General features: G+C 66.6%; 36 protein-coding genes and 2 pseudogenes (1 of these 38 running past the window's edge). 13 read left to right on the forward strand and 25 right to left on the reverse strand.

Annotated features, from left to right (window positions below; all coding sequences use genetic code 11):
- The 5 genes from ACP69S_RS06240 to didA form a co-directional block, all read right to left on the reverse strand.
- On the reverse strand, positions 1–97 hold the beginning of the coding sequence (locus ACP69S_RS06240; protein WP_425995706.1) for a pectinesterase family protein. It extends 896 nt beyond the left edge of the window; the window shows 97 of its 993 coding nt (coding positions 1–97); its start codon is at positions 95–97; the stop codon falls past the left edge of the window.
- 74 nt (positions 98–171) lie between these two features.
- A complete protein-coding gene (locus tag ACP69S_RS06245; RefSeq protein ID WP_425995707.1) occupies positions 172–606 on the reverse strand; it encodes a hypothetical protein in 435 nt (144 codons plus the stop codon).
- Between the two features lie 44 nt (positions 607–650).
- Entirely contained in the window at positions 651–1,937 is a 1,287-nt protein-coding gene (locus ACP69S_RS06250) for a dicarboxylate/amino acid:cation symporter (protein WP_425995708.1), read from the reverse strand.
- A gap of 369 nt (positions 1,938–2,306) precedes the next feature.
- Positions 2,307–3,332, reverse strand: coding sequence for a dipeptide epimerase (locus tag ACP69S_RS06255; RefSeq protein WP_425995709.1), 1,026 nt, complete (start codon positions 3,330–3,332; stop codon positions 2,307–2,309).
- Between the two features lie 43 nt (positions 3,333–3,375).
- On the reverse strand, positions 3,376–3,582 hold the full coding sequence (gene didA / locus ACP69S_RS06260; protein ID WP_425995710.1) for a DNA damage-induced SOS-independent cell division inhibitor A: 207 nt from the start codon (positions 3,580–3,582) through the stop codon (positions 3,376–3,378).
- 112 nt (positions 3,583–3,694) lie between these two features.
- On the opposite strand from didA, the gene ACP69S_RS06265 reads away from it, so the two are divergent.
- Positions 3,695–4,009 (forward strand): polyhydroxyalkanoic acid system family protein, encoded by a 315-nt coding sequence (locus ACP69S_RS06265; protein ID WP_425995711.1) that lies wholly within the window; start codon positions 3,695–3,697, stop codon positions 4,007–4,009.
- A 3-nt stretch (positions 4,010–4,012) separates the two neighbouring features.
- On the opposite strand, the gene ACP69S_RS06270 is transcribed toward ACP69S_RS06265, so the two are convergent.
- On the reverse strand, positions 4,013–4,420 hold the full coding sequence (locus ACP69S_RS06270; protein WP_425995712.1) for a DUF983 domain-containing protein: 408 nt from the start codon (positions 4,418–4,420) through the stop codon (positions 4,013–4,015).
- A 49-nt stretch (positions 4,421–4,469) separates the two neighbouring features.
- Between ACP69S_RS06270 and ACP69S_RS06275 the strand changes: the two genes are divergently transcribed.
- On the forward strand, positions 4,470–5,861 hold the full coding sequence (locus ACP69S_RS06275) for a PLP-dependent aminotransferase family protein (protein ID WP_425995747.1): 1,392 nt from the start codon (positions 4,470–4,472) through the stop codon (positions 5,859–5,861).
- Between the two features lie 113 nt (positions 5,862–5,974).
- Here ACP69S_RS06275 and ACP69S_RS06280 read toward each other — a convergent pair whose 3' ends face one another.
- Together ACP69S_RS06280 and ACP69S_RS06285 are read right to left on the reverse strand one after the other, a co-directional pair.
- Positions 5,975–6,178: a hypothetical protein gene (locus ACP69S_RS06280; protein WP_425995713.1), complete on the reverse strand. Its 204-nt coding sequence runs from the start codon at positions 6,176–6,178 to the stop codon at positions 5,975–5,977.
- Positions 6,179–6,239: 61 nt separating this feature from the next.
- A complete protein-coding gene (locus tag ACP69S_RS06285; RefSeq protein WP_425995714.1) occupies positions 6,240–6,872 on the reverse strand; it encodes a TetR/AcrR family transcriptional regulator in 633 nt (210 codons plus the stop codon).
- A 90-nt stretch (positions 6,873–6,962) separates the two neighbouring features.
- Here ACP69S_RS06285 and ACP69S_RS06290 point away from each other — a divergent pair, with 90 nt between their 5' ends.
- From ACP69S_RS06290 to ACP69S_RS06310, 5 genes are all read left to right on the forward strand, one after another.
- Positions 6,963–8,066 carry an efflux RND transporter periplasmic adaptor subunit gene (locus ACP69S_RS06290; protein ID WP_425995715.1) on the forward strand — a complete coding sequence of 368 codons (1,104 nt, stop codon included), beginning with the start codon at positions 6,963–6,965 and terminating at the stop codon, positions 8,064–8,066.
- A complete protein-coding gene (locus ACP69S_RS06295; RefSeq protein WP_425995716.1) occupies positions 8,063–11,128 on the forward strand; it encodes an efflux RND transporter permease subunit in 3,066 nt (1,021 codons plus the stop codon). Before ACP69S_RS06290 ends, ACP69S_RS06295 begins: the two co-directional genes overlap by 4 nt.
- 185 nt (positions 11,129–11,313) lie before the next feature.
- Positions 11,314–12,957, forward strand: coding sequence for a phytoene desaturase family protein (locus tag ACP69S_RS06300; RefSeq protein WP_425995717.1), 1,644 nt, complete (start codon positions 11,314–11,316; stop codon positions 12,955–12,957).
- 160 nt (positions 12,958–13,117) lie between these two features.
- Positions 13,118–14,284 carry an aromatic ring-hydroxylating oxygenase subunit alpha gene (locus tag ACP69S_RS06305; RefSeq protein ID WP_425995718.1) on the forward strand — a complete coding sequence of 389 codons (1,167 nt, stop codon included), beginning with the start codon at positions 13,118–13,120 and terminating at the stop codon, positions 14,282–14,284.
- Between the two features lie 215 nt (positions 14,285–14,499).
- Positions 14,500–15,105, forward strand: a complete 606-nt coding sequence (locus tag ACP69S_RS06310) for a TetR family transcriptional regulator C-terminal domain-containing protein (RefSeq protein ID WP_425995719.1) — start codon at positions 14,500–14,502, stop codon at positions 15,103–15,105.
- On the opposite strand, the gene ACP69S_RS06315 is transcribed toward ACP69S_RS06310, so the two are convergent.
- The 17 genes and pseudogenes from ACP69S_RS06315 to ACP69S_RS06395 form a co-directional block, all read right to left on the reverse strand.
- On the reverse strand, positions 15,102–15,344 hold the full coding sequence (locus tag ACP69S_RS06315) for a hypothetical protein (protein ID WP_425995720.1): 243 nt from the start codon (positions 15,342–15,344) through the stop codon (positions 15,102–15,104). The two genes, ACP69S_RS06310 and ACP69S_RS06315, sit on opposite strands and share 4 nt — an antisense overlap.
- A 175-nt stretch (positions 15,345–15,519) precedes the next feature.
- Complete coding sequence (locus ACP69S_RS06320) at positions 15,520–16,809, reverse strand: amidohydrolase family protein (protein ID WP_425995721.1); 1,290 nt, start codon at positions 16,807–16,809, stop codon at positions 15,520–15,522.
- Between the two features lie 5 nt (positions 16,810–16,814).
- Entirely contained in the window at positions 16,815–18,131 is a 1,317-nt protein-coding gene (locus ACP69S_RS06325; protein WP_425995722.1) for an amino acid permease, read from the reverse strand.
- Between the two features lie 70 nt (positions 18,132–18,201).
- Positions 18,202–20,586 carry a TonB-dependent receptor gene (locus ACP69S_RS06330; protein ID WP_425995723.1) on the reverse strand — a complete coding sequence of 795 codons (2,385 nt, stop codon included), beginning with the start codon at positions 20,584–20,586 and terminating at the stop codon, positions 18,202–18,204.
- A 128-nt stretch (positions 20,587–20,714) separates the two neighbouring features.
- Complete coding sequence (locus ACP69S_RS06335; RefSeq protein ID WP_425995724.1) at positions 20,715–22,736, reverse strand: tetratricopeptide repeat-containing sulfotransferase family protein; 2,022 nt, start codon at positions 22,734–22,736, stop codon at positions 20,715–20,717.
- 46 nt (positions 22,737–22,782) lie between these two features.
- Positions 22,783–24,045 carry an NAD(P)/FAD-dependent oxidoreductase gene (locus tag ACP69S_RS06340; protein WP_425995748.1) on the reverse strand — a complete coding sequence of 421 codons (1,263 nt, stop codon included), beginning with the start codon at positions 24,043–24,045 and terminating at the stop codon, positions 22,783–22,785.
- A 174-nt stretch (positions 24,046–24,219) separates the two neighbouring features.
- A complete protein-coding gene (locus tag ACP69S_RS06345; protein WP_425995725.1) occupies positions 24,220–25,620 on the reverse strand; it encodes a glutamine synthetase family protein in 1,401 nt (466 codons plus the stop codon).
- Positions 25,617–27,020, reverse strand: coding sequence for an aspartate aminotransferase family protein (locus ACP69S_RS06350; protein ID WP_425995726.1), 1,404 nt, complete (start codon positions 27,018–27,020; stop codon positions 25,617–25,619). Before ACP69S_RS06350 ends, ACP69S_RS06345 begins: the two co-directional genes overlap by 4 nt.
- Entirely contained in the window at positions 27,017–27,817 is an 801-nt protein-coding gene (locus tag ACP69S_RS06355) for a gamma-glutamyl-gamma-aminobutyrate hydrolase family protein (protein WP_425995727.1), read from the reverse strand. Before ACP69S_RS06355 ends, ACP69S_RS06350 begins: the two co-directional genes overlap by 4 nt.
- 158 nt (positions 27,818–27,975) lie before the next feature.
- Entirely contained in the window at positions 27,976–29,133 is a 1,158-nt protein-coding gene (locus ACP69S_RS06360) for an ABC transporter ATP-binding protein (RefSeq protein WP_425995728.1), read from the reverse strand.
- 130 nt (positions 29,134–29,263) lie between these two features.
- On the reverse strand, positions 29,264–30,118 hold the full coding sequence (locus tag ACP69S_RS06365; protein ID WP_425995729.1) for an ABC transporter permease: 855 nt from the start codon (positions 30,116–30,118) through the stop codon (positions 29,264–29,266).
- Complete coding sequence (locus ACP69S_RS06370; RefSeq protein WP_425995730.1) at positions 30,118–31,023, reverse strand: ABC transporter permease; 906 nt, start codon at positions 31,021–31,023, stop codon at positions 30,118–30,120. Before ACP69S_RS06370 ends, ACP69S_RS06365 begins: the two co-directional genes overlap by 1 nt.
- A 159-nt stretch (positions 31,024–31,182) precedes the next feature.
- The gene (locus ACP69S_RS06375) at positions 31,183–32,274 is read right to left on the reverse strand and encodes an ABC transporter substrate-binding protein (protein WP_425995731.1); all 1,092 of its coding nucleotides are present in this window, start codon (positions 32,272–32,274) and stop codon (positions 31,183–31,185) included.
- Between the two features lie 80 nt (positions 32,275–32,354).
- Entirely contained in the window at positions 32,355–33,728 is a 1,374-nt protein-coding gene (locus tag ACP69S_RS06380) for a glutamine synthetase family protein (protein WP_425995749.1), read from the reverse strand.
- Between the two features lie 8 nt (positions 33,729–33,736).
- Positions 33,737–35,104 (reverse strand): aspartate aminotransferase family protein, encoded by a 1,368-nt coding sequence (locus ACP69S_RS06385; RefSeq protein WP_425995732.1) that lies wholly within the window; start codon positions 35,102–35,104, stop codon positions 33,737–33,739.
- Positions 35,101–35,253: pseudogene (locus ACP69S_RS06390) on the reverse strand (aldehyde dehydrogenase family protein); the annotation flags it as partial. The pseudogene ACP69S_RS06390 and the gene ACP69S_RS06385, both read right to left, overlap by 4 nt.
- Before the next feature lie 133 nt (positions 35,254–35,386).
- Positions 35,387–36,067: a GntR family transcriptional regulator gene (locus tag ACP69S_RS06395; RefSeq protein ID WP_425995733.1), complete on the reverse strand. Its 681-nt coding sequence runs from the start codon at positions 36,065–36,067 to the stop codon at positions 35,387–35,389.
- An 89-nt stretch (positions 36,068–36,156) separates the two neighbouring features.
- On the opposite strand from ACP69S_RS06395, the gene ACP69S_RS06400 reads away from it, so the two are divergent.
- The 6 genes and pseudogenes from ACP69S_RS06400 to ACP69S_RS06425 all read left to right on the forward strand — a co-directional run.
- Entirely contained in the window at positions 36,157–37,476 is a 1,320-nt protein-coding gene (locus ACP69S_RS06400; RefSeq protein WP_425995734.1) for an aspartate aminotransferase family protein, read from the forward strand.
- 1,067 nt (positions 37,477–38,543) lie between these two features.
- A complete protein-coding gene (locus ACP69S_RS06405; RefSeq protein ID WP_425995735.1) occupies positions 38,544–39,926 on the forward strand; it encodes a pectate lyase in 1,383 nt (460 codons plus the stop codon).
- A 166-nt stretch (positions 39,927–40,092) separates the two neighbouring features.
- Positions 40,093–41,214: a chorismate synthase gene (gene aroC, locus ACP69S_RS06410; RefSeq protein ID WP_425995736.1), complete on the forward strand. Its 1,122-nt coding sequence runs from the start codon at positions 40,093–40,095 to the stop codon at positions 41,212–41,214.
- A 172-nt stretch (positions 41,215–41,386) separates the two neighbouring features.
- A complete protein-coding gene (locus ACP69S_RS06415; RefSeq protein WP_425995737.1) occupies positions 41,387–41,893 on the forward strand; it encodes a response regulator in 507 nt (168 codons plus the stop codon).
- Positions 41,894–41,969: 76 nt separating this feature from the next.
- Positions 41,970–42,218 carry a hypothetical protein gene (locus ACP69S_RS06420; protein ID WP_425995738.1) on the forward strand — a complete coding sequence of 83 codons (249 nt, stop codon included), beginning with the start codon at positions 41,970–41,972 and terminating at the stop codon, positions 42,216–42,218.
- Positions 42,219–42,289: 71 nt separating this feature from the next.
- Positions 42,290–42,413, forward strand: a pseudogene (locus tag ACP69S_RS06425) (IS481 family transposase); the annotation flags it as partial.

The raw sequence follows: 42,413 nt of genomic DNA on the forward strand, positions 1-42,413 counted from the left end.
GCGCGCCAGAAGGCGCGACCTTGAGGTGGGTTTCGGCAAAGGCCGGCGACTCCAGAAACGCCGTTGCGAACGCCATGCCGATCCAAAGTCGTTTCATCGCGCGCTCCGCCGCCGTTTCTTGAGCGGCAGCGATAGCACACCGATGACACCGGTAGACAAAAGCTGTCGCGCTCAGGCCTTTCGACTGAGAAGAGCCCAGGATTTCCAGGTCCCGACCGCATAGGCCAAGCCGTAAACCAGGACGATCAGCGAACTCCAGACCGTGAAGGCGTCGATCAATTGTGGCTTCAGCGCCAGTGTTGGAAAGAGGATCAGGCCGCGCGCCAGATAGATCGCGCTGATGGTCACCAGGCCCGTGCGGATCAGCGGCAGGCGCGGGATCAGTCCGGCGCCGGAGAAGGCGTAGGCCGACCAGATCGCCAGGACGGTCGCAATGCCCAGGGTGACTAAAGCCGGAACCCAAGAGCCTCGCTCGGCCGCTCGCGCCAGGGCTTCGCCCGCGCCGAAGAACCGGTACCAATCAGGCCCGCCGACGATCACCGCCAGATGTAAAAGTGCGGCCGCCGCGCTCAGCAGGCCTCCGGCGATCAGCCATCTGTTGCGCATCGGTTCCCCCATTGAAGTTGCAGTCATGGCCAAGCTTTGCGACTTCAATGCGGCGCGTTCTGCTTGCCCTTGTAGACCTCGACGTCGATCTCCTTCTCCCAGCGCCCGACGGCCGTCGCCACGGCCAGATCAGCGGTGACGTTGGGTACGGTGCGGATCATGTCCAGCACCCGGTCGAACGGCAGGATGAAGCCGACGATCAGGGCGGTCTGCTCGGGTCCGATGCCGATGGAGCCCAGCACGGCGGCCAGGATGAACAGCGAGCCCGACGGCACGGGCGCCACGCCCATGGCGACGATGGTCGTGGTCAGGGCGATCAGGGCGTACTGGGCCAGGTCCAGCTGCACGCCGAAGGCCTGGACAGCGAACAGGGTCAGCATGGCCACATACATCGCCGTGCCATCCATGCCGATGGTCGCGCCCAGCGGCAGGACGGTGGAAGTCACCGGCGGCTTGATGCCCAGATTATCCTCGGCCACCCGGATCGCCACCGGCAGGCTGGCCGAGCTCGACGCGGTCGAGAACCCGACCAGCATGGCGTCGATAATGCCTTTAAAAAACGGGACCACCGGCAGCCAGGCCAGGAACCGCACGATAGCGCCGTGCACGACCAGTGTCTGGATCGCCGAGCCCACGACCACGCACAGGGCGAGCTGGGCGACATTGATAAAGGTCTCGGGGCCGTTAGTGCCCATCACCACGGCGATAAGCGCGAAAACGCCAAAGGGCGCGGTCTCCATCACGAAGCCGACCAGTTTCAGCATCACCTCGGTGCCAGACTTCAGAAGCACCGCGACCGGCTTGCCCGCCTCGCCCGCCACGATCACCCCGGCTCCGACCATCACGGCGAAGAAGATGATCGCCAGGGTCTCGCCCTCGGCCAGGGCCTTGATGGGATTGAGCGGTACGATGCCGATGAAGATCTCGGCCGGTGATTTGGGCGTTCCCACGGCCTGAGGCGCGACATTGGCGAAATCCGCGCCCAGGCCCGGCTGGAAGAGGCTGGCGCAGATCAGGCCGACCACCACCGCCAGAAACACGGTAAGGAAGTACATGCCGATGGTCTTGACCCCGATGCCGCCCAGCCGCTTGGGATCGCCCAGCTCGGCCACGCCCGTGGCGATGATCACAAACACCAGCGGCGCCACCAGCATCCGGATCAACCGCACGAAGATGTCGCCGACGATCTTCAGACTGGTCGCCCCCCCGCCCCAGAAATAACCGACGACAGCGCCGAGGATCAGGGCGGCGAGAATGCGCTGGTAGAGGGGCGTGGAGAACCACCAGGCCGTGGGGGACTTTCGCGGCGCGGCAGAGGGCGTGTCGGTCATCGGTGAGGTCCGGTCGGAGTGGGCGCGACCAGACCATGGCGCGTCGCGGCGACGGTCAAGTCCGCTCGATCAGTTGACCGGCGAGAGAACGCTAGAGCCCTTTCCGACCTGATGGCTTCATCAGGGTCGGGCGAAAAGGGCTCTAAATCATAAGTTTAGAGCATTTTTCGATCCGATAACCGTTTCACACTTATCGGAAAATGCTCTAACCGCTAGCAAAGAGCGCTTCTATCCGCTCTCCCCGGCGAAGGCCGGGGCCAAGATCGAACCCGGGCACGATACGGCTGGGCTCGGTCGGTACGCGCATCATCCCCAAACGCACTGGCTGAATCTGGGTCCCGGCCTTCGCTGGGAAGAGCGGGGTTTGGGTCACAGCCACAGCGCTTCCGCCGCAACGCCGTCCCCCCAGAAGCCAGTAGCCGGCGGCCTGATCACACCGCCCTCGACCCGCAGGCCGCCGGGGTGATCGACCGCCAGCCACCAGGGCCCGTCCAGATCGGCGAAATGACAGCTCCCCGCCAGATGCAGGGCCGGGGCGATTCCCAGTGAGGACGCGACCATGCAGCCGGTCATCAGCTGGAAGCCGAGAGCCCGCGCCTGTTCCAGCATCCGCACCGCCTCGGAAAGCCCGCCGGTCTTGTCCAGCTTGAGGTTCACCGCCTGGTAGCGACTGCGCAGGGCAGCAAGGTCCCCACCGACATGGACCGACTCGTCGGCGCAGATCACATAGGGCGGATCGTAACCGTCCAGCGCCTCGTCAGCGTCGGCCGGCAGGGGTTGCTCGACCAGAGCTATGGGCAGGTCGGCCAGCAGGGAGCGCAGGCCGTGGAGGATCTCGAACGTCCAGCCCTCGTTGGGATCGACGATGAAGCGCGCGTTCGGCGCGGCGGCGGCCACGGCGCGCAGGCAGGCGGCGGGGTCTTCGGCGGAGAGCTTGATCTTGATCAGCGGCGCATCGGCCACGGCCCAGGCGGCGGCGGCCATGGCTTCCGGCGCGTCCAGGCTGATGGTGACCGCGGTGATCAGCGCGGGGGGAACGGGCAGGCCCGTGGCCTCGGCGACGCTGACGCCGGTGCGCCTGGCGCGCAGGTCCCAGAGGGCGCAGTCCAAGGCGTTGCGGGCCGCGCCGGGGGGCAGCAGGGCCAGGGCCGCCCCATGGTCGATATTGTCGTCGCCCTCGCGCTCAAGAACCGCCAGGGCCGGCTTCAGCTGGGCCAGGACCCCGTCGACGGTCTCGTCGTATCGGCCATAGGGCACGCTCTCGCCGCGTCCGACCTCACCATCGGCGCGAGCCTCGACCACCACGACCTCGGCCGCCGTCTTGACCCCGCGCGAGATGCGGAACGGGGCCTTCAGCGGGTAGCGAACGGCGCGGGCGGTGACGGACAGCGACATGGGCCAAGGCTTGTCATTGTTCGCCGCCGCTGGCGAGACCCTCCTACCAGCGCCAATCGCGACGGATCGGCGAGTCGGCCCGGCGCTCGCGCAACACCTTGATCGCCAGTGGCCGGTCCACGACAAACAGGGCCAGCCAGACCAGCAGCACGCCGGCATAGCTTATAGAGCCCATCATGCCGGTAGGGCGCCCCGGACGGGCGGGGCGGCGGGTGGGCTGAAAAGCGTGGGGCATGGCGAGATCGGTCATGGCGTCCTCCGTGAGTGACTTGAACCTGACTCGCCCATACGTCAGAAACGGTCGCCCGAACGATGCGTCCGCCGGAACGTTGATCCAGTCCCTTCAGTCGAGATCTCACCCGATGTCCAAGCCGATCACCATCACCATTCCCCACCAGCTTGGCGCAGTCGAAGCGCGGCGGCGAATCGAGACCGGTTTCGCCCAGCTGGCCGGCCAGATCCCCGGCGGCAGCCCTAGCCAGGTGCATCAATCGTGGGCGGGCGACACCATGACCTTCTCGGCCGTCGCCATGGGTCAGACGATCAGTGGCACGATGGATGTGCTGGGTGACATGGTGAAGCTGGATATCGTGCTGCCCGGAATGCTGGGCATGATTGCCAACAAGATCAAAGACCAGCTGCAGAAGCGCGGTCAGCTGTTGCTGGAGAAGAAGTAGCGTCTAGAGGCGACGGGGATCGCGGTCGTGCCGGCCGACGCTTTCGAACCGGCCCTGCTCCGCCTTGTGGATGAACTGCGACGCGACCAGCCAAGCCTTTACCGGCCGAAGCGTTCCCAGGCACCCCGCCAGAAGGGCCGGAAACACGGTGACGAAGTGCACCCACACTGGCGGACGGTAGGTCATCTCGACCCAGGCGAACACGGCGATGACAACGATGCCGACCCCGCTCATCACGAAGAAGGCCGGGCCGTCAGCCGGGTCGGCGAAGGCGTAGCTCAGGTCGCAGCGATCGCAGGCCGGAGCCAGTTTCAGGAATCCCTGGAACAGCTTGCCCTCGCCGCAGCGCGGACAGCGGCAGCGTAGCCCGGAAACGATAGGCGCCGGGGAGTCGTAGATCGGATCGGCCATCAAAAGCCCTTCCTACAATCGTGCGATTTGTGCATACATTATGTATTCAATGTATGTATTTGTGGGTCGCGAGACAACCGGCGTGCTGTCACATCCCCCCGCCGCTTGGCTGAAACGCGCCGAGGGGCTGACAGGTGCGGCCTATAAACGTTTGGCACAGGCGCTGGAGACGGCGATCGCCGAAGGCGAGCTGCAGGCCGGCGACCAGATCCCTGCCCAGCGAGAGGTGGCCCGCCTGATCGGCGTCGACTTCACCACGGTCACCCGCGCCTATGCCCTGGCCCGCGAGCGCGGCCTGATCGAGGGAACGGCCGGACGTGGCACCTTCGTGCGGAGTCAGGCTGGCGAGGACGAGGCGGGGTTGATCGACCTCTCGATGAATCTGCCGCCCCAGCCGCAGGGCCTGAACTTGGGCGCCCTGCTGCGGGAGACGACGGGCACGGTGCTGGCCCGCACCGATCCCGAGGTGCTGATGGCCTATCACAGCGGCGCCGGATCCTTGGCCCAGCGCATGGCGGCGGCGAGCTGGCTGGCGCCGACCCTGGGCGAGGTCTCGCCCGAGCGGGTGCTGGTCTGCGGCGGGGCCCAGACAGCGCTCAGCGCCCTGTTGGCGATATTGGCCCAACCCGGCGAGACGATCGTCGTCGAGGCCCTGACCTATCCCGGTCTGCTGACGGCTGCCGCCCAGCGCGGCCTGCGCGTTGTCCCCTGCCCCATGGATGCCGAGGGACTGGAGCCGCAAGCCCTGGCGCGGCTCTGCGCCGAGCATCGCCCGCGCGCCGTCTGTTGCACACCCACCTTCCAGAACCCGACCACCGCGACCATGGGACGGGCGCGGCGCGAGGCCGTCGTGGCCGTGGCCAAGGCGGCGGGCGTTCCGATTGTCGAGGACGACGCCTACGGCCTGCTGCCGACCATGCCGTTTCCCGCCCTTGCCAGTCTTTGGCCCGACGGCGTGTTCCACATCGCCACCACCGCCAAGACCCTGTCGCCGGGCCTGAGGATCGCCTTCGTGGTCGCGCCGGAGGATCGCGTCGCCGAAGCGGCCCAGGCCCTGCACGCCATCGCCCAGATGCCCGCACCCCTGATGGCCGCCGTGGTCACGGCCTGGATCCGCGACGGCGACGCCCTGCGTGTGCTCGACAGCGTGCGGCGCGAAGCGGTCGAGCGGCGGCGGCTGGCCGCCGAGATCCTGCCCACGGCGGTGAGCGGGCCGGAGAGCCTGCATGTCTGGCTGGATTTGCCGACCGGCTGGAGCCGGGGCCGGCTGATGGAGGCGGCGCGGGCGCGGGGCCTGTCGCTGGTCGACGCGGAGACGTTCCGCGCTCCAGGCGTCACGCGAGAGGGCCTGCGGCTTTCTCTGGGCGCGCCCGGCAAGGCGACGACGCTGGCGCGGGCGTTACGGGAGGTGGCGGCCATCCTGAAAGCGGGGCCCAACTAACAGCTGTCATCCAGGGCGAAGCAAAGCGTTGACCCGGGACCACGGCAGACGCCGAGCTTCCGGCGGCCCCGGCTCGGCGCGCTGCGCGCTTGGCCGGGATGACACGATAGGCCCTAGAACTCGCCCTCGTCCTCGTCTTCACCGGCCTCTTCGCCCTCACGGCCGATCGCCAGTTCCAGCGAGTCGATGATGTCGTCCATCTGTTCGCTGGTGATCGAGACATACAGGGTGTCGCCGCCGATGGCCGAGACCAGCAGGCGATAGCCGTCTTCGGTCTCTTGCAGGCTGAACGACTGGAGGGGCTGCAGCTTGGCCATGGAAGGCTCCGGTAAAATCAAGGCGGGGATATAGTCTCCCCCGCCCGACTTTGCCACGCCTCTACTTCAACGCCCCTCGCCGCAGCATGGCGATATGGGCCGCGATCAGGGTTTCGCGCTCCACCCAGGGGAATTCCGGGCGCGCGATCAGCAGCGACACCAGCCCATGCAGACCCGCCCACAGCGTCTGGGTCGTGATGGTGATATCGTCCAGAACCGTCATGCCTGCGGCCCGATATCCGGCGACGATCTGGCAGAACATCGCGAAGGCCTCCTTGCCGGCGATCATCGGCCGGTTGTTGGTCTTGTCCAGGAACTCGCCGTTCTGACCCTTCTCGATCATGAAGGCCACGCGATAGGCGTTGGGGTGTTCCATGCCGAAATCGACATAGACCCGCAGAGCCCGCTCGAAATTGGCCGGGGTCGGGGCGTGGTCGGCGCGCGCGGCGCACATGCGCTCGACCAAAATGGCGAATGCTCGCACGCACAGTTCGGCGGCCATGTCGTCCTTGGTGGCGAAATAGGCATAGAGCGCCGGCTGCGATATGCCGGCCAGCTCCGCGATCTGGCGCGTCGAGACGGCGTGAACGCCCTTTTCGCCGAACAGGGCCAAGGCCGCGTCGAGGATCTCTTCCCGTCGCTCGCCGCCCTGCCCCTTGGCCTTGCGCGGCGATCTTGTGGTTGGCGTCTTCATTTTCCGACCTTCATCATTCCGCGCCGAGCTTGACAAGTTACAACAATCTATCACTGATAACTTATCATCGATTGATTTGGAACTCGGACGATGCGGCGCTCTGCCCAGCCCCTTCTCCAACGCGCTTGGCGGCCGCTGGTTTTCGCCGCGGCCCTGCCCTTGCTGGCCTCGTGCGGCGGCAAGGCCAAGGAGGCCGAAGCGCCCGCCTTGCCTACGCCCGTGGAGGCGGCCCGTGTCGCCGCGCCCAACGTCGCCGGAACGGTGTCGGGAACCGGCACGCTGGAGCGCCGCCGCGAGATGGCGCTGTCGTTCCGCATCGCCGGGGTCCTCACCCGCATGAGCGTCGAGGCCGGCGACAGCGTCCGGGCTGGCCAGGTCATCGCCACCATCGATCCGGCCAATCTGGATGCTCGCCAGCAGCAGACCTCCGCCGAGCTCGACCGCGCCCGCCGCGATGTGGAGCGCGACAAGGCTTTGTTCGAGAAGGGCTATGTCAGCCGTCAGCGGCTGGACGACCGCCAGAGCGCATTGAAGTCAGCTCAAGCCGCCTATAGCTCGGCGTCCTTTGACCGCCGCTGGGCCCAACTGGTGTCTCCTGCCTCGGGGGTAGTGCTGACGCGCGCCGCCCAAACGGGCGAGGTTGTCCAGCCCGGCCAGGTTGTCGCCCGCGTCGCCGACCTGACCAGCCCGCTCGTCCTGCGCCTGCCGCTTGCCGCCCGCGACGCCGCCCGCGTCAGGGTCGGCGACAGCGCGCGGGTCAGGGTCGAGGACTTGGGCGGGCAATTGCTGAACGGGACCGTCACCCGCGTCGGCGAAGCCGCCGACACGCGCACGGGCGCCGTCGCGGTCGAGATCGAGCTGGCCGGCCGACCCGACCTGCGCAGCGGCCAGATCGCCAGCGCCGAGCTCTCGGTCCGCGCCGCGCCAACAGCCACCGGCGCCTTCGCCCGCATCCCCGCCGAGGCGGTGCTGGAGGCCACCGGCGCCCGCGCCTTCGTGCTACGGTTAGACGGCGGGGTGGCCCGACGGGCCGCCGTCACCTTCGGCGGATTTGACGGTGACGACGCCCTGGTCTCGGGCCTGGCCGACGGAACCCAGGTGATCACCGCCGGGGCCGGCTTCGTCAGCGATGGCGAGCAGGTGCGGGTCGTCGATCCAGCCCGCCTGCCGACCGGCGGGAGAGCCCGGCCGTGAGCTTCGATCTGGCCGGAGTCGCGGTTCGCCGCTGGCAGTTCACACTGGTGGCGTTCGGTCTGCTGGTCATGCTCGGCGTCAACGCCCTGACCAGCATCCCGCGTTCGGAAGATCCGCACTTCCCGACCCCTATCGTCTTCATCCGCGCGGTGCTGCCCGGGGCCGAGCCGTCGGAAATCGAGCAGCTGGTCGTCGATCCCATCGAGGACGCGGTCGATGGCCTGGACGATATCGACAAGGTCGAATCCACCAGCCTGGACGGCGCCGCCATGATCCGGGTCCACTTCAACTGGGATGTCGATACGGAGCGCAAATACGATCAGGTCGTGCGCGAGGTGAACGCCATTCGCGGCAACCTGCCGGCCGGCCTGGCGCGACTGGACATCGACCGGGTCCGCACCTCCGAGGTCGCCATCGTCCAGGTCGCCCTGACCAGCGACATCATGCCTATGCGGCGACTGGAAAAGACCGCAGACCGGCTGCGCGAGCAGCTCGACCGCGTGCCCGGCGTTCGCGAAGCCAAATACTGGGGCGCGCCGCCGTCCGAGGTTCAGGTTACTCTGGACTTGGCTCGCCTGTCGGCCCTGAGACTGCCTGCCACCGCTGTCGCCGACGCCCTGCGCCAGGCCGGAGCCGAGGCCCCGATCGGCGCCGTTCAAGCCGGAGAGCGGCGTTTCAACGTCAAGTCCGGCGGGGCTTTCCGGTCGCTGGAGGTCGTGGCCGACACGCCGGTCCGCGCCCTCGGCGGCCAGGTCACCCGCGTGCGCGACGTGGCCAAGGTGGCCTGGGCGCAGCAGGAGCCCTCCCACCTGACGCGCTTTAACGGCAAGCGGGCCGTGTTCGTCACCGTGAACCAGAAGGACGGCCAGGACGTCGCCAGGATCACCAAGTCCGTGCAGCAGGTGCTGGACGACTATGAAAAGACCCTGCCGGCGGGCGTGAAACTGGAACGCGGCTTTGTCCAGGCCGAAAACGTCAAGCGCCGGTTGAGCAGCCTGTTCCGCGACTTCGGCATCGCCCTGGCCCTGGTGCTGATCACCCTGTTGCCGCTGGGCGCGCGCGCCGGGCTGGTGGTGATGGTGTCGATCCCGCTGAGCCTGTTGATCGGGCTGTCGATGCTGCAGGCCTTCGGCTTCACCCTGAACCAGCTGTCCATCGCCGGCTTCGTCCTGGCCCTGGGCCTGCTGGTCGACGACAGCATCGTCATCACCGAAAACATCGCCCGCCGCATCCGCGAGGGCGAGGAACGCACGCAGGCCGCCATCAACGGCACGCGCCAGATCGGCCTGGCGGTGATCGGCTGCACGGCCACCCTGATGCTGGCCTTCCTGCCGCTGATGGCCCTGCCGGCCGGTTCCGGGGCCTATATCAAGTCGCTGCCGGTCACGGTGCTTTGCACCATCGCCGCCTCGCTTCTGGTCTCGATGACCATCATTCCATTCCTGGCCAGCCGGGTGCTGGACAAGCATTCCGACCCGGAAGGCAACGCCCTTCTGCGGGCGGTCAATGGCGGCATCCACCGCTTCTACCGGCCGCTGCTGCATCGCGCCCTGGCCCGGCCGTGGGCGGCGCTGGCGATCATGCTGGCCCTGTGCCTGACCACCTTCCCGCTGGTGAAGCTGATTGGCTCCAGCCTGTTTCCGCCGGCCGAGACCCCGCAGTTCCTGGTGCGGATCGAGACCCCGGACGGCTCGTCCCTGGCCCGCACTGACCGCGCCCTGAAGTTCGTCGAGCAGCGGCTGAAGGCCGAGCCCGAGATCGTCTGGCGCGCTGCCAATCTGGGCCGCGGCAATCCGCAGATCTTCTACAATCGCAGCCAGCGCGAAAGCTCCACGACCTTCGCCGAGGTGTTCGTCGGCCTGAAACGCTGGGAGCCGGGCGAGAGCGACGCGATCCTGGACGGTCTGCGGCGCGACTTCGCCCATTTCCCCGGCGCGCGCATCAGCGTCGTCACCTTCGACAACGGTCCGCCCATCGACGCGCCGGTCGCCATCCGCCTGACCGGCCAGAACCTCGACGTGCTCAAGGCTCTCGCCGCCCGGACCGAAGCGATCCTCAAGGCTACGCCGGGCGCGCGCGACGTGACCAACCCTGTCCGCCTGGACCGCACCGACCTGGATCTCGGCGTCGACGAAGCCAAGGCCGCGGCCCTGGGCGTGCCGGCGGGCGCAACGCGCCGCGTGGCGCGGCTGGCCCTGTCGGGCGAGGAGACCGCCCGCTTCCGCGATCCCGACGGCGACGACTATGCGGTAAGGGTGCGATTGCCGGCGGCCCAGGCCGACGGCGCGGCGCGCAATCCTCTATCGGCGCTCAAGGATGTCTATGTCCCGACGGCGGACGGCCTGGCTGCCCGGCTGGACGCTATCGCCACGCCCAGCCTGAAGTCGAGCCCGTCCCGCATCGACCGCTTCGATCGCGAGCGCACGGTGACGGTCAGCGCCTATGTCTCGACCGGCTATCTGGCCTCTGGTGTGACCGAGGACGCGGTGGCGCGGCTTGAAAAGGACCTGCCCCTGCCGCCTGGCTATCGCCTGTCGCTGGGCGGCGAGGCCGAGGCTGCGTCGGAAAGCTTCGCCGGCCTGGGCGCCGCGATCCTGATCGCAGTGTTCGGGATCATGGCGGTCCTGGTCCTGGAGTTCCAGAAGTTCAAGACCGCCCTGGTCGTCGCCGGCATCATCCCGTTCGGCATTTTCGGCGCGGTGGCGGCCTTGGCCATCACCGGCAATTCGATGAGCTTCACGGCGACCATCGGGCTGATCGCGCTGATCGGCATCGAGATCAAGAACTCGATCCTGCTGGTCGACTTCACCGAGCAGCTACGTCGCGAGGGCATGGGCCTGCACGACGCCATAGAGAAGGCCGGCGAGGTGCGGTTCCTGCCGGTGCTGCTGACCAGCGTCACGGCGATTGGCGGGCTGCTGCCGTTGGCGCTGGAGCAGTCGGGGCTCTACTCGCCGCTGGCCATCGCGATCATCGGCGGACTGATCACCTCGACCTTGCTGTCGCGGGTGGCGACGCCGGTCATGTACTGGCTGACGGCGCGAGGTGAGGAGCGGGCTTAGGGCGGCGAAACTTGCCCCCTCCGGATGCTGCACATCCTCCTCCCCCGCAGGGGCAGGGGGAAGAGGAACTCATCCGCCCGCCTTTGGGGGCGGACGACCGCGAAGCGGTCAGGTGGGGGGAGTACGCCCTTGCCTATTATACACTCGTATAGCAACCTCTCCCCTCACACTCGGGGACACACCACATGGCCGCCACCCAAACCCGCGACGCCGTCATCATCGGCGGCGGCCACAACGGCCTCGTCTGCGCCTTCTACCTGTCCAAGGCCGGGCTGAAGGTCACGATCTGCGAGGCCCGGAGCGTGGTCGGCGGAGCGGCGGTAACTGAGGAGTTCCACCCCGGTTTCCGCAACTCGGTGGCCAGCTACACGGTCAGCCTGCTCAGCCCCAAGGTCATCGCCGACATGGGGCTGCACGGCCATGGCCTGAAGATCGTCGAGCGGCCGATCTCCAACTTCCTGCCGATCAGCGACAGCAAATACCTCAAGCTGGGCGGCGGGCTTGAGCGCACCCAGGAGGCGTTCCGCCAGTACAGCCGCCGCGACGCCGAGGTGCTGCCGGCCTATTACGCCATGTTGGACGAGATCGGCGACGTGCTGCGCGATCTGGCGGCCGAGACCCCGCCCAATCTGGGCGACGGCATCCACGGCCTGCTGCGCGGCGCGCGCCAGGGCACGCGGCTGGCCCTGTTGAGCAAGGAGCGCAAGCGCGACCTGCTGGATTTGTTCACCAAGAGCGCCCGCGATTTCCTGGACGGCTGGTTCGAGAGCGACGCGGTCAAGGCCAGCTTCGGCTTCGACGCCGTGGTCGGCAATTTCGCCAGCCCGGATTCGCCGGGGTCGGCCTATGTCCTGCTCCATCACACCTTCGGCGAGGTGAACGGCAAGAAGGGCGCCTGGGGCCACGCCATTGGCGGCATGGGCTCGATCACCCAGGCCATGGCCAAGGCCTGCGAGGCCCTCGGTGTCGAAATCCTGCTCGATGCGCCGGTCGAGGCTGTGCATGTCGAACACGGCAAGGACGGCGCGAGAGCCGTCGGCGTGCAACTGGTCGACGGGCGCCAGATCATGGCCCCCATCGTCTCGTCCAACCTTAATCCGTCGCTGCTGTACGGCAAGCTGATCGCGCCCTCGGCCCTGCCGGCGGCGTTCGCCAAGGCGATCAAGGGCTACAAGAACGGCTCGGGCACCTTCCGGATGAACGTGGCCCTGTCGGAACTGCCGGACTTCACCTGCCTGCCCGGCAAGGTCGCAGCCGAGCATCACCAGTGCGGCATCGTGATCTCGCCGACCCTCGACTACATGGACGAGGCCTACCGCGACGCCAAGGCCTTCGGCATCAGCAAAAAGCCCATCGTCGAGATGCTGATCCCCTCGACCCTGGACGACAGCCTGGCGCCTCCGGGGCAGCATGTCGCCAGCCTGTTCTGCCAGCAGTTTGCCCCGACCCTGCCGGACGGGCGCTCGTGGGACGACGAGCGCGAGGCCGCCGCCGACCTGATCATCGATACGGTCAATGACTGGGCCCCCAACTTCAAGGCGTCGGTCCTGGGACGGATGATCCTGTCGCCGCTGGACCTGGAGCGGAAGCTCGGTCTCACCGGCGGCGACATCATGCATGGCCACATGTCGCTGGATCAGCTGTGGGCGGCGCGGCCGGTGCTGGGCCACGCCAGCCATCGCGGGCCGATGAAGGGCCTCTATATGTGCGGCGCCGGCTGCCATCCGGGCGGCGGCGTCTCGGGCAATCCGGGTCGCAATGCGGCGCGTGAGATCCTGCGCGACAAGGATTTCGTCACGGCGCTGAAGCTTTCGGTGGTGGGGCGGTGATGCAGGAAAATCCGCTCTTCCCGGCGAAAGCCGAGACCCAGATCCATCCTGAGCTTCTGGGGATGACGCGCCTTCTGCCTCGACCAAATCCGCCAGCGTCAGCGCGTTCGATCTGGGCCCCGGCGTTCGCCGGGGAGAGCGGAAGAGGGGGTTGGGTGCGATGACTGGAATCTCCGACCTCGACCCGCAAGCCACCGATCCCTTGTCAGATTGGGGCCTGCCCGGCTGGACCTACGGCAATGAGCGGTTCTTCAAGGAGGAGCAGGACAAGATCCTGCGGCCCTCCTGGCAGATCGTCTGTCATCTGAACGACGTCCCCAAGTCCGGCGATTTCCACACCCTCGACTTCCTGGGCGAGAGCGTGGTCGTGCTGCGGGCCAGGGACGGCGGCGTACGGGCCTTCACCAATGTCTGTCGCCATCGCGGCGCTCGGCTGGTGGATGGCCCCAGCGGCAACTGTGGCAAGGGCGGCAGCCGGATCGTCTGCCCCTATCACGCCTGGACCTATGACCTGGAAGGCCGGCTGATCGGCGTGCCGATGCGCGACGACTACCCAGCCCTGGAGATGGACAAGCAGGGCCTGGTCAAGGTCGATGTCGAGATCTATCGCGGCTTTGTCTTCGTGCGGCTGGAAGGTGATGGCCCCAGCGTCGCCGAGATGATGGCCCCATACGACCACGAACTGGCGCCCTACCGCTTCGAGGAACTTCAGCCCTTCGGCCGCGTGACCCTCCGGCCTCGGACGGTTAACTGGAAGAATATCAGCGACAACTATTCGGACGGCCTGCACATCCCCATCGCCCATCCCGGCCTGACCCGGCTGTTCGGCAAGGGCTATGGCGTGGAGGCCCAGCCCTGGGTCGACAAGATGTGGGGCCAGCTGATCGACGAGCCATCGAACAATCCGTCCGAACGGCTGTACCAGGACATCCTGCCCGATGTTCCGCACCTGCCGCCCGAGCGCAAACGGCTGTGGACCTATTTCAAGCTGTGGCCGAACTTCGCCTTCGACATCTATCCCGACCAGGTGGACTTCATGCAGTTCATCCCGGTCTCGGCCACTCAGACCCTGATCCGCGAGATCGCCTACGCCCTGCCCGACGACCGCCGCGAGATGAAGGCGGCGCGGTACCTCAACTGGCGTATCAACCGACAGGTCAACACCGAGGACACCGTGCTTGTGGCCAGGGTTCAGGAGGGTATGGCGTCGCGGACGTTCACGGCCGGGCCGCTAGCGAGTTCAGAGGTGAGCTTGCGGAGCTTCGGCCGGAAGATGCGGGCGCTGATCCCGGAGGCGCGGCTGGACCGGCCGCCGACGGGGTGGTGAGTGCTCTTCTTCCACCATCGAGAGCGGGGCTATCGTGTATGGTTTTTTACCACCGTCATCCCGGGACTTGTTCCGGGACCCATGGTTCAGCTTCATCGTGAGATCATCCCTCGGCCCGGCCTGTGCGGCGGAGAGATGGGTCCCGGGAACAAGTCCCGGGATGACGATGAAGAGGTTATGGGACGGTCTAGCGCTCGATGGGGCGTGAGCTGAAAATGCGCGCCCCCTTCACCCGCGAGACCGCCGACGTTCGCCGCCAGGCCCTGGTTGCGGCCGCTGAAACCGTGTTGGCCCGCGACGGCGTGGCCGGCGCTTCGGTGCGGGCGATCTGCGCCGAGGCCGGTGTCTCGCCCGGCCTGCTGCGACACTATTTCGACGGCGTCGACGCCCTGATCGCGGCGGCCTATGAGGCGGTGGGCCAGCGGATCGACGCGGCGTTGGAGGCGGCCGTGGCCGAGGCGGGAGACTCGCCCCGCGCACGGCTGTCGGCCTATCTGACCGCCAGCTTTAAGCCGCCCGTGCTGGACGCGCAGCTTCTCGCCGCCTGGCTGGCGTTCTGGAGCCTGGTGAAGGTCAATGACGCCATCGCCGACATCCATCGGCGGACCTATGCCGGCTATCGCACGCGGCTGGAGGAACTGCTGACCGCCTGCGACCCGAGCCTTGATGCACGGCTGGCGGCGATCGGCCTTACGGCCGTGGTCGACGGACTGTGGCTGGAGCTGTGCCTCGACCCGGCGGTCTTCACCCCGGCTGAAGCCGGGGCCATAGCGGAGCGGCTGTTGGCCGGCTATTCGCCGACCCCGCCACGTCTGGATTAGGCTGCGACCACATGCTGGTTGACGATGCTGCGGCCCCACGTAGCGCGGCGCTGCTCGGGTTCAAATACCTCGACCTTGGCGGTCTTGCCCTGAACGCGCATGTGGCGGGCCAGCATCTCGGCGATGGCCTGGGCCTCCGCCTGGCAGGAATAGGACCCGATCAGGTCAGGCGCGTCGTTCCACGTCACATGCCAGACGCCGGAGACGGGGCGCACGAAATAATTGTGTTCGTTGGCCATGGGTAGCTCCTTGGACTGGCTTAAGCGTCGGACATACAGCGTCCGCGTGACAGTGTTTCAATGCTGCACAGCAGCATTGCGTTGCATTGCACATTGCATAAGCCACGCCAAGGCGCGGACCGATGGATTCAAGAGCAACTTTAAGGCGAACCCGCGTCTTGCTAAGGTTCTGCCGTCAGTCCTTCACCACCACCCCGCCTTTCATCACCTTGGCGATGGAAGACAGGATGGTGATATCGGCCAGCGGATCGCCTGCAACGGCGATCATGTCGGCGTAGCGGCCCTTACTGACCGCGCCCACATCGGCGGATTTGCCCATCAGGGCGGCCGAAACCGTGGTCGCCGACTGGATCGCCTGCATCGGTGTCATGCCGTACCTGACCATATAGGGCATCTGCCGGGCGTTCTGGCCGTGGGGAAAGACGCCGGCGTCGGTGCCGTAGGCGATCTTGACCCCGGCCTTGACCGCTTTGGCAAAGCCCACGCGCTGGGCGTCGGTGGTCTCGGTGTTCTTACGCAGGGTCTCTGCCGGCCAGGCGTGGGCCTTGCCATATGAGTCGATGAAGTCGCCGTTGTAGATGTCGGCCACCAGCCATGCGCCCTTGGCCTTCATCAGGGCGATCCCCTCGTCGTCGATCAGCGAGCCGTGCTCGATGGAGCGCACCCCGGCTCGCACCGCCACCTTGATGCCCTCGGCCCCGTGGGCATGGGCGGTGGCGTAGGTTCCGCGCTTGGCGGCCTCCTCGACGGCCGCCTTGATCTGATCTTCGGAAAGCTCCAGCTGGCCCGGCTCGGTGCCGACGGTCAGCACGGCGCCGGTGGCGATCAGCTTGAGGAAGTCCGCGCCGCCGACCAGCAGGGCGTGAGCCTTGCGATGCGTATCGGCGACGTCCTCGACCACCCCGCGCCGCATGTCGGGCGGGATGCCGACATCGGCGGCGATGCCGGTGATCTCGCCGCCGCCGCCCGGCGTGGTGATATAGGCGCCGGCCACAGACATGCGAGGTCCGGGCACCAGGCCCTTGTGGATGGCGTCGCGCAGGGCGACGTCGCCGAACGCCCGCCATGTGCCCACGTCGCGCACGCTGGTGAAGCCCGCCATCAGGGTCGCCCGGGCGTGGGCGGCGCCGATATAGGCTTGCTCGGCGGCCGTGGTCAGCAGGGGCTGGGCGATGTTCTCGGTCTGGGCCTCGTCGGCCAGATGGGTGTGCATGTCCATCAGGCCAGGAAGGACGGTGTAGGCGCTCCAGTCCAGCACCGGGCCGTCGGTCGGAGCGGCGGTCCAGGGGCCGACGGCGGCGACGCGTTCGCCCTCGATGCGGATCAGCTGGTTGGTCAGGACCTTGCCGGCTTCGGTGTCGATCAGCTTGCCGGCGCGCACATAGGAGATGGCGGGCTTGGTCTGAGCGTAAGCGGTCAGGGGCAGCAGCGCGATGGCGGCTGTCAGGACGAGGGAACGGATCAAGGTCTTCACTCCGGAGCGGCGGCGACAGCGACGCGCTTCATCAGCAGGTGGATTGGGAGGCCGACCAACAACAGCGCCGCGCCCCACAGGGTGGCCTGACTGCCCGCCCCATAAAGCGTCCAGCAGGCATAGAGCGCCGCGACGATGGCCACGACCGTCAGGGCGACCGAGGCGTCCATCCGTCCGCGCATCTGCAGGCGCAGGGCGGCCAAGGCGCAGAACAGATAGGTGAACAGCGAGGCCGCCGTCGCCAGAAGGGCAATGAAGGTGAAGAGCTCGGCCATCGACTTGGTATAGTTGATCAGTACCAGGACGGTCAGCAGGCTGCTGGACAGGATGTGGGCCCGCACCGGCGCGCCGCGCTTCGATGTCTTGGCCAGAAACGCCGGGAACACCCCACCCTTGGCCATGGCGTAGGGCAGTTCACCCTGTAGCAGCACCCAGCCGTTCAGGGCGCCAAAGGCGCTGATCGCCGCAAAGCCCGCCAGGACCAGCCGCAGGTCGCCGCCGCCGTACAGGCCCACGAAATCGGCGAACGGGGCGTTGGAGCCCGTGAGTACGTCGGGCGGGGTCAGCAGCACCACTGCCGAGCAGACCACGAGGTAGATCACCCCAGTGAAGGCTGTGCCCACCAGGGTGGCGCGGGGGATGGTGCGCTCGGGGTCGTGTACCTTGTCGGCCGGCACGGTCGCCGACTCCAGGCCAAGCAGCGCCCAGAGGGTCAGGGTCGCAGCGGAGGTGATCCCAACCGCCGAAAGGTCGGCCATGCGCAGCGGCGTCACCGTGCTGCCGCCGGTCTTGGCCAACACGACGAAGGCCAGGACCATCACGGCCAGCAGGGGCATCAGCTTGAGAATGGTGGTGACCACCTGCAGCCGGCCCGCCGAACGGGCGCCGTAGCAGTTCAGGGCTGTCAGACCCCAGACCATGGCCACGGTGATCGCGCCATGCAGGCCCGGAACCGTGGCGATTTGCGGGAAGAAAACGGAGAGGTAACTAACTGTGCCGGTGGCGATGGCGGCGTTGCCGACCCACAGGGATATCCAGTAGCTCCAGGCCACCATGAAGCCGGCCGTGCGGCCGAACGCTTCCTGGGTGAAGGCATAGGGTCCGCCGGCCTTGGGAAAGGCCTTGGCCAGGCGGGCGAAGACGAAGGCCAGGCACAGGCCGCCGGCGATGGTCACCACCCAGCCGATCACCGCGTTCCAGCCATAGGGGGCGAGCGAGGCGGGCAGCATGAAGACGCCCGAGCCGATCATGTTGCCCACGACCAGGGCGACGCACATCCAGAAGCCGAGCGGCTTTGCGACGGAAGTCTTCATGCAGCTAGGCTTTCACGAACGGGACGCGGAGAAAGAAGGGGGCGGCCCCGCTGGAGCCGCCCCCTTGCGCCTAGAACTTGCGTCCGATTTTTAGGCCCACCGTGCGTGGCTGGTTGGGCGTGATGTAGGTCTGGGCGCCGCACACGCTCTCGGGGCATTCGGCGTATCGGCCCAGGCTGGCGCGCTTGTCCGTCAGGTTCTTGACGTACAGCGTCATCGACCAGTCGGCCCGCACGACGCCAGCCGAGGCGTCCAGCAGGGTATAGCCCGACTGCCGCCCGATGATCCCACGCTCGTCGATCCGCAGGTCGGTCCAGCTGCCCGTTTGATGGACGGCCGAGGCCTGGAGATAGGCGTCATAGTCGCCGAAGTTGAAGTCGTAGCGGGCCGTGACATTGGCCTTGAACTTCGGGGTCACGGGCAGGGCTGTGCCGTCAGGCGCCTGCGGGCCGTCAGGGAAGTCAATTGAGTCTTTTGGACAGACCGTGATCGGCGTGCCGGTGTTCGTGGCTTTACCGCAATAGTTGGCCGTCAGTTTGGCGTCGGTATAGGCCGCAGCGGCGCTGATCGTGAAGCCTTTGGCCACCGCCAGGGTGACATCGCTCTCCAGACCCTTGATCCGGGCTTGGTTGGCGTTCTTGATCTCGGTTAGACCGTTGGTCCCCACGATCGAAAACTGGAAATTCTGCCAGTCTTCCATGAAGACCGCACCATTCCAGCGGAAGCGGTTCTCCAGCCAGCTGGTCTTCCAGCCGAACTCGTAGTTCTTCAGATAGTCGGCCTGATAGGGCGGCAAGGTCGAGCGACGGTTGATGCCGCCCGGACGGAAGCCTTCCGAATAGGTGACATAGGCCAGCTTGTCGTCGTCGAACTTGTAGGTGACGGTGACCTTGGGAACGTTGCCGGTTTCCTTGACCCGCTTGTCGAGGTTGGTGCACGGCGCGCCATTGACGCCACCGGTGCGGAAACAGGCCCGTTCGCCGGTGCCGCCATAGCCGGTGCCGTAGCCGTAGAAGCCTTCCAGCGAGTTGTCCGACTTGAAGAAGCGGATGCCGCCCATCACGGTGAGCTTGGGCGTGATGTCGAAATAGGCCTCGCCGAACGCCGCGGTATCCCGATCAACCCGCTGCTGGGCGGTCAGCCAGATGGTGTCGCTATAGCCGGGCACCTCGATGTCGTAGCTGATGCCATCGATCTTGTAGCGCTGGGTGATCCCGTGTTCCTGCTTCTGGTAGAACAGGCCGCCGATCATGCGGAAGCGCTTGTCGTCCGGGGTGGCGATCCGGATTTCGTGGCTCTCTTTGGTATAGCGGTCCTTGCCGGTGATGTACTGCGACGGGTTGGCCAGACCGCCCGTGTCGTTGGTCCAGTAGAAGCCGTAGCCGACCTGATCGTAGAAGTAGGAATAGTCCGAATAGTCCTGACGGGTGTCGACCGTGCGCTTCAGGTATGAGCCGGCGTAGGTGACGTCGAGATTGGCGATCTGCCCCTCGATAGTCATGGCCGTCTGCACCCACTTGTCGTCCGAAGCTTCCGGATAGAAGTGGCTCAGCTTCAGGTCGCCGACTTTGGGATCATAGGCATAGATGCCACTGATCTTGGTGCGCTGGCCCATGATCGAGGGGGTGACCACCCAGTTCTCGCCCAGCTCGACGCGCAGGGCGGCGCGACCGCCCCGCGTGCTGGAGCCGTTGTAGTTATCGCTGGCGGTCGTGGCGTTGTTGATCGTCACGTCATTGGTCGGATCGGCGTCGCCGCGCGTATAGGTGCGCGTGCCGACGACATTGTCGATATAGCCGGCGGTTTCTTCGTTCCAACCGACAAGGCGCACCGCGATGGTGTCCGACAGCGGGATGTTGACGAAGGCTTCCTCGACATGGCCGGTGTCGTCGCCGTCGACGATATTGCCTTCGATATCGACGCCCGCCGAGAAGCCGGCCGTGCTGGGCTTGTTGGTGATGATCCGCAGGGTGCCCGCCTGCGAGCTGGCGCCATACAGCGTGCCCTGCGGTCCAGCCAGGGCCTCGACCCGGGCTACGTCATAGACGTGGATGTCCAGGGCGCCCTGGATGGTGCTGATCGGTTGCTCGTCCAGATAGACGCCGACGCTGGGCAGGGAGCCGGAGTGGTTGCCGTCGCCGCCGCTCGCCACGCCGCGCATATAGACCTGGCCAAAGCCGGGGCCGGCCGTCGTGAACGACACGCTGGGCAGATACTTCACATAGTCTACGAAGTTGCCGACCTGAAGCTGCTCGAGCTTGGCCTCGCCCATCGCCTGGATGCTGACCGGCACGTCCTGCAGATTCTCGGATCGCTTCTGGGCGGTGACCACCACCTCTTCCAGCGAGATCGCCTGCCCATCCTGGGCGAAGGCCGCCACGCTTGTCAGCATGGTCGAAGCCAGCAACGCGGCTGAATATACGCCCGCCCGTTTGATCTTCTTGTTCGACGCCATGATCGCTCCCCCGTACCATTTTAAGAGAGCGATGTTCCGCTGCGTCCAAGCGCCCGGCAAGACTGAAAGCGCCTGAAAATCCCGAATCTTCCGAGTGTTGCAGAAATGGCAGACCCTGCCTGAGGTGTTCAAATTCTGGGCGTGGTCGGATAAGTCGCCAGACATTGGCCCAATGCCTGTTTGAGCGGTCCCAGATCCGATTCGAAATTCTGCCAATGTTCGACACCGTCCTTGAAGATCGGCTGGCGGACCTGCTCGGAACTGGCGGTGCGCACGGCGCGGTCGTTCTCGTGGAAACTCAGGCAGGCAGGCTCGAACGGCAGGCCGCAATGGTCCAGCAGGGCGCGGATCTGGGCCTCCGGATCCTCGATCATCGCCTCGTAGATCACCCGGTGGACGCGGCCCGGCAGCACGGTGTCGAAGTGGTCCATCAGCTCCACATAGTCGGCATAGTAGCGGCCGATATCGGTCAGGTCGTAGCTGAAGGCCTGGCCCCGCGCGAAGTGCTGCTTGAAGCCCGAAAAGCAGCAGCCCAGCGGGTGGCGGCGGGCGTCGATGATCCTGGCGTTAGGCAGGATCAGGTGGATCAGGCCGGTGTGCGCGAAGTTATTGGGCATCTTGTCGATGAAGAACGGGCGGCCCGTTTTCCGCTGCACCCGGGTGCGTTCCAGATACTCCTCGCCCAGCTCGCGCAAGGCCTCGGGTGACAGCTCGGCCAGAATTTCTGGATAGGTTGAGTCGGCGCGGCGCACGGCCTTGCCGCCCATCCGCCGGGCCATGACGATCAGGTCGGGCAACTCCATCGTGCCCTCCACCTGACTGTGGCTGGCCAGGATCTGCTCGATCAGGGTCGAGCCCGAGCGCGGCAGGCCCACCACGAAGATCGGATCGGGCGCGGGACACCCCTGCCCCGCCGTGGCGGCCAGCAAGGCGGGGGTGAACAGCGCCTTCGAACGCAGCAGATCGGCGTGGTTTTCCTCGGGATCGTAGTCCAGCTGCTCGCGCCGGATCGCGGCGCCGGCGGCGTAGTGCTGGAAGGATTCCGCATACTGCCTCGCGTCCTCCAGCGCCTTGCCCAGGGCGTAGTGCAGGTGCAGGCGGTCGTCGTCCGACAGGTCCGGTTGCTCCAGCCCCGCCGCCATGGCCGCGCGGTCGGCGACGTCGAACTTGACGGTCTTGAGGTTGGCGAGACTCCACCAGGCCTCGCCCAGGCCCGGCGCCAGTTCCAGGCACTTGCGATAGGCGGCGATGCAGTCGGCCTGCCGGCCCACGGTCTTCAGGGCGTGGCCGTAGCTCATCCAGCCTTTCGGCTGATTGGGAAACTCGGCCAGCATCTTCTCGTAGAGGCCGATGGCCGTGTCGTACTCGCCCAGCCGCGACAGGATGGCGGCGCGCAGGTTGGCGTAGCCCGGATGGCGCGGATCGCGGTCGGTCAGGCGCTCGATCTGCGCCAGGGCCTCGGCGGACTTGTTCTGGCGATAGAGCATGGTCGCCAGATTGTGCCGCGCCGCCGCAAAGCCCGGAGCAATCTCCAGACAGCCCGTCAGCAGCCGCTCGGCGTCCTCGTAGCGCCCCAGCCGCGCGCCGGTCTCGGCCAGCATGCGCAGGGCGGCGACGTCGGCGGGATGGTCGGCAAGGTGGTCGCGCAGCCTCTGCTCGGCCTCGCCCAGCCGGTTGTCGATCAGGGCGGCGGCGGCCTCGATCAGGACCGGGTCGCGGGTGGAAGCGCGCAGTTGCTGGGCCAGGGCCGCCTCCGCGCCGACCGCATCGCCCAGCAGGTCAAGGCCGTCGGCCAGGCCGCGCCAGGCTTCGCCAACGCGAGGGTCCAGCGCCACCGTTCGCCGAAAGGCCGCGACGGCTTCGGCGGTTCGGCCGAGATCCGCCAAGGTCAGACCTAACTCCAAGTGAGCTTCGGCCATGGTCGGCAGACCCTTGGCCAGCGGCGCGATGGTGGCCAGCGCCTGGTCGAACTCGCCGCTCAGCCGCAGGGCGGCGGCCAGCACCACGGTCGTGCCGGCGTGACGCGGAACGGCTTCCAGAATCGCCTCGGCCTGCTGGCGCGCCAGGCGCGGGTCACGCTCCAGCAGGCGCTGGGCATGGTCGAGGGCCGTGGCGAGGCCGCCCTGGGCTTGCGGAGTCTGCGAGGTCATGGGGCGAGGAGATCGGCGGTCGCAGGGGAAGTCAATTCGTGACGCCTCACAAGCGGTCCCGCATCGCGTACCAGCTCAACCCCGCCACTGTGAGCGGCCAGCGCAGCAGCCGCCCGCCCGGAAAGGGCGGCGTCGGAAGGCGTGAGAGAAGCTCGACACCCGCCGCCTCGCCCAGCGTCGCATCGGCCAACAGCTTTCCGACATAGGGCGCCAGCATCACCCCCTGGCCCGAATAGCCGGACGCGACCCGCACGCCCGGCGCGACCTCGCCGACGAACGGCACGCGGTGCATGGTGATGCCCAGGGTCCCGCCCCAGGCATGGCTGATCTTCACGTCTTTGAGGCGGGGATAGACCTTCAGCATGTGCCGCTGCACGAACCCGGCGATGTCGCTGGGAAAGCCCGGTCGATAGTTCTCGCCGCCACCAAACAGCAGCCGACCGTCCGAGGTCTTGCGGAAATAGTTCACGACGAAGCGGCTGTCGGCCACCGCGGCGTCCGAGGCGATGATCTCGCCGGCCAGATCGCCCAGCGGCTCGGTCGTCAGGATGAAGTTGTTGATCGGCATCACCCGGTCGCGCGCTCGGCCCGCCATGTGGTTGAGGCTGCCGTCGCCGCTCAGGATCAGCTGGTCGCAGGTCACCCGGCCGTCGGCCGTGAACACCATGATCTTCCCGCCCTGACGCGTCCAGGACAGCGCCCGGCTGTCCTCGTGGATCGTCGCTCCGGCCGCCATCACCGCGCGGGCCAGGCCCAGGGCCAGGTTCAGCGGATGCAGGTGGCCGCCGCCCCGGTCGAGCAGGCCGCCATGGTAGACGTCGGTCCCAAGATCGTCGGCCAGATCCTGCGTTCCAATCAGCGACAGGGCGTCATCACCGTAGCGCCGCGCCATGTGCTCGATATGCGCCGCGTCCTCGGCCTCGCCGCCCGGGCGATGGCGGGCGTGGATCATGCCGGGCTTCAGGTCGCAGGCGATGGCGTGATCGGCGATAGTGGCGTGCAGGTGAGCGCGCGCGTCTTGAGCCAGCCGCCAAAGGGCCATGGCGTCTGCGTCGCCCACCGTCTTTTCCAACCAGACCTGATCGCGACGCTGACCGGTATGGACCTGCCCACCGTTGAGGCCCGAGGCCTGCGAGCCAATTTGCCCCGTCTCCAGTACGATCGCGGAGGCGCCGCGCCGGGCCAGCTCAAGCGCCGCGCCCAGGCCGGTATAGCCCGCACCGATCACGCAGACGTCGGCGCGGATGTCGCCGGTCAGCGGCGGCAGGTCCGGGAACGGCGTGGCGGTGGCAGCGTAGTAGCTCGTCATCGCGGCCAAGACTGGCCCCCTCCGCGCCTTCGGCGCTCCTCCCCCTTAGGGGGAAGATGAGACGCGCTGACCTTCATCTTCCCCCTAAGGGGGAGGACGACCGCCCCCGGGTCGCGCGAAGCGCGCGCCCGAGGACAGGCTCCGCGGTCAGGAGGGGGCAAGTGGCTGATACCATCACACATTCAGCAGCAGGAACTCCCGCTCCCAAGGGCTGATCGTGCGCATGAAGGTCTCGTACTCGGCCTGTTTCACATGGTCGTAGGCCTGGCAGAATACCGGTCCCAGGATTTCGACCAGGTCCTTGCAGGCCTCGAACAGCGTGAGGGAATCGGTCAGGCTGCGCGGCAGTTCGATGCCTCGCAGGCTGGCGTCGGTGTCGACCGGCGCGCTGGGTTTGAGATCCTGAACCATGCCCAGATAACCGGCCGCAAGAGTCGCCGCTATGGCCAGATAGGGATTGGCGTCCGACGAGGGGATGCGGTTCTCGAGCCGGCGGTTGGCGGCGTTCGACGGCGGGACGCGAAGGCCGCAGGTGCGGTTGTCATAGCCCCACTGGGTGTTGACCGGCGCGCCCGAGTCCCGCGCGATCCGGCGGTAGGAATTCACGTAGGGCGCCAATATGGCCATGATCGCCGGCAGATAGGTCTGCTGGCCGGCGATGAAGTTGTGGAACAGCGGCGTCTCGTCCCCCGTCTTCGGGTCGGAGAACAGGTTCTGGCCGTGCTTGTCGATGATCGACTGGTGGATATGCATGGCGCTGCCAGGTTCGCTGGCCATCGGCTTGGCCATGAAGGTGGCGTAGATCTCGTGCTCCAGCGCCACCTCGCGGATAGTGCGCTTGAACATGAACACCTGATCGGCCAGTTCCAGCGGATGGCCGTGGCGCAGATTGATCTCCATCTGGGCCACGCCGCTCTCGTGGATCAGGGTGTCGATCTCCAGGCCCTGGCGCTCGGAATATTCGTACATGTCCTCGAACAGGGCGTCGAACTCGTTGACCGCGCTGATGGAGTAGCCCTGACGCCCGGTCTCGGGGCGGCCCGAGCGGCCGATGGGCGGCTTCAGCGGGTAGTCAGGGTCGGTGTTCTTGTCGACGAGATAGAACTCGATCTCCGGGGCCACGATCGGAACCCAGCCCTTTTCCGCATACAGGGCCAGCACCCGGCGCAGCACCTGGCGCGGGCTTTCTTCGACAGGCCGGCCATCGGGATGGAAGGCGTCATGGATCACCTGGGCGGTGGGGTCCTGGGCCCAGGGCACGGCCGCCAGGGTGGCGAAGTCGGGCGTCAGGACGATATCAGTGTCGGCCTGCACCGAATTGACCACCCCGTCGAACTCCGGAAAGTCACCGGTGATGGTCTGGTAGAACACCGCCAGCGGCAGGTTCATCGCCGGCGTCCCCAGGAACTTTCGCACCGGCATGATCTTGCCGCGCGCCACGCCGGCCAGATCGGGCACGACGCACTCGATCTCCTCGATGTTCTGCCGCGCGAACCAGGCCTGAGCCTCTTCCAAGGTAGAAACCCCACGGTTCACCCTCTGGTCAGGCTTGGTCTTTTTGGCCTTGGGCTTCACGACGCGACCTCCGGTTTCAAGGCGCAGAGTACGGGCTCGGCCTCGATCAGCGACTTGCGCATGATCCCCACCAGCTCGTCGATCTCGGCGTGGGTGATGATCAGCGGTGGGCAGCAGACGATGCTGTCGCGGATGGCGCGGACCATCAGGCCGTTTCGGATGCAGAGGTCGCGGACGATGGGACCGGCCTCGCCTTCCTTGTCGAGAAAGCGCAGGTTCGTGCCCTTTTCGCGGACAATCTCGACGGCGCCGATCAGGCCCAGCGACCGGGTCTCGCCGACCAGCGGCAGGTCGTTCAGGCTCGCCAGCGCCTTGGCCAGATAGGGGCCGGTGTCCTCGCGGGTGCGCTCGATCAGGCCTTCGCGTTCCATGATCTCGACGTTCTTCAAGGCCACGGCGCAGGCGGTCGGATGGCCCGAATAGGTGAAGCCGTGGATGAAGTCCCCGCCCTTTTCCTTGAGCTCGGCGACAATGAAATCGGCCACGCCCACGGCGCTGATCGGCAGGTAGCCGGACGACAGGCCCTTGGCCATGGCGATCATGTCGGGCTTGATTCCGTAGTGCTGGTGGCCAAACCATTGGCCCAGGCGCCCGAAGCCGCAGATCACCTCGTCGCAGACCAGCAGGATACCATATTTGCGGCACACCGCCTCGACGGCGGGCCAGTATCCGTCGGGAGGGATGATCACGCCGCCCGCCCCCTGCACCGGCTCGCCGATGAAGGCGGCGACGTTCTCGGGACCGACCTCGAGGATCTTGTCCTCGATCTCCTTGACAGCGCGGTCGCGGAAGGTGGCCGGATCCTCGCCGAAGCCCTCGCCGAATTGATAGGGCTGCATCACGTGGTGCACGCCGGCGATCGGCAGGTCGCCCTGCGCATGCATGTGCTTCATCCCGCCCAGGCTGACGCCCGCCACGGTCGAGCCGTGATAGGCGTTCCAGCGGCTGATGAAGGCCGTGCGCTGCGGCTGGCCCTTGGTTTTCCAATAGTGGCGGGCCAGGCGGAAGACGGTGTCATTGGCCTCGGACCCCGACGAGTTGAAGAACACGTGGGTCAGTTGGCCGCCCATCTTCTCGGCGATCTTGGCGGCCAGCCGGATCGGCGGCGGCGAGGCCGTCTTGAAGAAGGTGTTGTAGTAGGGCAGCTCCAGCATCTGGTCATAGGCCGCCTGGGCCAGTTCCTGCCGGCCATAGCCGACGTTCACGCACCACAGCCCGGCCATGCCGTCGAGGATCTGATGGCCTTCGCCGTCGTAGATATAGACCCCGTCCGCCCGAGTGATGATCCGGCTGCCGCCCAGCTCCTGCTGCAGCTTGTAGTCGGTCTGGGCCGGCAGGTGATGGGCAAGGTCCAGGCGCTTGAGCTCGGCGATATCGTGGTTGCGGATCGGGACGGTCATGCGGCGGACTCCTGGACGCTGTTTTCTTGGGGCGCTCCCGCCAAGGCGGGACCGACGAGTGGCGCGCCTCTGAGGGCGCGTCCGAAAAGCTGGAAAAAGATCTGGGACTGCGGGTTGGCTTCGGGCTTCCACTCGGGGTGCCACTGCACGGCCAGCACGGGCGCGCCATTGACGACCGCCGACACCGCCTCGACAACGCCGTCCGGCGCGCGGGCCTCGACGGAGAGGCCTTCGCCCAGCCGGTCGACGCCTTGGTAGTGGACCGAATTGACCGCAGCACTCGATGCGCCAAAGGCCATGGCTAGAACGCCACCGGGTGTCAGGTCGACTGGGTGGACATGGTCGAACATGCCGTTGAAATCGACCTCGTCCGGCGCGTGGTGCGGGATCAGGTCAGGGCTCGCGGCCATGTCGCGGCGCAGGGTCCCGCCGAACGCCACATTGATCTCCTGAAAGCCCCGACAGACCCCGAACACCGGCCGGCCCAGGTCGAGCATGGCCTTGATCAGGTCGGCGGTCATGGTGTCGCGCGCCGCGTCGAACGGACCCGGCGCATCGTCGACCGCCGCGCCATAGAGGCCCGGCTGCATGTTCGACGGGCTGCCGGTCAGCATCAGGCCATCCAGCCGCGCGGCGACTTCGGACGCCTTCATCAGTTCGGGCATCGACGGAACCAGCAGGGCCGCCGCATCGGCGTAGCGCATCGCCCCCGCCACATAGCGGTTCATCACCGCCTGGGCCGGTTCGATCCCGACGGTGCGGGTGCAGCAGATGATGCCGGCGACGGGACGGGTCATTTACAAACTCCCGCTCTCCCCGGCGAAAGCCGGGGCCCAGATCGAACCCACCAACACCGGCGGATTTGGTCGAGGCAGACAGGGCGTCATCCCCAGACGCTCAGGCAGGATCTGAGTGCCGGCCTTCGCCGGGAAGAACGGATTAAAGATGGCCATGCTCACGACAACAGCACCGCAGGCGAGCAGGCGTGCCAGCACAGCCAGACGTCCTCGCCGAGCTTGAAGTCTTCCTGGTCCCAGCGGGTCAGGTTGGAGCGGTGAACCTTGATCCGCCGCCCACTTCCAGAAGGTGTGGCAATCTCGACCTCATAGACCGATGCGCCGCCGAGATAGGCCTCGTGCCGGATGATCCCCGCCACCGCATTGGCCCCCTTGGGCGCGTCGCCGAGATTGGGGGCTTCCGAGCCCTCGGGGCGCTTGTGCAGCTCGATTTTCTCGGGCCGGATGGCCGCCCAGGCCGCACCGCCGCGCGGGCCGGTGACGCCGTGGTCGAGGAAGATGTCCACGGCCATGTCGGGTGAGCGGATGATCGCATGGCTGGGCTCGTCGATCGCCAGCACGCCCTCGAACAGGTTCACGCTGCCGATGAAGTCGGCCACGAAGCGGCTGTTGGGGAACTCGTAGAGATCGCTGGGCGTGGCCACCTGTTGCAGCACGCCCCGGTTCATCACCGCGCAGCGCGTTGCCAGCGCAAGCGCCTCGTCCTGGTCGTGGGTGACCATGATGAAGGTGATGCCCACCTTCTCCTGCAGGGTGCACAGCTCGGTGCGCATCTGCTCGCGCAGCTTGGCGTCAAGCGCCGACAGCGGCTCGTCGAGCAGCAGCACGCGGGGACGTTTGACCAGCGCCCGGGCGAGCGCCACGCGCTGGCGCTGGCCGCCCGACAGTTGGTCCGGCTTGCGCCCGCCCAGACCGCCCAGTTGCACCAGATCCAGCGCCTCCTCGACGCGCCGGTCGCGCTCGGCCTTGACCACCCGATCGACCTTCAGGCCATAGGCGACATTGTCGGCTACGCTCATGTGCGGGAACACGGCGTAGGACTGGAACACCATGTTCACCGGCCGCTTGTTGGGCGGCACGGTCGAGACGTCCTTGCCGTCGATCAGGATCCGACCCTCGGTAGGCGTCTCGAACCCGGCTAGCATCCGCAGCAGGGTGGTCTTGCCGCAGCCCGACGGCCCCAGCAGCGAGAAGAACTCGCCCTCCTCGACGGACAGCGAGACATTGTCGACGGCCACCATCTTGCCGAAGCGTTTGGTGACGTTCTCGAAGGTGATGATGGGTTGGTTGGTCACGTCGTCGATCCCCCGACACACAAAATAGATCCGTTCTCCCCGGCGAAAGCCGGGGCCCAGATCGTAGGGCTGTGAGGAGCTATGGACGGCCAAAGCTCAGGCTGAATCTGGATCCCGGCTTTCGCCGGGAAGAGCCGTTGAAGAGAGACGCTCATTTCCCATCTCTCCCATGACCCGCCGTCGCGGCCGAATTGCCCTGCACCTTCAGGGCCACGGCCGTCAGGATCACGGTCAGCACGATCAGAATGGTCGAGGCCGCATTGACCTCGGGTGTCACGGAGAAGCGGACCATCGAATAGACCTTCACCGGGAAGGTCACGGTGTCGGGTCCGGCTGTGAAGAAGGTGATGACGAAGTCGTCCAGGCTCAGGGTGAAGGCCAGCAACGCCCCGGCCACCAGTGACGGCGTCATGTGCGGCAGGATCACGTCCTTGATGGTCCGCCACTCGCCGGCGCCCAGATCGCGGGCTGCCTCCTCCATCTCGCGGTTGAAGCTGGTCATGCGCGCCCGCACCACCACCGCCACGAAGGGGAACGAGAACGAGACGTGGGCGATGATGATCGCGCCCAGATTTAGCGGCCAGACCATACCCTGCGGCCACGGAAGCACTTTGGCGAAGAACACCAGCATGGCCACGCCCATGCAGATCTCGGGCACCACGATGGGCAAGGCCAGGGCGCCGTTCAGCGCGGTCTTGCCCGGAAAGCGGAACCGCCACAGGGCCAGGGCGACCATGGCTCCCAGCGCCACGCTGATCACAGTCGACACCGCCGCGATGGTCAGGCTGTTGCCGAACGCCTCGATCAGGCCCTCGTTCTTGAAGGCCTTCTCGTAATATTTGAGCGTAAAGCCCTTCCAGACGATGTTGCGCCGGCTGTCGTTGAAGCTGAAGGCCATCAGGGCGACCAGCGGCGCGTAGAGGAAGATCGCCACGGCGGCCAGCCAGGCCTGCATCTGCCAGCGACGGAGATATTCCAGCGGACCGGGGGCGTTGCGCTTGGCCATCACTTGGCCTCCGGCGTCTTGCGAGACAGCACCGCCTGGATCGCGATGGCGATGAAGGTCATGTACATCAGCAGGAACGACATGGCCGCGCCGAACGGCCAGTCATTGGCGCGCTTGAACTGGCGCTCGATGACATTGGCGATCATCTGGCTGTCGGGGCCGCCCAGCAGGTCGGGCGTCAGATAGGCGCCGAGCGCCGGGATGAAGGTGATCAGCACGCCCGAGGCGATGCCCGGCAGGGCCAGGGGCACGACCACCTTGAACAGGGTGCGCATGTGACCGGCGCCGAGGTCCAGGCTGGCCTCCAGCAGCGACTTGTCGAGCCTGTCGAGCGCCGAATAGAGCGGCAGCACCATGAAGGGCAGGTGGACGTAGATCAGCCCCAGGATGACGGCGAAATTGTTGTGCAGCAGCTCCAGCGGCTGGAAATCACCCAACGGCTGCAAGCCCACGAGCGCCGCCAGCGTCCCGCCGCCGGTCCACAGCCACTCCAGGCCCATGTTCACGTAGCCTTCGGTTCGCAGGACCGCGATCAGGGCATAGGTGCGGATCAGAAGGTTTGTCCAGAACGGCAGCATGATCAGCAGCAGCAGCCAGGTCTTGGCCTTGTCGGACGCGAAGGTGATGGCCAGGGCGACGGGGAAACCGATCACCAGGCAAAGCCCGGTGGTGATCGCCGCCACCCAGGCCGATTTGACGAAGATCTTCAGATACAGCGGCTCGATCGCCCGGGCATAGTTGGCCCAGGTGCCGGTGATGGCGATCTCGGTCAGGCCGTCATTGTGGCCAAAGCTGTAGGCCCAGACGATGGCCAGCGGGACCAGAAAGAACAGGACGAGCCAGAACAGCGGCGGGCCTAGCGCGCCCGCGAACACCGCCTTGGCCTGTTTCCAACTCTGTTCCATGGATGATCCCGTTCCTCAAAGATCCTCCCCCTGAAGGGGGAGGCGGTCCCCGACTTGATCGGGGGCCGGTGGGGGAAGTCGGCAATGACCAAGCCGACACTTCCCCCTCCGTCGGCTACGCCGACACCTCCCCCGCCAGGGGGAGGATTTTGCGCCCGACTAAGCCGCCCGCACCCGCGTGATGACTTCCTCATATTGGCTGGCCTTTTCGGCCCCCTCGAACGCCCCGTATTCGCACTTGGCCATCAATTCGAGCGGCGGGAAGATCACCGGATTGTTCTTGTAGTCGTCCGGCATCAGGGCCTTGGCCGCCGCATTGGGCGTCGGATAGAGGATGGTCTTCGAGATCGCCGCCCCGGCCTGGGCGTCGAGCAGATAGTTGATGAACTTGTGGGCGTTCAGCGGACGCGGCGCGCCCTTGGGGATGCACAGGGTGTCGGAATTGATCAGCGATCCTTCCTTGGGGATCACGAAGCCGACGTCGTCGTCCTCCTTCATCAACTGAGCGATGTCGCCATTGTATTCGAGGACCAGATCCACCTCGCCCGAGGCCAGCATGTCCTGGCCATTGTCGTCGTGGAACGCCTTGATGAAGGGCTTCTGCTTGATCAGCATCGCCTCGATCTGGACGATCAGCTCGGGCGGGATGTTGTTGACGCTGTGGCCCTTGTACTTGGCGGCCAGGCGGATCAGATCGGCGCTTTCCGACAGCAGGGCGATCTTGCCCTTGTACTGGGCGCTGTCGAACAGGTGCTTCCAGCTATCGGGAACACCCTTCACCTTGCTCTTGCGATAGCCGATGCCCAGCACCAGCCAGGTGTAGGGCATCGAATATTTCCGGCCCGGATCGAATTCCGGGTTCATGAAGGCCGGGTCGATATTCTTGATGTTCGGAATCTTGGTGTGATCCAGCACTTCCAGCATGCCTGCCTGGCCCATGCGAGCAACGAACTCGTTGGACGGCACGACCACGTCGAAGCCCGGATTGCCCGCCTTCAGCTTGGCGAACAGCTCATCGTTGGTGGCGAACAGGCTCATGTTCACATCGACGCCCGTGGCCGTCTTGAAGTCGGCCAGGGTGGTCTCGCCGATATAGGTGTCCCAGTTGTAGAAGTTCAGCTTGGCTTCCTCGCCGCCCGCCGGCGCAGCCGGCTTCTGGCCGCAGGCGGTGAAGGTCAGGCCGATGGCCGCGGCGCCGGTGGCCGTCAGTAGCGAGCGGCGGTTCATGCCTCTTTGAGTGAGCGTACCCATGGTCTCGAAACTCCCCTGTCCGTTCCGTTCGATGCCGGCGACCGCCGACGGTTCAACTCAAGCCCTGCTCCATTCGGCCGTCAGGCGTTGCGGAGGTACCAATCGAAATCGAGGCTGGTGACCACCTCGAAGAACCTTGCCTGTTCGGTACGCTTGACCGACACGAACATGTCGACGAAGCGGTCGCCCAGATAATCACGCAGCACCTTGGACTGGTCGAACAGATCGACCGCCGCGAACCAGTTGGCGGGCAGGCGCGACTTCTCCTTGGCCGCGGCGGCATAGCCGTCGCCAACCACCGCCGGGCCTGGATCGATCTTGTTGGTCAGGCCGTGATGAGCGCTGGCCAGAAGCACGGCCATCACCAGGTATGGGTTGCCATCGGCCCCCGCGACGCGGTGCTCGACATGGCGCGTCGGAGCAGGTCCGGCCGGGATGCGCAAGGACACGGTGCGGTTATTGACGCCCCAGGTGGCCGCCACCGGCGCATAGCTGTTGGCCTTGAAACGGCGATAGCTGTTGGCGTTCGGCGCCAGGATGGCCATGCCCTCGCCCAGCAGTTGCTTCATGCCGCCGATGGCCTGGCGCAGCATGGGCGAGCCTTCCGGGTTCTCGTCGGCGCAGAGGTTGTTGCCGTCCTTGTCGTTAAAGCTGACATGGACGTGGAAGCCGTTGCCGGCCTTGTCGGCCCACGGCTTGGCCATGAAGGTGGCCTCGCAGCCGTGGCGCAGGGCCACGCCTTTGGCCATGCGCTTGTAAAGCAGGGCGTCGTCGCAGGCCCGCAGGGCTTCGGGTTTGTGCTTTAGGGTCAGCTCCACCTGGCTGGGCGCGAACTCCGAAATCGCGCCTTCCAGCGGCACGCCGATGACGTCGGCGGTTTCCCACAGCTCGCGCAAGAACGGCGAGATCGCCTCCAGCTCAGGCAGGCCATAGACCTCGATGCCGTGCGGCCGACGGCCCGTGAGCGCGGATTTTGGCGGCTGCAGATCGCCGTCGGCAGTGCGCTCCAGATCGACCAGATAATATTCCAGCTCGCACGCCGCGACCGGCGTCAGGCCGTCGGCGGCGTAGCGGTCCAGCACCCGCTGCAGCACGTGGCGAGGGTCAAGGTCGTTGGGCGTCCCGTCCAGCTCGTACATCGACAGCATGACCTGGGCGGTGTCGTCGCCCAGCCACGGCGCGAGCGTCAGCGTGCCCGGAACCGGCCGCGCGCGGCGGTCGGCGTCGCCGTCTTCCCAGACCAGGCCGGTGTCCTCGCAGTCGGCCCCGGTGGTGTCGACCACCAGGATCGAGCCGGGCAGGAAGCGGCCATAGTCATAGACCGCCTGCAGCTCATGCACCCTCAGCCGCTTGCCGCGTGGCACGCCGGTCATGCTGGTGAAGAACACCTCGACATATTTCACGCCGGAATTGGCGGCCAGGAAGTCGCGGCATTCCTGGGGATCGGCGACCATGGGGGACGTCATGCGGATAGGCCCTCGAGCGCCCCGGCGAACCCGTCGACCGCCGCGACCAAACGGTCGATCGACGCATCCTCGGTCACCGGCGACGCCAGCATCATGTTATGGAAGGGCGCGATCAGCACGCCCCGGTTGATCAGCCACAGATGAAGCGCGGTGACGAGGTCGTGGTCCAGCGCCTTGCGCATATCGGCGGCATTTTTCGGTGGACGATCGGCGAAGACCAGTTCGATACGGGCTCCGACATGGACGACCGACCACGGCAGTTTCCGCGCCGCGATCACGGCCTTCAGGCCCGTCACGAGGCGCTCGGCCCCCGCCAGCATCCGTTCATAAGCTGCCGGCGTCATGACCTCGGTCAGCATGGCCCGCATGGCGGCCATGGCCAGGGCGTTGCCCGAAAGCGTGGTGCCGATGCCCGACTGGCCCGGCCCGATCCGCGCCTGGGCCGCCTCCATCCGCGCCGACAGGTCGGCCGTGACGCCCCACACTGCAGCCGGCACGCCGCCGGCTATGGCCTTGCCGACCACGAAGATGTCCGGCGCCAGCCCATGCAGGCCGGCATAGCCGCCGAGACCGCTGGACAGGGTGTGGGTCTCGTCGAGGATCAGCAGGGCTCCGGCGTCGCGGGTCAGCGATCTCAGGGCGCCATGAAAGCCGGGCTGCGGCAGGATCATCCCGCAATTGGTCATCACCGGCTCGGCCAGCACGGCGGCGACGTCGCCGGGCGCGAGGGCCGCTTCCAGCGCCGCGATGTCGTTGAACGGCACGACGCGAGTGGTCGCCGTCAGGTCGTGGACCTGACCCAGCAGGCCCGGCTTCATGACCGCCTCGCCGTCTCTCAGCACGACGAAGGCGTCCTCGACCATGCCGTGATAGCAGCCGTCAAAGATCAGGATCACGGGCCGCTGCGTGACCGCCCGCGCCCAGCGGATCGCGGCGCGGTTGGCGTCGCTGGCCGTGGTCGCCGTCTGCCACAGCGGCAGGCCGAAACGCTCGGCCAGCAGTCGGCCGACGATGATCGAACTGGCGGTCGGCAGCATGAAGCCCGCGCCGCGCCTGATCTGGTCCGACACGGCCAAGGCCACCGCCGCGTCGCCATGGCCGAACATCGACGGCGTGTCTCCCAGGCAGAAGTCATCGTAGAGCTTGCCATCCACGTCGGTGATCTGCGCCCCGACGCCCTGCATCGCGAAGATCGGCGAGGGGCACGCCCAGTCGCCCATCCAGTGCATCGGAACACCGCCGCGCCACACCTGAGCCGCCTGCCCGGCCATCGCCACGCTGCGCGGATGCTCGGCCACGAAGCGCTCGGCCTCGCTCTGCATCAGCCCCTGAAGGGTGCTCGACTGGACGACGGCCAGAGTCATTTTGGCGGCCTCAGCGTCAGGGACACCGACTTCAGGTCGGCGTATTTGTGCAACTCACGGCGGCTACGGCCACGGCCAAAGGCGGACTGCTTGAAGCCGCCGAAAGGCATGGTGAAGTCGCAGGCGTCCCAGCCATTGATCCAGACCAGGCGCTTGCTGCGCAGACCGAAGTCGCGTCGGCGGCCGTCCTCGTGGGTGATAGCGGTGGGCAAGGTCACGAGCGCGCATTCCTCAAACTGTGATCACAGTTCTTGGGCCGAGCCTGCGTGTCAACCCAGGCCCTCACGACCCGGCCTCGACAGCGGCCCGCATCTTGTCCATGCCTTCGGACAGGTCAGCGGCGATGGCGCGGCGGGCGCCCTCGGCGTCGCGGGCCTTCAGCGCGGCGATAGCCTCGGCGTGACGGTCGGCCGGCAGGCTTCCGGTGCCGACGCGGCCGAACACCACCCGCATGAACGGCCCGATCTGCAGCCACAGCCCGCCGGCCATCGACAGCAGCACATCAGCCCCGGACCGCTCATAGATCGCGAAGTGGAAGGCGTGGTTGGCGGTCATGTAGCCATCGACGTCGCCGGCCGCGAGCGCGGTGTCGAGGCGCGCGTCGATCCCTTGCAGGGCCCTGATCAATGCCTCATCGGCCAGGCGCGCGGCGCGGGCGGCCAGCTCGGGCTCGATCCACAGCCGGGCCTGGGACAGCTGCTCCAGCCGGCCGGCGGTCAGGGACGGCACGCTGAGCCGCTTGTTGGCCGGATTGATCGCCAGGGCGCGTTCCGCCACGAGGCGTCTGACCGCGTCGCGCACCGGCATCGGGCTGACCCCCAGCTCGGCGGCGAGGCTGCGCAGGCTGACCCCCACCCCGGGCGCGATGCGGCCGGTGATCAGAGCCTGACGGATCTGGTCATAGACCTGATCATGCACGGCCGTGGAATCGGCGAGCGGCACTCTTTGCGGGGCGGTCGACACGGGAGGGCTTCCAGAAAGCGGCCAATTGCGATCACAGTGCATGATCTCCCGCCCAAGACCAGCCCAGCCGCCAGCTCTCGAGACCCGCCATGCCCGATTTCGGCGCCAATAACCTCGACGCCTTCTGGATGCCGTTCACGCCCAACCGGCGGTTCAAGGCCAATCCGCGCATGCTCTCCAGCGCCAGAGACATGCACTACAAGACACCCGAAGGCCGCGAGATCCTCGACGCCACCTCGGGCCTGTGGTGCGTCAATGCCGGCCATGACCGCCCCCGCATCCGCGAGGCGATCCAGAAGCAGGCCGCCGAGATGGACTATGCCCCCTGCTTCAACATGGGCCACCCCCTGGCCTTCGCCTTCGCCAGCCAGCTGGCCCAGATCACGCCCCAGGGCCTGGACAGGATCTTCTTCACCAACAGCGGCTCGGAGTCGGTCGATACCGCCCTGAAGATCGCGCTGGCCTATCATCGGGCGCGCGGCAAGGGGACCAAGACCCGGCTGATCGGCCGCGAGCGCGGCTATCACGGCGTGGGCTTTGGCGGCATCTCGGTGGGCGGTATTCCCAAGAACCGGATGTATTTCGGCAGCCTGCTGACCGGCGTCGACCACCTGCCCCACACCCACGGCGTGGCCGGCAACCTGCTGGCCAAGGGTGAGCCCGAGCACGGCGCCAACCTCGCCGACGATCTGGAGCGCATCGTCGCCCTGCACGACGCCTCCAACATCGCCGCCGTGATCGTCGAGCCGGTGGCCGGCTCGACGGGGGTGCTGATCCCGCCCAAGGGCTACCTGGAGCGCCTACGGACGATCTGCGACAAGCACGACATCCTGCTGATCTTCGACGAGGTGATCACCGGCTTCGGCCGCCTGGGCGCCCCGTTCGCCGCCGATCGCTTCGGCGTCATCCCCGACCTGATCTGCATGGCCAAGGGCCTGACCAACGCCGCCGTTCCATGCGGCGCCGTCGCCGCCAGCGGCAAGATCTACGACGCCATGATGGAGGGCGCCGACGCCCCCATCGAGCTCTTTCACGGCTACACCTATTCGGCCCATCCGCTGGCCTGCGCGGCGGGCATAGCGACGCTGGAGACCTACAAGGAAGACGACCTCTTCGCCCGCGCGGCGGGGATGGAGGACTACTGGCAGGAGGCCATGCACAGCCTGAAGGACGCCCGCCATGTGGTCGATATCCGCAACCTTGGCCTGATAGGCGGCATCGAGCTGGAACCCCGCGCCGGCGCCCCCACGGCGCGGGCGATGGAGGTGTTCGAGGCTGCCTTCGACGCCGGCCTGCTGATCCGGGTGACGGCGGACATCATCGCGCTTTCGCCACCGCTGATCATCGAGAAGGCGCAGGTGGATCAGGTGGTTGAGACGCTGCGGCGAGTGCTGGCGAAGGTGGATTGAGGAGGTGGTCCGTGAAGGTCCGACTTGGGTGCAGGTCGTTAGCGGACGCTCCGCGCCCCGCCCATCCTTAAATCTCTTGGAGGCTGCAGCGTGCCGGACTGGAAAGGTCTGTCCAGGACGGCCCTCTGGACCGCCGCGGCGCGGCCGGTCGCAAACCGGTGTCGGCGGAGAGACCTTCCCAGTCAGGCGATCGTCTCGCCGTGAGATTTAAGGATGGCTCCCTCCGGCGCGAAGATGAGCGCGGACCATCCATAAACCTCCGTCATCCCGGGACTTGTTCCCGGACCCATGGTTCAGCTTCCACTGGAGCGCTTCGTTCTGCTCAGCACTTGCAGCGGACAAAAGGGTCCCGCGAACAGGTCCCCGGATGACGAGGTTTTAGCGGGAGAATGGGGATTGGCTGTGCTGTATCCCCGTTCTTTCCGGCATAAACTCAAATCAGATCAGGGACTTGTAAAATTCTTCATCGCGCCAATCCTCGGCGCCGAAACCGCCCGCATACTGTTTCCACCTGACAGCACGGGAAGGGCGCTAGGCCGGCGACCGTAGCGGCTGTCAGGGGTGATCGAGCGGGGCCACCGGTCGGACGAATGTCCGTGTCGGCGTGCTTAAAGGAGGACAGGGGACGTAAACCTGTCCATCGGGGATCTGCCAGGGTCCCCGCCCGTCCGAAGGTCCGCTCCGGGTCCTCCGGGAGAACCGAGGCTGCAGCTCAAGGGCTGGGTCCGGTTACGAAGGGGAGAAGCCCGGGTGGGGCAAAAGGCTGAAAAGGCCTGCGCACCCCGGCCAGAGGGATAACGATCACGCGGAGCGTCTGTCTTCGTCGAAACGGTATTCACTACTCACTCATCCGGGCGAGGCCCGGACGCTCCGCGACCCTTCCCACCAACTCGGCGGTTTTCCGCGTGAGGTCGTGAGCCTGTGTCCACAGCTGGAACGCCCCCTCCGACGTCATCTCCCGACGCCGGTCGAGGCATGAAATGACACCGGTGGACAAACCTCTTTCTCACCGGCATTTTCGCACCTCGAAACTGGCGCCCGAGACGCCAATCAACGGGATGAAACCGATGCGCCGCCACCTCCACCGTTCCGCCGGCCTCGCCGTCGCCCCTCTTCTTGGATGGGCCGTCGCCCTCACCGCCTGCGCCACCGCGTCAGGCGTGGCCGCTCCCAAAGAGATCGTCGCCTTCCCGGGCGCGGAGGGCGCGGGCCGGCTCAGCGTTGGCGGGCGGGGCGGGGCGGTGATCAAGGTCACCAATCTGTTCGATGACGGCCCCGGCTCCCTGCGGGCTGCGGTCGAAGCCAAGGGGCCGCGCACGGTGGTGTTCGACGTGGCTGGCACGATCCCGCTGAAAAGCTCGCTGAAGATCTCCAACGGCCAGATCACCATCGCCGGCCAGACCGCGCCGGGCGGCGGGATCACGGTGCGCGACCAGACCCTGATCGTGGCCGCCGACGACGTAGTCATCCGCTTCATCCGCTCGCGCCTGGGGGCCGAAAGCAGGACCGAGGGCGACGCGATCTGGATCGCCAAGGGCCGCCGGATCATCCTCGACCACGTCTCGGCCAGCTGGTCGGTGGACGAAACCCTGTCGGCCTCGGCGCGCTTCACCCCGCCCGAGCAGGGCTTTTATGACCTGACCGTCCAGTGGTCGATCATCGCCGAGAGCCTGGCCAAGTCGGTCCACGCCAAGGGCGACCATGGCTATGGCAGCCTGATCCGGGGCGGCCAGGGCTCGAAGATCAGTTTCCACCACAATCTGTGGGCCAATCACATGGCCCGCATGCCGCGCCCGGGAAACTATGACGGGCCCGACAAGGACCCGGTCGGAGCCTTCATCGAATTCCGCTCCAACGTCTTCTACAACTGGGGTGGCGGCCATTCGGGCTATGACGCCGACAAGGCCGCGCTGGTCGCCTACAATTTCGTCGACAACGCCTATGTCATGGGTCCCGACAGCAAGAAGGCGGTCGCCTTCAACGAGAGCAACAGCCTGGCCAAGGCGTATTTCGCCGGCAACAGCATGAACGGTGTCGCGCCCGCCGATCCGTGGAGCCTGGTCACCGGCCTGCAGGTGGAAGGCTACCGCCAGGTCGCCCCGATCGACATCGCGCCCATCGCTGCCGATCCGGCCGCCAGCGCCTATGAGCGCGTGCTGGCCGATGCGGGAGCCTCGGTTGCGCGCGACGCTGTCGACTCCCGGATCCTCGCGGGTGTTCGCGACAAGACCGGCAGGATCATCGACACCGAGCAGAGTGTCGGCGGCTGGCCGACCCTGGCGCCCGGCGTCGCCGCGCCCGACACGGACGGCGACGGTATGCCCGACACCTGGGAGGCCAAGCGCGGGCTGAACCCGAAGAAGGCCGACGGGGCGGCGTTGGCCAAGGACGGCTCGGGGTGGACGAACCTGGAGCTGTGGCTGGCCGAGGCGGCGAAGGTTCGGGGATAATTCAAGTCCTCCCCCCTGACGGGGGAGGTGTCGCCGCAGGCGACGGAGGGGGAAGTTCTGCTGACTCATTGCGACCTTCCCCCACCGGCCTTCGGCCGCCTCCCCCTGAAGGGGGAGGATCTGCCTCGCTTTGCCCCCTCCTCCGCTTTCCGCTAGAAGCCCCGGCATGTCGCACAACACCTTCGGCCATCTGTTCCGCGTCACCACCTGGGGCGAAAGCCACGGCCCGGCCTTGGGCTGCGTGGTCGATGGCTGCCCTCCCGGCATCGCCCTGACGGCCGAGATGATCCAGGGCTTCCTCGACAAGCGCCGGCCCGGCCAGGGCAAGTTCGTGACCCAGCGCCAGGAGCCGGACGCGGTTCGCATCCTGTCGGGCGTGTTCGAAGACGGCCGCACCGATGGCCAGCGCACCACGGGGACGCCGATCTCGCTGATGATCGAAAATACCGACCAGCGCTCCAAGGACTATGGCGAGATCGCCCAGGCCTTCCGACCGGGTCATGCGGACTATCCCTATTTCGCCAAGTACGGCGTGCGTGACTATCGCGGCGGCGGGCGCAGCTCGGCCCGCGAGACCGCCGCACGCGTCGCTGCCGGAGCCATCGCCCGACTGGTGATCCCCGGCGTCACGGTGCGAGCGGCCCTAGTCCAGATCGGCCCGCATGCGATTGACCGCTCGCGCTGGGACTGGAGCGAGGTCGAGAACAATCCCTACTGGTCGCCCGACGCCGCGATCATTCCGGTCTGGGAAGAGCATCTGGAAAAGATCCGCAAGGCCGGCTCCTCGACCGGCGCCATTGTCGAGGTCGAGGCTACGGGCGTGCCGGCGGGCTGGGGCGCGCCGCTCTATGGAAAGCTGGACGCCGAACTGGCCGCTGCCCTGATGTCGATCAACGCCGCCAAGGGCGTCGAGATCGGCGAGGGCTTTGCGTCCGCCGCCCTGACGGGCGAGGACAATGCCGACGAAATGCGCATGGGCAATGACGGCCCGGTGTTCCTGACCAACCATGCCGGCGGCGTGCTGGGCGGGCTGTCGACCGGTCAGCCTGTCGTGGCGCGCGTGGCCTTCAAGCCGACCTCCTCGATCCTGATCCCGCGCGACACGGTCAATGAAGCCGGCCAAGAGATCGAGCTGCGCACCAAGGGTCGCCACGATCCCTGCGTCGGCATTCGCGGCGTGCCGGTGGTCGAGGCCATGACCGCCTGCGTGCTGGCCGACGCCTTCCTGCGTCACCGCGCCCAGACCGGCGGCGGCGCATTTCGACCCGGCCAGTTCGAGCGCTTCTGACGAGCTTTGGTCAACGAACCTTGGTCGATGTGGTATGACCACTGAAAACATTCAGGTTTTCGGGTTGACCTGACACATTGCAAAGCTGTAATGATTCCCTATCAGGCGGCGGGCCTCGAAGGACCACCTGGCTTTGGCTGCGCTGACGCGCGTCGATTGACAACGAGAACGCGTGCGCTTCGACCTGCTGAAAATCCTGCTCGTCGATGACAACCAGCACATGCGGCTGTTGCTCACCGAGATTCTGCGCGCCATCGGTGTGCGCCAGGTGTTCGAAGCCCTGGACGGCGCCGAGGCCCTGCACATGATGCGCCGCGTGCCCATCGACATCGTCATCACCGACCTGTCGATGAGCGGTCTGGACGGCATCGACTTCGTCAACCTGCTGCGCCGCTCGCCCGATAGCCCCAATCCGTTCGCGCCGATCATCATGATCACTGGCCACTCGACCCAGCGGCGGGTCAACGAAGCCCGCGACTCCGGGGTCAACGAGTTCCTGACCAAACCGGTCACCGCCCGCAGCGTGATCCACCGCCTGACCCTGCTGATCGAACAGCCGCGCCAGTTCATTCGCTGCGAGAACTATTTCGGACCCGATCGTCGGCGTCGGGCCGCGCCCGAATACAAGGGTCCGTGGCGGCGCGACGAGGACGCGATCTCGCTCGACGAGGCCTATTAGTCGCACCGGCTCGCTCATGAGGTCTTAAGATCTGTTAGCCATCGTGATGGCCGCTGTTTACCGATATGAGCGCGCCATGACCGTCCAACGTCTGATCTCCGCCGCCGCCCTCGTCGCGCTTGGCCTGACCCTGCAGGGCTGTCTCGCAGCCGCCGCCGTCGGAACCGTCGCCGGCACAGCCATCGGCGTCACGGGCGCTGTCGTCGGCGGCGCCGCCAAGATGGGCGGTAAGGCCGTGGTCGCCACCGGCAAGGCCGTGATCCCCGGCGAAAGCGACAAGGATCGCGACAAGCGCGAATACGAAGAGTGGAAGCGCTCGCGCTAACCTCGGGTCGCTAGGTGTTTGGTCCCGGGCTTTGATGGTGCAATCTTTTCCGCCGAGTGGAAGGAAGCACTATGGGCCAGATACTGCACGGAAGCGCCCGCACGACTGAGGCGGTCCGTCGAGCGATACAGCATAGTCAAGAGAGCCTGAGGGCTCTGGCCGGGCGGCACGGGATCAACCAGAAGACGGTCGCGA

The sequence above is a fragment of the Caulobacter sp. DWR1-3-2b1 genome, assembly GCF_049895765.1.
In the GTDB taxonomy this organism is placed as follows: Bacteria; Pseudomonadota; Alphaproteobacteria; order Caulobacterales; family Caulobacteraceae; genus Caulobacter.

What these genes read in the sequence shown, in the direction of transcription:
- ACP69S_RS06245 (WP_425995707.1), bottom strand. Translation starts at nt 606, where the DNA reads ATGCGCAACAGATGGCTGATCGCCGGAGGCCTGCTGAGCGCGGCGGCC.
- ACP69S_RS06250 (WP_425995708.1), bottom strand. Translation starts at nt 1,937, where the DNA reads ATGACCGACACGCCCTCTGCCGCGCCGCGAAAGTCCCCCACGGCCTGG.
- ACP69S_RS06255 (WP_425995709.1), bottom strand. Translation starts at nt 3,332, where the DNA reads ATGTCGCTGTCCGTCACCGCCCGCGCCGTTCGCTACCCGCTGAAGGCC.
- didA (WP_425995710.1), bottom strand. Translation starts at nt 3,582, where the DNA reads ATGACCGATCTCGCCATGCCCCACGCTTTTCAGCCCACCCGCCGCCCC.
- ACP69S_RS06265 (WP_425995711.1), top strand. Translation starts at nt 3,695, where the DNA reads ATGTCCAAGCCGATCACCATCACCATTCCCCACCAGCTTGGCGCAGTC.
- ACP69S_RS06270 (WP_425995712.1), bottom strand. Translation starts at nt 4,420, where the DNA reads ATGGCCGATCCGATCTACGACTCCCCGGCGCCTATCGTTTCCGGGCTA.
- ACP69S_RS06275 (WP_425995747.1), top strand. Translation starts at nt 4,470, where the DNA reads ATGTATGTATTTGTGGGTCGCGAGACAACCGGCGTGCTGTCACATCCC.
- ACP69S_RS06280 (WP_425995713.1), bottom strand. Translation starts at nt 6,178, where the DNA reads ATGGCCAAGCTGCAGCCCCTCCAGTCGTTCAGCCTGCAAGAGACCGAA.
- ACP69S_RS06285 (WP_425995714.1), bottom strand. Translation starts at nt 6,872, where the DNA reads ATGAAGACGCCAACCACAAGATCGCCGCGCAAGGCCAAGGGGCAGGGC.
- ACP69S_RS06290 (WP_425995715.1), top strand. Translation starts at nt 6,963, where the DNA reads ATGCGGCGCTCTGCCCAGCCCCTTCTCCAACGCGCTTGGCGGCCGCTG.
- ACP69S_RS06300 (WP_425995717.1), top strand. Translation starts at nt 11,314, where the DNA reads ATGGCCGCCACCCAAACCCGCGACGCCGTCATCATCGGCGGCGGCCAC.
- ACP69S_RS06305 (WP_425995718.1), top strand. Translation starts at nt 13,118, where the DNA reads ATGACTGGAATCTCCGACCTCGACCCGCAAGCCACCGATCCCTTGTCA.
- ACP69S_RS06310 (WP_425995719.1), top strand. Translation starts at nt 14,500, where the DNA reads ATGCGCGCCCCCTTCACCCGCGAGACCGCCGACGTTCGCCGCCAGGCC.
- ACP69S_RS06315 (WP_425995720.1), bottom strand. Translation starts at nt 15,344, where the DNA reads ATGGCCAACGAACACAATTATTTCGTGCGCCCCGTCTCCGGCGTCTGG.
- ACP69S_RS06325 (WP_425995722.1), bottom strand. Translation starts at nt 18,131, where the DNA reads ATGAAGACTTCCGTCGCAAAGCCGCTCGGCTTCTGGATGTGCGTCGCC.
- ACP69S_RS06330 (WP_425995723.1), bottom strand. Translation starts at nt 20,586, where the DNA reads ATGGCGTCGAACAAGAAGATCAAACGGGCGGGCGTATATTCAGCCGCG.
- ACP69S_RS06335 (WP_425995724.1), bottom strand. Translation starts at nt 22,736, where the DNA reads ATGACCTCGCAGACTCCGCAAGCCCAGGGCGGCCTCGCCACGGCCCTC.
- ACP69S_RS06340 (WP_425995748.1), bottom strand. Translation starts at nt 24,045, where the DNA reads ATGACGAGCTACTACGCTGCCACCGCCACGCCGTTCCCGGACCTGCCG.
- ACP69S_RS06350 (WP_425995726.1), bottom strand. Translation starts at nt 27,020, where the DNA reads ATGACCGTCCCGATCCGCAACCACGATATCGCCGAGCTCAAGCGCCTG.
- ACP69S_RS06355 (WP_425995727.1), bottom strand. Translation starts at nt 27,817, where the DNA reads ATGACCCGTCCCGTCGCCGGCATCATCTGCTGCACCCGCACCGTCGGG.
- ACP69S_RS06365 (WP_425995729.1), bottom strand. Translation starts at nt 30,118, where the DNA reads ATGGCCAAGCGCAACGCCCCCGGTCCGCTGGAATATCTCCGTCGCTGG.
- ACP69S_RS06370 (WP_425995730.1), bottom strand. Translation starts at nt 31,023, where the DNA reads ATGGAACAGAGTTGGAAACAGGCCAAGGCGGTGTTCGCGGGCGCGCTA.
- ACP69S_RS06375 (WP_425995731.1), bottom strand. Translation starts at nt 32,274, where the DNA reads ATGGGTACGCTCACTCAAAGAGGCATGAACCGCCGCTCGCTACTGACG.
- ACP69S_RS06380 (WP_425995749.1), bottom strand. Translation starts at nt 33,728, where the DNA reads ATGGTCGCCGATCCCCAGGAATGCCGCGACTTCCTGGCCGCCAATTCC.
- ACP69S_RS06385 (WP_425995732.1), bottom strand. Translation starts at nt 35,104, where the DNA reads ATGACTCTGGCCGTCGTCCAGTCGAGCACCCTTCAGGGGCTGATGCAG.
- ACP69S_RS06400 (WP_425995734.1), top strand. Translation starts at nt 36,157, where the DNA reads ATGCCCGATTTCGGCGCCAATAACCTCGACGCCTTCTGGATGCCGTTC.
- ACP69S_RS06405 (WP_425995735.1), top strand. Translation starts at nt 38,544, where the DNA reads ATGCGCCGCCACCTCCACCGTTCCGCCGGCCTCGCCGTCGCCCCTCTT.
- aroC (WP_425995736.1), top strand. Translation starts at nt 40,093, where the DNA reads ATGTCGCACAACACCTTCGGCCATCTGTTCCGCGTCACCACCTGGGGC.
- ACP69S_RS06420 (WP_425995738.1), top strand. Translation starts at nt 41,970, where the DNA reads ATGACCGTCCAACGTCTGATCTCCGCCGCCGCCCTCGTCGCGCTTGGC.